The sequence below is a fragment of the Cupriavidus basilensis genome (genome assembly GCF_000832305.1).
In the GTDB taxonomy this organism is placed as follows: Bacteria; Pseudomonadota; Gammaproteobacteria; order Burkholderiales; family Burkholderiaceae; genus Cupriavidus; species Cupriavidus basilensis_F.
Genome location: NZ_CP010536.1, coordinates 2,901,071 through 2,958,741, shown reverse-complemented (window position 1 = coordinate 2,958,741; position 57,671 = coordinate 2,901,071). Strand labels below are relative to the sequence as shown.

The window sequence follows — 57,671 nt, the reverse complement described above, 5'->3', positions numbered from 1 at the left end:
ATAGCTGGTCATTTCGGGAAATACATGGGTGGGTAATCCCTAGTGATGTGGAGACGCGACGCGTGTTTCGCACCAGAACGGTGCCGCTGCGCGCCATGCTGCGCAGCGGCGAGGAGGGCGGGCGAGCGGCCGCCATGGCGGGGAGCCGCGCCTGTATTGGTATGCAAGGCTGCGCAAGGCCGTGGCGCCAAAAAGGGGATTTGCGGGCGCGCCAACGCCGGCGGAGAGCCGGGCCCGACCGAATTTTTTTGCAGGGGGTTAACCCGGATCAATTTCCAGATTCAGGCGGTCTATATTTCTTAAGTTTTATTTGCAAACTATAGTTTCATATATGGAACAAAATAATCCGACGCGGGCACTCCAGCCGGATGAAGCGTTGCTCCGCGCACTCGATAGCGGCTTCAGCGAGCGGCGCATAGCCGCCGGCCGCGGCGGCGCGCCGCTCGCCTACCGGTGCGGCGGCAGCCACGGGCCTGTGGTGGTGCTGCTGCACGGCATCAGTTCTGGCGCGGCCTCCTGGCTGTCGTGCGCAAGCCTGCTGGCGGCGCACGCGCGCGTGATTGCGTGGGATGCGCCCGGCTATGGCAATTCGCAGGCCCTGCCCATCGCGGCGCCCAAGGCGGCCGACTACGCGCTGCGCCTGCAGGATCTGATGCGCGCCCTGGACGTACGGCCCGATGTGATCGTGGGGCACTCGCTCGGCGCGTTGATGGCGGCCGCCTATGTGGCCGAGGCTAGCCCGGCGCTGCTGCCCGCGCAGTTGCTGCTGCTTAGCCCGGCGCAGGGATACGGCGGCCCCGGCAAGGAGGACAAGGCAAGGGATGTGGCGCGCCAGCGGCTCGAAGCGCTGGCGGCGGTGGGCGTGGAAGGCCTGGCCGAGCGGGGTCCCGGCCGCCTGCTGAGCGCCGCGGCCAGCGCCGACATGCAAGCGTGGGTGCGCTGGAATATGCGCCGGCTGGATCCGGACGGTTACCGGCAGGCGGTGGCGATGCTGTGCGGCGATGCCATTGACGATTACCTCGGGCGCCGGGGGCAGGGCGTCAGGGCGCAGGTTGGCTGCGGCGCGCTGGACGTCGTGACGCCGCCGCCCGGGTGCGCGGCGCTAGCGGAGCGCTTTGCCTTGCCGTTCGAGTTGATCCCGGATGCCGGGCATGCCTGCTATGTGGAGCAGGCCAGCCGTGTCGCGGGATGGATTCGCCGCGGGCTTGCCGCGGCTTAGCCTTCCCCTTCCTGCTGCCTCGTACCCACCCGCCTCAGGCTGTCGCGCCGATGCCGATGCCACGTTCTCGTGGCATCGGCATATCCGAAGGGTAAACCCCAGTCAATTTTTGAAGTTTCGTTGTCTATAGTGGTGTCTGTGTTCAGTATTTAAATCAGCGTTTTATAGGTGAAACAAAACGCTGGGTTAGCCGGTTGGCAAAAAGGGAAAGGAGTAGCGCAATGGAAAACCTCGCATACAACCCGAATCTGGCGCCGTGGGAGCGTCCGGCTCCGAACAATGTCGCCGGCAAGGGCCACATCGAGCAGCCCGGCAAGGTGCCCAACATCGTGTGGCAGACCCGCGCCGCCATGCCCACCGCCTATGAAGACGCGCTGGGCGATGCGCTGGAGGCCGCCTTCGAATCGGGTGCGAAAAGCCCGGAAGACATCGTGCGTTCGTTCAACCAGGCGGGATTGCTGGGCGCGGATGGCCAGGCCTGGACAGAAGAGCGTTTCCTCGCCGAAATGCGTCGCCTGGGCGCCTGAACGAGGCACCACGCAGTTCAAGAACATCAAAGCGATTGCGTCGCGAAGGGCAGTGCAATCAGGCGCCCCTCGAAAGAGCGATCCGATCCGGTACCCGCAAGAGAGCAAACAATGGAATCGAACAAGCAAGCGCGTGCTGAGGCGCGCCTGAACACCGGCCTGCACAACTATTGGTATCCGGTATCGGCCGCATGGTCGGTCACGCACGCACCGGTCGGCATTACGCGCCTGGGCCAGAACATCGTGCTGTGGCGAGATGGCGAAGGCCAGGTGCACGCGCTGGAAGATCGCTGCCCGCACCGCGGCGCGCGCCTGTCGATGGGCTGGAACCTTGGCGACCGCGTGGCCTGCTGGTACCACGGCGTGGAAGTGGGTGGCGATGGCCAGGTCAAGAGCGTACCGGCCGTGGACAGCTGCCCGCTCGAAGGCAAGACCTGCGTGCGCAGCTACCCCGTGCAGGAAAAAGCCGGTGCCATCTTCCTGTGGTTCGGTGAGCGCGCTCCGGCGCAGGCCGATGCGCTGCGCCTGCCGGAAGAACTGGAAAGCGACGAGCACACCAGCTTCCTGTGCGTGGCGCACTGGGACTGCAACTACCGCTACGCCATCGACAACGTCATGGACCCGATGCACGGCGCTTACCTGCACGCGGTGTCGCACTCGATGGCCAGCGGCGAAAAGCAGGCTGTGATGGCCGTGCGCGAGACCGACACCGGCCTGGTGTTCGAGAAGACCGGCCAGCGCGGCGTGAACTTCGACTGGGTGGAGTTCGGCGAAACCGGCACGATGTGGTTGCGCCTGGCCATCCCCTATCGCGCCAAGGTGGGCCCTGGCGGTCCCTTCGGCATCGTTGGCGTCGCCACGCCGGTGGATGAGGAGCACTGCATGGTGTTCTTCTGGCGCACCCGCCACGTGCAGGGTTGGGAGCGCGATGTCTGGCGCTTCCTGTACCGCAACCGCCTGGAGGGCCTGCACTGGGACGTGCTGGAGCAAGACCGCGTGGTGCTGGAAATGATGGCGCCGAACGCACGCGAGCACGAAACGCTGTACCAGCACGATGTCGGCATCACCCGCGTGCGCCGCCTGCTGCGCCGCCGTGCCGACCAGGAAGTGGCCGACGAGCCCGTTGCCATGCTCAAGCCGGTTGGCGGGGTGGCTAGCCATGCCTGAGATCGATCGCCATAACCTGCTGGCTGGCCGGCGCGTGCTGGTGACCGGCGCCGCGCGTGGGCTTGGCCTGGCTTTTGCCACCGCGATTGCCGAAGCCGGCGGCGCGGTCGCCATGGCCGACATCCTCGCGGACCGTCTGGTTGAGGAAACCGCTGCGCTGCAGGCCCGCGGACTGAAGGTGCTGCCGTTCGTGCTCGACCTGGGCAACCCCGAATCGGTGAGCGCGTGCGCCACCGCTGCGGCGGCCGGGCTCGGCGGCCTGGACGGCCTGGTCAACAACGCCGCGGTGACAGACTCCGGCGGCCGCGACGCCAGCGCCATCGACATCGCCACCTGGGACCGCGTGATGAATATCAACGTGCGCGGCACCTGGCTGATGACCACCGCCTGCCTGCCGGCGCTGCGCGCCTCGGGCCGTGGCGCCATCATCAACCTGGCGTCTGACACGCCGCTGTGGGGCGCGCCCAACCTGCTGGCATACGTGGCCAGCAAGAGCGCCATCATCGGCATGACCCGCTCGCTGGCGCGCGAGCTGGGCGACGACCAGATCACCGTCAACGCCGTCGCACCGGGGCTGACCCTGGTAGAGGCAACCGAATACGTGCCCCAGAAGAGGCGCGACCTCTATCGCGAGCAACGCGCGATCTCCCGCGAGCAGCTACCCGAGGATGTATCCGGGGCCGTGCTGTTCGCCCTCTCCGACCTGTCCCGCTTCGTGACGGGCCAGACGCTGGCCGTCAACGGCGGCTTCGTCATGCACTGAGCTAGAAGGAATCCAAATGAGCGATCTTTCCCAACAAGACAACATCAAGCGTTCCTGGGAGCAGCCGTCCGGCGCTTCCTTCGACCAGTGGATGGAGAGCCGCGTCGCGCGCTTCTCCACCCGCCGCTACGACTGGGACGCGCTGAAGTTCCAGGCCGACTACGATCCCAAGTACCGCCGTGCGCAGATGCGTTACCTCGGCACCGGCGGCACCGGCGTGGCCACCGACACCAATACCGTGCCGTCCGAGAACTTCACGTTCTCGACCATGATCATCCCGGCCGGCCACGAAGGCCCGTCGCACCTGCACACGGACGTGGAAGAAGTCTTCTTCGTCATGCGCGGCAAGATCAAGCTGATCCTGGAAAAGGACGGCGAGCGTTTCGAAACCATCCTGACCGACCGCGACCTGGTCTCGGTGCCCCCCGGCGTGTACCGCGAGGAGATCAACATCGGCGAGGAAGACGCGCTGATGTGCGTGATGCTCGGCGCCAAGAAGCCGATCACGCCGACGTACCCGCCCGAGCATCCGCTCACCAAGGTCAAGCGCTGAAAAGCGGGAAGCCGGCGCGCCAATGCAACCGCGGCCGTGCGCCGGATCCAGTGAAACACGAACCTCTCATGACTCAAGAACGCCTGTCGGAAGACACCCAGGACAAGTACATCGTGCCCGGACTGGAGCGCGGCCTGCGCCTGCTGGCTGAATTCAGCCGCCGCGACCGCACCTTGTCGGCGGCCGACCTGGCGCGCCGGCTCAAGGTGCCCCGCTCCACGGTGTTCCGGCTGCTGGCCACGCTGGAGATGATGGGCTTTGTCGAGCGCACCGACGGCGGCCGCGACTACCGCCTCGGCATGGCGGTGCTGCGCCTGGGCTTCGAGTACCTGGCGTCGCTGGAGCTCACCGAGCTGGGGCGCCCGCTGCTGGATCGCCTGCGTGATGACATTCGCTACCCGTGCAACCTGGTCGTGCGCGACGGCCGCTCGATTGTCTATGTGGCCAAGTCGGTGGCGCCCACGCCGTTCAGCAGCTCGGTCACCGTGGGGACCCGCCTGCCGGCGCACGCCACCGTGCTCGGACGCGTGCTGCTCGAAGACCTGACGCTGGCCGAGTTGCGCCAGCTCTATCCGGAGCCGCAACTGGAAGTGTTCACGCCCAGCACGCCGCGTACGGTCGAAGAACTGTTCGAGATGGTGCAGCGCGACCGTGAGCGCGGCGTGGTGCTGCAAGAAGCGTTCTTCGAGGCCAGCATCTCGACCATCGCGGCACCGGTGCGGGATCGTACCTGCAAGGTGGTGGCGGCGCTGGGCGTGACCATCCCGGCCTCGCGCATCGATCCGGAGCAACTGGACATGATGGAAGAGAAAGTCAGAGACACCGCGGGCGAGCTGTCTCGCCTGCTGGACTACCGCCCGCGCGAGCACGGCAAGGTGGTCAACCTGTATCGGGAGTGAGAACGATGTCCATGATTGAACTCGACGGCAAGGTTGCCGTCGTCACGGGTGGATCCTCGGGCATTGGCCTGGCCACCGTCGAACTACTGCTGGAATCGCGCGCTGCCGTGGCGCTGTGTGGCCGCGACGAAGCGCGGCTGCGCGAAGCGCAAAGCCATCTGTGCGCACGCTTCCCCGATGCCCGCCTGTACGCCGCTGCCTGTGACGTGCTGGACCCCGCACAGGTAGCCGCTTTTGCCGCCGCCAGCGAGGCCGCGCTCGGCCCCGCCGACATGCTGGTCAATAACGCAGGGCAGGGGCGCGTCTCCACGTTCTCGAGCACCGAGGACGCAGCCTGGCTCGAAGAGCTGCGGCTCAAGTTCTTCTCGGTGATCCATGCCACGCGTGCGTTCCTTGCGCAACTGGAGCGCTCGGACAGCGGTGCCATCGTCTGCGTGAACTCGCTGCTGGCCGTGCAACCCGAGCCGCATATGGTGGCGACGTCCGCGGCGCGTGCCGGCGTGCATAACCTGGTGCGCTCGCTGGCGACCGAATTCGCCCCCAAGGGCATCCGCGTCAACGGCATCCTGCTCGGCCTGGTCGAGTCGGGCCAGTGGCGCCGACGTTTCGAAGCGCGCCCGGATGCCGAGCGCGACCTCGACTGGGCCGCGTGGACCGCGCGCCTGGCGCAGCAAAAGCATATTCAACTTGGCCGTCTTGGCCTGCCGCAGGAAGCCGCACGCGCGATCCTGTTCCTTGCCTCGCCGTTGTCTTCGTACACCACGGGCAGCCACATCGATATTTCCGGAGGACTTTCCCGTCATGCGTAACGAACAGCAACAAGTCACGGTGGGCTACGCCATCGCCGCCTTCCTCGAACAATGCGGCGTCAAGGCTGCGTTTGGCGTGATCTCGATCCACAACATGCCCATCCTCGACGCGATGGGCGAGCGCGGCAAGATCCGCTTCGTGCCAGCGCGCGGCGAAGCCGGCGGCACCAATATGGCCGATGCCTGCGCCCGCACCACCGGTGGCCTGGGCGTGTGCCTGACCAGCACCGGCACCGCCGCGGGCAACGCCGCCGGCGCCATGGTCGAAGCACTGACCGCCGGCACGCCGCTACTGCACCTGACCGGACAGATCGAAACGCCGTACCTGGACCAGAGCCTGGCCTACATCCACGAGGCGCCGGACCAGCTGACCATGCTGAAGGCCATCTCCAAGGCCGCGTTCCGCATCCGCAGCGCCGATACCGCGCTGAGCACCATCAAGCTCGCCGTGCAAACCGCGCTGACCGCGCCGACCGGCCCTGTCAGCGTGGAAATCCCCATCGATATCCAGGCCGCGCTGATCCCGATGCCAACCGACCTGCGCCCGCTGGCGGTGCCCACCCATGTTCCTTCTGCCCACGCGCTGGACGAACTGGCCGAGCGCCTGTCCAAGGCAAAGCGCCCGCTGCTGTGGCTGGGTGGCGGCGCACGTCACGCCGGCGCGCAGGTCAAGCGCCTGATGGCGCTGGGCTTTGGCGTGGTCACCAGCACGCAAGGCCGCGGCATCGTGGCCGAAGACGATCCTCGCTCGCTGGGTGCGTTCAACCTGCACAAGCCGGTGGAACAGTTCTATCAAACCTGCGACGCCATGCTGGTGGTGGGCTCGCGCCTGCGCGGCAATGAAACGCTGAAGTACGAACTGAAGCTGCCGCGCCCGCTGTTCCGCGTGGATGCCGATGCGTCCGCCGAAGGCCGCTGCTACCAGAGCGACTACTTCGCCAGCGGCGATGCAGCGCTGGCACTCGATGGCCTGGCCGACCGCCTGGAGGGCAAGCTCAAGGTGGACCCGAACTTTGCCGCCGACCTGCGCGGCGCGCACGAAGTCGCCATGAGTGGCCTGATCGATGGCCTGGGCCCATACTCGGCGCTGGTGGAAGCGCTGCAAGGCGCGGTCGGCCGCAATTTCAACTGGGTGCGCGACGTGACCGTCTCCAATAGCACCTGGGGCAATCGCCAACTGCGCATTTTCGACTCGCGTGCCGGCGTGCATGCGCTGGGCGGTGGCATCGGACAGGGCCTGGCGATGGGCATCGGCGCCGCCGTGGGCGCGGCAGTGACGGCTTCCGGCAAGAAGACATTCTGCCTGGCCGGCGATGGCGGCTTCATCCTGAACCTGGGTGAACTGGCTACCGCCGTGCAGGAGCGCGCCGACGTGGTCTTCGTGCTGATGAATGACAAGGGCTATGGCGTGATCAAGAACATCCAGGACGCGCAATACGGCGGACGGCGCCACTACGTGGACCTCCACACGCCGGACTATGCGCAACTGTCGCAATCGCTGGCCCTGCGCCATCGCCGCGTCAGCAACCTGGCCGACGTGGGCGCCGCACTGGAAGAAGCCACCATCGAATCCGGCCCGTTCCTGCTGGAGATCGACATGCTGTCCATCGGCACTTTCAAGACCGCGTTCGCAGGCCCGCCGGTCAACAAGGAAGCTGACGCCGACGCTGAGAAGACCGCACGCGCGGCCGAACGCAGCACTGTGACCGCCTGAGGGAGACGCAACATGCTGCACGTGTCGATGGTGGGATGCGGAGCGATCGGGCGCGGTGTGCTCGAGCTGCTCAAGAGCGATCCAGACGTGGTGTTCGACGTGGTGGTGGTGCCCGAGGCCCAGATGGACCAGGCCCGCCATGATGTCTCCGCGCTGGCGCCGCACGCACGGGTTGCCACCTGCCTGAGCCAGGCCGATGGACGGCCTGACCTGCTGGTGGAGTGCGCCGGCCACCATGCGCTGGAGGAGCACATCGTGCCGGCGCTGGAGCGTGGCATCGCCTGCATGGTGGTGTCGGTGGGCGCGCTCTCCGAGCCGGGCCTGGCCGAGCGGCTGGAAGCCGCGGCACGGCGCGGCGGCACGCAGGTGCAGCTACTCTCCGGTGCCATCGGTGCCATCGACGCACTGGCGGCAGCGCGCGTGGGCGGGCTGGACTCGGTGGTCTACACCGGGCGCAAGCCGCCCGGCGCGTGGAAGGACACGCCGGCCGAGGCACTGTTCGACCTCGACGCGCTGACCGAATCCACGGTGATCTTCGAGGGCACCGCCCGCGAAGCCGCGCGGCTCTATCCGAAGAACGCCAATGTGGCGGCTACGTTGTCGGTGGCCGGCCTCGGGCTGGACCACACGCAGGTCAAGCTGCTGGCGGATCCGGGCGTGGATGAAAACGTGCACCACGTGGAAGCGCGCGGTGCCTTCGGTGGTTTCGAGCTGACCATGCGCGGCAAGCCGCTGGCGGCGAACCCCAAGACTTCGGCGCTGACGGTGTTCAGCGTGGTGCGTGCGCTGGGCAACCGTGCCCACGCCATGTCGATTTAAGCAGGCAGCAAGGCAATCATCATGAAGCAAGAGATTCTCCCCATCTGTATCGCAGGCCAGTGGCGCCTGGGCGGCGGCGAGCGCTACGCCACGCGCTACCCGGCCACCGGCGAGGTCGTCGCGGAGTTGAACGCGGCCAGCCTGGACGACGTGGAAGAGGCCGTGCAGGGCGCGCATCGCGCGTTCCTCACCAGCGGCTGGGCGCAACGCAAGCCGCACGAGCGTGCCGCGGTGCTGCATCGCGTGGCCGACCTCATCCGCGCGCGCGCCGAGCCGCTGGCTCAGCGCCAGCGCCTGGACAATGGCAAGCCCATCAGCGAGACGCGCGCGCTGGTGGCCAGCGCCGCCGGCACGTTCCAGTTCTTCGCGGCGGCCTGCGAAACCCTGGAGGAGGCCCTCACGCCCGCGCGTGGTGATTTCCTCACCATGAGCGTGCATGAAGCCATGGGCGTGGTGGCGGCGATCACGCCGTGGAATTCGCCCATCGCCAGCGAGGCGCAGAAGCTGGCGCCCGCGCTGGCCGCCGGCAACGCGGTGGTGATCAAGCCCGCCGAGATCACGCCGCTGATGGCGCTGGAACTCGCCGCCATCTGCGAGGAAGCCGGCGTGCCCAAGGGCCTCATCAGCGTGCTGCCGGGCAAGGGCTCGGTGATCGGTGACGCCATTACCAAGCACCCGCTGGTGCGCCGCGTGTCCTTCACCGGTGGCACCACCACGGGACGCCATATCGCCCACATCGCTGCCGACAAGATGATGCCGGTATCGCTGGAGCTGGGCGGCAAGTCGCCCACCATGGTGTTCGACGACGCGGATCTGGACCACGCGGTCAACGGCGTGCTCTACGGCATCTTCAGTTCCTCGGGCGAATCGTGCATCGCGGGTTCGCGCCTGTTCGTGGCACGTTCCTTGTATGAGCCTTTCATGGACCGCCTGGCCGAGGGCGCGGCGCGCCTGCGCGTGGGCGATCCGGCCGACGAGCGCACCCAGATGGGACCGCTGATCAGCGACCGCCACCGCGACTCGATCGAATCGTATGTGGCGCTTGGCGTATCCGAAGGCGGCCAGCTGCGCACGGGTGGCATCCGCCCTGCGGTGGCGGGCTGCGAGAACGGCTACTTCTACACGCCGACCATCATCGAGGGGCTGGATAACAGCGCCCGCGTATGCCAGGAGGAAATCTTCGGGCCGGTGCTGGTGGCGATGGCCTTCGACGACGAGGACGATCTGATCGCACAGGCCAACGACAGCGTGTACGCGCTGGCGGCGGGCGTATGGACGCGCGACTACAAGCGCGCGTGGCGCTTTGCGCGTGCGGTGCAGGCCGGCAATGTGTGGATCAATACGTACAAGCAGTTCTCGATCTCGACGCCGTTCGGCGGCTGGCGCGACAGCGGGCTGGGGCGCGAGAAGGGGCGACTGGGGATCCTGCAGTACATGGAGCAAAAGAGCGTGTACTGGGGCATGCATGAACAACCGCTGCCGTGGGCCAACTAAGTGAGCGAGACGACATTGGACGGTGCAAAAGCGACACAGCAGGAGAGGGTAATGAACACGATTCTGGGCATCGACGAAATCGTCTACGGTGCCGACGACCTGGACGCCTGCCGGCGCTTCTTCGCCGACTGGGGCCTCACGCTGGTGCGCGAGGATGCCGCCGGGCTGGATTTCGAGACGCTGAACGGCTGCCGCGTGCTGGTGCGCAGCACCGACGACCCGGCACTGCCGGCGGCAATGGAAGACGGCCCGACGTTGCGCGAGGTGGTGTGGGGCGTGGACACGCAAGCTGCGCTGGACCGGATCGCGGATGCCATCCGCGCCGAGCCGGGCTTTGTCAGCACGGGCGAGCACGGCGTGCAGGGCGTGCAGGGCGAGCAAGGCGAACGCGTTGGCTGCACGGATCCGAACGGCCTGGCCGTGCGCTTCCAGCTGACCCGCAAGCGCGAGGTCGAGGTGGAGTGCGCCGCGATGAACACGTGGAACGACAAGCCGCGCATGAACCAGCGCAGCCCGATCTACGAACGCGCCACGCCGATCGAGGTAGGGCACGTGGTCTTCTTCGTCAAGGACGTGGTCGCCACCGAGCGTTTCTACACCGGGAAGCTGGGCTTCGTGCCGTCGGACCATTATCCGGGCCGTGGCGCCTTCCTGCGCTGCGCGCCGGACGGCGGCCACCACGACCTGTTCCTGCTGCAGTTGCCGCAGGCCAAGAGCGGGCTGAACCATGTAGCCTTCACCGTGCGCGACATCCACGAGGTGTTCGGCGGCGGCCTGCATGTGTCGCGCAGCGGCTGGGATACGCAGCTCGGCCCGGGCCGGCATCCGATTTCGTCAGCGTATTTCTGGTACTTCAAGAATCCGGCCGGCGGCTTGATCGAGTACTACGCCGATGAAGACCAGCTGGATGCCGATTGGGAGCCGCGCGATTTCGAGCCGGGCCCGACCATGTTCGCCGAGTGGGCGGTGGAAGGCGGGCTGGATGGCAATACGCGCAGGCAGAAGAACGCGGGCGGCCCGCAGGGCAAGTTCCTGACGGAGAAGCGCTGAGCACGGCGTAGCAGTACAGGCAACGCAGGCAACGCAGGCAACGCAGGCAACGCAGGCAACGCAAGCAACGCAAGCAACGCAAGCAACGCAGGCAACGCAGGCAACGCAAGCAAGACTAGCAACACGAAGCAACCGAAGGAAGTGCCATGAGTACCAGCCAATCCCTGAGCCTGCGCGTGCAGGCCATGCGTTTCGAAGCGCGCGGCATCGTCAGCGTGGAACTGCGCGATCCGCACGGGCATGCGTTGCCCGAGTACGCGCCGGGCGCGCATATCGACCTGCATCTGGGCAATGGCCTGGTGCGCAGCTACTCGCTGTGCGGCGCGCCGGAACTGCGCGACCGCTACGTGGTGGGCGTGCTGCTCGACCGCGGCAGCCGTGGCGGCTCGCGCTACGTGCATGAGCAACTGCGGGTGGGCAGCACGCTCACCGTGGCGGCGCCGCGCAACCACTTCGCGCTGGATGAGGATGCGGCTCACACGGTGTTGGTGGCCGGCGGTATCGGCGTGACGCCCATCGTGTGCATGGCGCGTCGGCTGCATGAGCTCGGGCGTTCCTTCACGTTGCTTTACTGCGCACGCTCGCGCGCGGAAGCCGCCTTCGCGGACGAACTGGCCGCCTATGGCGACGCGGTGCGCATGCACTTCGACGACGAGGCGGGCAGCCCGCCGGACCTGTCCGCGCTGCTCGCCGGGCAAGCTGCCAGCACGCACTTCTATTGCTGCGGCCCGGGCCCGATGCTGAATGCCTTCGAAGCCGCCTGCGCCGGCCATGGCTATCCCGAAGTGCATATCGAACGCTTCGCCGCCGACCCGTCGGTGGCGGCGGTGCAGGACGGCGAGTACACCGTGGCGCTGGCAAGCACGGGTAGCGAGCTGAAAGTGCCCGCAGGCAAGTCCTTGCTGGATGCCTTGCTCGAAGCGGGCATTGCGGTGGAGCACAGCTGCAGGGAGGGCGTATGCGGCTCGTGCGAAACGCGCGTGCTCGAAGGCATACCCGAACACCGCGACGGCGTGCTCAGCAAGAGCGAGCGCGAGTCGAACCAGACCATGATGGTTTGCGTGTCAGGCTGCAAAGGCAAGCGCCTGGTCCTGGACCTCTAAGCGCGCCACCGCGCGCCGCGTCCATCGCGGCGCCAACGGTGGTGGCCCTTGCCGGGCAGTCCGGCAATGCGCCAGCGCGGGGCGGCTGCCTGCCTCGGATACTTTAGAAGAGAAACACCGTGTTGATCCAGAGACAAGAGGCCCCGTTCGCCAACGCGAACGCCGAGGGTGTGGCGACCCCATCCAGCAGCATCACGGCAGGCGGTGGCGAGCGCGCCACTGACGCCCCCGTGGCAACCACCCGGGGCGCGATCATCGCCCGCATCGAGCGCCTGCCCAGCAATGGCATGCATGTCAGGGCACGGCTGCTGATCGGCCTGGCCACGTTCTTCGATGGCTTTGACGTCATCGCCATCGCCGCCACGCTACCGCTGCTGATCTCGATGTGGTCGCTCACGCCGGGGCAGATCGGCTTTCTGATCGCGGCGCCGTCGGTCGGGCAACTGATCGGCGCGCTGCTGTTTCCCGCGCTGGCCGAGCGCTTTGGCCGCCTGAACTCGATTGGATGGAGCGCGGGCATCATCGGGCTGATGAGCATCGCCTGCGGCTTCGCGCCCTCGTTCGAGATCTTTGCCTTGCTGCGCATCGTGCAGGGCCTTGGCCTGGGCGGTGAGCTGCCAGTGGCCGCCACTTATATCAACGAAGTGACGCGTGCCCACGGGCGCGGGCGCTTCGTGTTGCTATACGAGGTGGTGTTCCCGATCGGCCTGCTGATCTCCAATGCCGTCGGCGCGTGGCTGGTGCCGCGGTTCGGCTGGACGGTGATGTACTTCATCGGCGGCGCCCCAGTCGTCCTGTTCTTCATCCTGCGCCGGGCCATTCCCGAGTCGCCGCGCTGGCTGGCGGAGAAGGGCCGCCTGGCCGAAGCCGACCGTGCGCTCGCGGCGTTCGAGTCCCGCGCCAAGGGGCCGCTGGCGCCGCTGGGCGATGTATCCGCGTACGACGCGATGACCGGAAAGCACCCGCGCCGGCGTGTCCGGGACCTGCTGAGCAAGGCCTATATCGGCCGCACGCTGGCGGTGTGGATGCTGTGGGCGACCTGCGGCTTTATCCAGTACGGACTGTCGACCTGGTTGCCGACGATCTACAAGACGGTGTATCACGCACCGCTGCAACTGGCGCTGAACCTGGCCGCGGGCGCATCGGTGCTCGGGGTGATCGGCTCGCTGGTGTGCGCGATGATCGTCGACAAGGTGGGCCGCAAGCCGGTGATCAACGTCTCGTTCATCCTGTGCGCGATATCGCTGGCGCTGGCCGGCGTGTTCCACGCGGAGTCGGTGTACGTCGTGGCCGGGCTCTGCGCGCTTTCGCTCGGCTTCCTGGCAAGTGGCTTTATCACGGCCTACGTGTACACGCCGGAGCTGTATCCCACCAGCATCCGCGCCATGGGCTGCGGCTTTGGGGGCGCGTGGCTCAAGCTGGCGGCGATCTTCGCGCCGACGCTGGTGGCCAGCACGATCGGCTCGGGCAATCTCAGCATCGCTTTCTACGCGCTGGCGACGGTGCCGTTCGTGGCGGCGCTGACCATCCACTTCCTTGGCATCGAGACCAAGGGCAAGGTGCTCGAGCAACTCGAGGCCTGATTCGCGACGCACGACGCACGATATGAAGCCCGTGGCAGCGCCAGCTGCCACGGGCTTTGTTCGTTCTCGTGTGCGCTAATTTATTCGCCTTCGCCCCCGCCCCCGCCGGCGTCACCGCGCCCGGGCGTCACGCACAGGCCGTGCAGCTTCCTCAGCGCCTGGTACATCGCTCGGCGCTCCTCCGGCTCAAGCAACCGGATCACCTCCGCCTGGCCCTTCCTGGCCAGCGGCATCACTTGCTCATGCAGCGCCAGGCCTTCCGGCGTGATGCTGCAGATCAGCTTCTTGCGCGGGGTGTTGCCCTCGGCATCCAGCTTCACCAGCCCGCGGCCTTCGAGCAGCCGCAGCGTGCGGCTCACCAGCGCCTTATCCGATGTGGATTGCAGCACCAGTTCTGCAAAGGGCAGCTGCCGTGCGTGCGCCAGCAGGGCCAGCAGGCGCCACTCGGGCACCGTGAGCGCGAACTGCTCGGCGTAGGGCAGCGTCACGGTGCGCCGCAGCGCGTTGACCAACTGGCTGAGCATCGTCGTCAGGAAGTCGTCGACATCGAGCCCGCTGCCTTGCTCGTCCAGTTGCGCCCAGGGGCAGTCGGTTTTCGGGGGCACTGCCTTGTCGCCGGTGTCGGTTGTCGTTCCGGCTGCGCGCTTCATCAGATCCATGTCTTTCAAGAGATGCCGCCGGACGGCGGCTGATCAGGGGGGGGCGGAGCCGATTGTCTCATAGGGACTCCGATGTGCTGCCTCCTTCTCGTCATGAATCTCTCTTTTAATTTATAAAAAGATATATATGTCAATTAGGGATTAACGTAAGTTGAGTAGTCAACAATGTAGATCTAGTATGAATAGCGCGTTCCTCTCCTGAACTAATGTTTCGCTAATAAAACGCACATCGAATGCGTTCCCGTCCCTTAGCCGTCCCTTAGCCGTGCCTAACCCCGCACCCACCATGCCATTCCCCGCTGAAGTGGAGCGCCCCCACAGGAGCCGTAGATGAACCTTGCCCGCCGACACGTCCTTGCCACAGCGCTCGCCGCGATTGCCCTGGGAGGCGGCAGCGCCTTTGCGCTCGGTTATCCCGCCAAGCCGGTCACGATCGTGGTCGCCTATCCGCCGGGCGGCGACACGGACTCCATGGCGCGCATGTACGCCGAGAAGCTGTCGATGCGCCTCAAGCAGCCGGTGATCGTGGAGAACAAGCCAGGCGCTGGCGGGGTGGTCGGCAACGCCATGGTCGGACGCGCGCCGGCCGACGGCTACACGCTGCTGTTCACGCCCAACCCGTTCACGACGGCGCCGATGGTGCTCAAGCTCCCCGCCAGCTCCAGCTACGACGCGCTGCATGGCTTCACCCCGGTCATCCAGACCGGCACGCAGACCGTGCTGCTGGTGGCGTATCCGGGCGCCGGCATCAAGACGGTGCAGGAAATGGTGGCCGCGGCGAAAGCCGGCAAGCCGCTGACGTATGCCACCCCCGGCGCGGGTTCGCCCATGCATATCGCCGGCGAGTGGCTCAACCGCGCCGCTGGCGTGAAGATCCAGCACGTGCCGTACCGGGGCGTCGCGCCCGCCGTCAATGATGTCGTCGCAGGCCACGTCAACTTTGCCTACGTGACGCTGGGGCCGGTGGCCCAGTACATCAACACGGGCAAGCTGCTCGCGCTGGCCGTGACCGATCCGAAGCGCTCTGCGCTGCTGCCTAATGTGCCGACGCTGTCCGAGCTTGGCTACAAGGACGTCGTCGTAGGCGCATGGCACGGCGTCATGGCGCCCAAGGGCACGCCGGCCGAGGTGGTGAAGCTGCTCAACGAGCAGCTCAACGAGATCGTCAGGATGCCGGACATCGCCGAGAAGATGGCCACCTTCGGCGCGGTGCCGGTGGGCGGCGCGCCCGCCGTGCTGGAAAGGATCAATGCTTCCGACTACGAGCGGCTGGGCAAGGTCATCAAGGATTTCGGCATTACCGCCGAGTGACGCGACGCCGGCGGCAACGCTCGCCGGCGTCTTCATGGTTTTCAGTGGTTTTCTGACTAGCAGGAGGTCGGCATGAGCACGTCGACAGTGGGAAGCGCCACGCCGCAAGTGACGGCGCGGGAGAAAGTGATGGGCAGGGCCGTGTATGCCGGCGACATCAAGCAGGCCGGCATGCTGCATGCCAAGGTGCTGCGCAGCCCGTATCCGCATGCCCGCATCGTTCGCATCGACACCGCGGCGGCGCGCGCGCTGCGGGGCGTCAAGCTGGTGCTGACCGGCGAGGACACGCCGTCGCGGTTGTGGGGCACGCATCGCAAGGAGCAGCGCATTCTTGCCGCTGGCGTGGTCCGCCACGTGGGTGAGGAGGTCGCCGCGGTGGTCGCGGTGGACGAAGAAACCGCACGCGATGCGCTGGACCTGATCCGCGTGGAGTACGAAGAACTGCCCGCCATCTTCAGCCCCGATGCAGCGCTTGCCGACGGCGCGGCGGAGCTCCACCCGGGCACGCGCAATATCGCCCATGAGATGCATATCGAGCGCGGCGACGTCGAAGCCGGCTTCGCTCGCGCCGCGGTGGTCTACGAGGCCACGTACGACATGCACTCGCAGTATCCCGGCTACCTGGAGCCGATGGCCACCGTGGCCGCCCAGGATGGCAATGGCCGGCTCACGGTCTGGGCCTCGACGCAGTCCGTGTTCCTGGCGCGCGCGCGCCTTGCCGAGGCGCTGGACCGGCCGGTGTCCACCATCCGCGTGATCCAGGCGGTCACCGGTGGCGGCTTTGGCGCCAAGATCGTGGAGGAGAGCAACAGCCTGATCGCGGCCTTGCTGGCAACGCGGCTCGACCGCCCGGTGCGCCTGGTCAACAACCGGCTCGAGGATTTCCTCGGCGCGCGCTCCAGCGTGCCGGCGCGGGTCTGGCTGAAGATGGGCCTGGATGCGCAAGGGATGATCGTCGCCAAGGACGTCAACATCGTGGCCGAGTGCGGCGCCTATGCGGGCCTGGCTGGCGACGTGATGCACGTTACCGCCATGCGCAGCGACAACATGCATCGCGTGGAGAACGTGCGCTCCAACGCCGTGCTCGCCTATACCAACAATCCGCCGCGCGGCGCGTTCCGCGGCTTCGGCGGCCAGCAGATGCAGTTCCCGCTGAACAGCCACCTCACCATGCTGGCCGAAATGCTAGGCATGGATCCCATTGAAGTCCACAAGCGCAATGCCATCCGCTCCGGGGACACCAGCGTGCATGGCTGGAAGATTGGCAGCAGCGGCCTGGTGGAATGCCTCGAGCAAACGCGCGAGGCAATCCAGTGGGATGCGCGCCGCGCCGATGCCTCGCGGCGAACCGGCACGCGCCGGCGCGGGCTCGGCATCGCGGCCGCCATGCACGTCAGCGGTAACCGCACGCTGGGCAACTGGGATGGCTCCACCATCGTGCTCAAGGTCAACGAGGACGGGCGCGTCATGCTGCTCACCAGCGAGTGCGACATGGGGCAGGGCGCCAACACCATGCTCAGCCAGATCTGCGCCCAAGAGCTGGGCATTGCGCTGTCGCACGTCACCGTGAGCGCGCCGGATACCGATGTGGCGCCGTTCTGCCTCGGCTCGCTGGCATCGCGCGTCACGATCATTTCCGGCAACGCAGTGATGCGGGCCGCGCGCGAGGCGAAGCAGAAGCTGCTGGCCGTGGCCGCCGGGAAGCTCGGTGTGCCGCAGGACGAACTGGACCTGATCGACGGCGTGATCCGCGCCCGTCATGACGACACCACGCGCGCCACGCTCGCCGAGATCGCGCGGCTGCATATCTTCCGCCATGGCGGCGAGGGCCTGATGGTGCGCGCCACTTACGATGCGCCCACCGTGATGCACGACGCCAACTACTACGGCAACATCGCGCCTGCCTACTCGTTCGCGGCGCAGGCTGTCGAAGTGGAAGTGGACACGGTGACCGGGCAGATTACGCTGATCGACAGCTTCGTGTCGGACGACTGCGGCAAGGCCATCAACCCCTTGGCCGTGCACGGCCAGACGCACGGCGCCACCGTGCAGGCGATCGGCTGGACGCTGTATGAGCATGTGCAGGTCGAGGATGGCCGCATCCTGAACGGCAACTTCGCCGACTACACCATGCCGACCGCTGACGCGGTGCCTGCGCTGCGCACGGATGTGGTCGAGTCCGTTGAGCCCAATGGGCCCTATGGGGCCAAGGGCGCCAGCGAAACCGCGATCCTGCCGGGCGCGGCGGCCATTGCCAATGCGGTCTATGACGCCATCGGCGTGCGCATTGCTTCGCTGCCCATCACGCCGGAGAAGGTGCTGGCCGCGCTGCGCGAGCGCAAGGAAAATGAGGCGCGCCATGCGTAATTTCGAATTTCTGGAGCCGGGCTCGGTGCCGGAAGCCAGCCGCATGCTGGCCGACCTGGGCGACGAGTGCCGGGTAATCGCCGGCGGCACCGCGCTGATGCTCGGCATGCGCCAGCGCATGCTCATGCCCACCCACCTGGTATCGCTTGGCCAACTTGATGCCTTGCGCAAGATCGAGTTCGATCCGCGCACCGGCTTGCGCATCGGCGCGCTGGCCTTGCATGCGCAGGTGGCGCGCTCGCCGCTGGTGCAGGCGCATTACCCCATGCTGGCCAGCATGGCGGGGCGCGTGGCCAATCCGCAGGTGCGCAACCAGGGCACGATCGGCGGCAACCTTTGCTATGCCGATCCCGCCACCGATCCGCCGGGTTGCCTGATGGCGCTGGGGGCGCAGGTGGTGCTTGCCGGCAGGAGCGGCGAGCGCGTGCTGGAGATGGAGGCGTTCCTGGTCGACTACTACACCACGGCGCTCGAGCCCGATGAGATCGTGACCGAGATCCGCATTCCCGCGCTGGCGCCGGATGCGCTCGGCCACTACGCGCGCTTCCTGCGCACGGCCGCCGAGCACCGGCCGCTGGCCAGCGTCTCGCTGCTGGCTCGCCGGACTGGCGCTACGTGCATCGAGGCGCGCCTTGCGGTTGGCGCATCCACGCCGATTCCGGCGCGGCTGCGGCGCGCCGAGGCGTTCCTGGCCGGCAAGGCCGTCACGCCGGAAGTGGCCGCCGAGGCGGCGGATATCGTCGCCGCGGACATCGACCCCGTTTCCGATATGCGCGGCAACGCGGACTATCGCCGCGAGATGGTGCGGACCGTGGCGCGGCGGAGCATCGCCACGTTGTTCGGGCTGGCAACGGACTAAGGATTCCCCATGCAAAAGATCCATATCGAACTCACCGTCAACGGCGAAGACCACAGCGTGGAAGTGCCCGCGCGGCGCCTGCTGTCGGACCTGCTGCGCGACGACCTCAACCTGACCGGCACCAAGCGCGGCTGCGAGACCGGCATCTGCGGCGCCTGCTCCGTGCTGGTGGACGGCGAAGTCATGAAGTCCTGCCTGATGCTTGCCGTGCAGGCACGCGGGCGCGACGTGACCACCGTCGAAGGCCTAGGCGCTGGCGGTGAGCTGCACCCGCTGCAGCAAAGTTTCATGGAGTGCGGCGGCCTGCAGTGCGGCTACTGCACCCCTGGCTTCCTGATGACCTCCTGCGCCATGCTGGCGCATAACCCCAACCCGACAGAAGAGGAAGTCCGCGCTGGCCTGAACGGCAACCTGTGCCGCTGCACCGGTTACGTCGGCATCGTCGAATCCATTCTGTGCGCCGCGGAGAAAATGCGTGGAAATTGAAAAAAACCTGATCGTCGGCGCAGCACCGGCGCAAGTTTGGGCACTGCTGCTCGATCCCAATGTGATGGGCGGCTGCGTGCCGGGCATGCAGTCGATCGAGGTGGTCAGCGATGTGGAGTACATCTCGCACATCCAGGTCAAGATCGCCTTTGTCAGCGCGCGCTTCAAGATCAAGACCACCATCGTGGAGATGCGCGCGCCCAACTACCTGCGTAGCGAAGGCACGGGCGAGGACGCCTCCGTGGCCAGCTCGCTCAAGCAGTCCAGCGAGATCTTCCTGACCGGGCAGCCCGACGGCAAGACCGAACTGCGCATGAAGATCAACGTGGACGTGCTGGGCCGCCTTGGCACGTTCGGCCTGAGCGTGATGAAGACGAAGGCCGACCGGATGTGGGAGGAGTTCGGCACGAATCTGTCGGCGCGGCTGGTGGCGCCTGCCGAGGCGGCGCCGGCTGCGGCGTGCGCAGCGCCCGCAGCAGCGGATGTGGCGCAAACGGTCGCGAAGGAGCAGGCCCCTTCGCCCGCCGCGCCCGGCTCCGCCATCGAGGGGATTCCCGCTCGCCCGGCCGTCATCCCGGCTCGCACCGTACAAGCCGGCCCCAATCGCGGCGCAGGCTGGTGGTCGCGCCTGTTCTCGCCCGCGCCCGCTGTGGACAGGGGTCCGCTCACGGATATCTGCATCGAAGTGCGCCAGCCCAATGCGACCATTACCGTGCGCTGGCCGGCACAGCACGCGGGCGAGTGCGCCGCCTGGCTGCGGGACTATCTGAAGTGAGCGCGCGCGGCTTTGGTGATGGAAGTGCTGGAGGATAGATGCAGGGCGTGTTATATCGGACAGTCGCGGGCGGCGCATCGGGGTGCAAGGTGCGTTATCCGCACAGGCCGGGCCTCAGAGCAGGGCCGCAGCCAAAGCCGTTACCATATCGCACGCCAAAGTACTCATTCGCAGAGATATCACCATGACAGATGCCCTCGAGCCTACCGATCTCCAGGACAAGTACATCGTGCCGGGGCTGGAACGCGGCCTGCGCCTGCTGGGCGAGTTCAGCCGCAACGAGCGGACCTTGTCTGCCGCCGAACTGGCGCGCCGGCTTCAGGTCCCGCGCTCCACGGTGTTCCGCCTGCTGACCACGCTGGAGATGATGGGCTTTGTGGAGCGTACCGATGGCGGCCGTGAATTCCGGCTCGGCATGGCGGTACTGCGCCTTGGCTTTGACTACCTCGCCTCGCTGGAGCTGACCGAGCTCGGCCGGCCACTGCTGGACCGCCTGCGCGACGAGGTCAACTACCCATGCAACCTGGTGGTGCGTGACGGCCGCTCCATCGTCTACGTGGCCAAGTCCGTGGCGCCTACGCCGTTCGCCAGCTCGGTCAACGTCGGCACCCGCCTGCCGGCGCACGCCACCGTGCTTGGCCGCGTGCTGCTTGAAGACCTGACGCTGGCGGAACTGCGTGATCTCTATCCCGAGCCGCAGCTGGAAGTCTTCTCGGAGAGCACGCCCAAGACCGTCGAAGCACTGTTCGACATGGTCCAGCGCGACCGCCAGCGCGGCTACGTGCTGCAGGAAGGCTTCTTCGAAACCAGCATCTCGACCATCGCCGCGCCGGTGCGGGACCGCAGCGCCAAGGTAGTGGCGGCGCTTGGCACCACCATCCCGGCTTCGCGGATCGATCCCGAGCGGCTCCATGGCATGGTGGAGCAGGTGAGGAGCGCGGCGGGCGAGCTATCCCGGTTGCTGGACTATCGGCCGTCGGAAGGTGGAGCGGTAGTCAATTTGTAGGGCGCGGCCAGCGCGGCGCCAGGCTTGTCGCCTGGCCGTGACGGCCAAGCACCGCCACTTCCCCTTGCCGCGCAAATCCGGCATTGGGCCAGGCCGGGACCAGGAATGTGCACTGGAAATTCGTGTCTAACTACACGAACGCGTCAGGAATTGGCGATGGGCACATGTATCAGAATCCTCACAATCGGTGCGGCCATGACGCTGGCCGGGTGCGCGGCAGTGCCTGCCTATGATGGCTACGGCTATCCGGCCGAAGGCACCTATCCTTACGGCGCTTACTATCCCGCTTACCCCTATGGCCCCTACTATGACTACGGCTGGTGGCCTGGGTTTTATGGGGGTGGCGCTGTGTTCTTCCATGGTGGTGGCCACGGCGGTGATGGTCACCATGGTCATGGCGGCCACGGCGAGGGGCATGGGGAGGGCCATGGCGGTGGTCATGACGGTGGTGGTCACAACGGTGGCAGCCATGGCGGCGGCCATGGTCGATGAGCGTTCGAGCAGGCCCAATCGGAGCCCGTCATGCCGGTTCTCTCCCTCCTTGTCGTTGCCCTGCTGATCGTCGGGGTGTACGCGTTTGCGATCCGGGCAATCTTTCATCGCGAACCCAAGGCGCGGGGAAGACCCGTCCGGCGTTGCCGACGGCATTACCCGCGCACCTGACGGCGAGCGAATTCCGCATCCGGCTTGACTGCCTCCTGGGCGTCCATCCCTTATTCGTTCTGGGTGTTGGCGATATGCCTGCTAATCTTGCCTTGTGCAGAACCTGTGCGGAAAAATGAAGAGGAGGGCAATATGGCAGCGGTCCGCGAATCCTTGATTCACGAGCTCCACCCGACGCAACTGACGGTGGGCATGATCGAAGTGCAGGACAAGAAGAAACACCTGGCCTCGCTAAAGCCTGCGGAGCAGCGTGAGTTCCTGCAGGCCCATCCGATCCCGGTAGTGAACGGGCCGGGCGGCAAGCTTTACATCACCGATCACCATCATCTCGGGCGGGCAGCCTTGGAGGCCGGCGTCACCAGTGGCTTTTTCACCGTGGAGGCCGATCTGTCGGCCTGCGCGCAGGACGATTTCTGGGTGCAGATGGACAAGAACCTATGGGTTCATCCCCTGGACGAACACGGCGTGCGGCACCGCTACGCTGCGGTTCCCAATCACCTCGAGAAACTGGTCGACGATCCATATCGGTCGCTGGCCGGGTATGTCCGGGATGCTGGTGGCTACACCAAGACGCCTACCGCCTTTGCGGAGTTCGTGTGGGCGGACTTCTTTCGCCGCGCCATCGCCGTCGAGGACCTTAGCGCCGACTTCCACTCGGCGGTTCAGCGAGGCATCACGCTGGCAAAAGGCAAGCTGGCTGTCGGCCTGCCAGGATACGCCGCGTAATCAGCACCAGAGCATGACGGAGGGGCCGCAGCCCCTCTTGCCTGGCTCTTGCTTGAGGCTATCAACTATCAACTATCAACTATCAACTATCGGCAAATGGCGATAATTGATCAGCGCCAGGGCAAAATTCAATGGCCGATTTGCCGGCTCACGGTGTTTTCCTGCTGATTGAGAGCCTGCTGTTCCGTCCGGGTGATATGGCCGCCGTTCTGGCTTGCCATCGCGCGTTCTTCCTGGCGGATCTGGTGATCTTCGCCGTGCAGCTTGGCCGCCTGTCCACGCGACATTTCCCCCTCCTTGACCTCGTGGTGGATGCGCTTGTCCTGGTTGGACAGGCGGTTGTTCACCTGCTCGCGGCGAGGGTGATTTCTCTCCCACCGTGTATCTTTGTCGTTGGCCATCGCGCCACCTGCCATGCCTGCTGCCAGAACAGCGATAGTCACACTGCCGATAACCTTACGCATAAGCATAGTGAACTCCCTGGTTGTTGATGCTCGGTGCAATTTGCCGAACATGGCCAACTAACGCGGCAGAATTTGGCGGCGATGACAGGTGCCAGACAGAGCTTTGTAACGAATTATCTACGTGCCAGCGAGTCCGCGCGCCACCGCGGCATCCCCATTTTTGGGCTCTTATATCGCTAACCGAAGGAGGAACCGGATCCCTGCGAGGGCGAGGATGCGCATCCCTGCACTGCTTGTCGCTGAGGGGTTTGATGCGGATTGGCATGACAGCATTGGCATCCTGAAGGCTGTACCCTCAAAAAAGTTGGGTATCGGTGGTAGGCCTTGGCAAACGCCAGACAACAAAAAACCCAGAGAGCTTTCGCTATCTGGGTTTTCGGCAACGTAGGCAGTTGCTAGCCACTAATTTGGTGGGTGGTACAGGGATTGAACCTGTGACCCCTGCCGTGTGAAGGCAGTGCTCTACCGCTGAGCTAACCACCCCTGCTGCTGCGCTGTTACTGTCGTGCTGCAGAGAAACGAGATTATGTCAGCGCCGTTGTATCTTGTAAAGCCCTTCCTGGAAATTTCTGCAAAAAATCCGTTGGCTGCTTTCGGCCGGCAATCTTGAGCTGCCTATGCAGCTTCGGTCGCCGGCGGTGCTTCCTTCCATACGACCTTGCCGCCGCTCGCCTTTTCCAATTGCTTGAGCACCGCCAGGTGGGCGGTGGCTTCATCTTCGCTGGCCATCAGCACGGGCAGCTCGAGGCGGGAGAGGTCGGTGGCGGCCACTGCGTCGCTGTCGGCGCCGCCGCCGTCGAGCATATCGATCACCAGCGAGTTCTGGCCGCGCGTCATGGCGAGGTAGACCTCGGCCAGCAGCTCGGCATCTAGCAATGCGCCGTGCAGGGTACGGTGGGCGTTGCTGACGCCGAGGCGGTCGCACAGGGCGTCCAGCGAGTTGCGCTTGCCGGGGAACATCTGGCGGGCTTCGCGCAGGGTGTCGATCACATTGCCAGCGTGCTCGCGAAACGGCGGCAGCCCGACAAGCTTGAACTCCATGTCGAGGAAGCCAAGGTCGAAGGGCGCGTTGTGGATGATCAGCTCGGCGTCCTGGACGAAATCCCGGATCTCGTTGACCACTTCCGCAAACTTGGGCTTGTCGGCCAGGAAGTCCACGGTGATGCCGTGCACCGCGATCGCGCCTTCGTCGATATCGCGTTCCGGGTTGACGTAGAAGTGCAGGTGCCTGCCCGTGAGGCGGCGGTTAAGCAGCTCCACGCAGCCGATTTCAATCAGGCGGTCGCCGGTGGCGGCGCTCAGGCCGGTGGTTTCTGTGTCGAGAACGATCTGTCGCATGGCGGGCATTCTAACCGGTGGGGCAGGGGAGGAGTCGGGCCGGCGTGGGGCGCGATGAGGCGGTACGGAGCCGGCTTTATCCCTTGAGCGAGTCGACGCCACGGTTGGCAAGGGCATCGGCGCGTTCGTTGCCGGGGTGGCCGTTGTGGCCGCGGACCCAGTGCCAGGTGATGTCGTGCTGCCGCGCGAGCTTGTCCATTTCCTGCCAGAGGTCGGCGTTCTTTACCGGCTTCTTGTCGGCGGTCTTCCAGCCGCGGGCCTTCCATCCCGGCAGCCATTCGCCGATGCCCTTCTGCACGTATTGGGAGTCGGTGTAGACCTTGATCCGGCAGCGGCGCTTGAGCGCGCGCAGGGCCTCGATCACGGCCGTCATTTCCATGCGGTTGTTGGTGGTGAGGGCTTCGCCGCCGAACAGCTCTTTCTCATTGGTGCCGGACACCAGCACGGCGCCCCAGCCGCCGCGCCCGGGGTTGCCTTTGCAGGCGCCGTCCGAATAGATGATGACGTCTTCGATTTCGCTGGGTTCCATTGGGTATTGATTAGCTAAGCTAAGGTTGGCACCGCGATGAGGCGGGGCCGACCGGGGTGATTGGGGGGCGGCAGCGCATGATGGCGCTTAATGCTCGTCGCCGGGGGACTTGCCGTGGGTGCCCGTGGGGGTCGCCACCGGCGCGGCGACTGGCGACAGGGCAGCCTTGGGGCTCTTCCAGGCGGGCCCGACCAGGCGGATATTGCGCACGCGCTTGACCGCCGAGATCATATAGACTGAACCGAAGATCGGCCACCAGCGGTCGCCGGCCTTCTCCATGAAGGCGGCGCGCTGCAGCCAGCGCTCCGTGTGGTATGGCGGGCAATAGCAGCCGAACCGGCCGCGGATAATATCGAAACCCAGGAGTTTGAGCCAGTCCTTGATGCGCACGAAGCCGATGGACTGGCTGTCGTTGGGCAGGAAGGGGTCAGCGCCAAGCCGCTTGAGGCCTTGGCGGGCGCCCCACAGGCTCATGGGGTTGAAGCAGGTCACCACCACCCGGCCTTCCGGCATCAGCACACGGGACACCTCGCGCAGCACCTCGTGCGGGTCTTCCGAAAACTCCAGGATGTGGGGCAGGGTGACCAGATCGATACTTTGCGTCTCGAACGGCAGTTCGTCGAAGCGGCACAGCAACTGGCGCGAATCGGCCTGTGCCCGTGGGCCGTGGGGCCCGTTGCCGGGGGCAAGCGCCAGTGCGGAGAACGGCATGCGGTTCTCGCGCAGGGTGTCGATGTGCGGCAGGCCGAGCTGCACCGCGTGGTAGCCGAAGATATCCACCACGGTCCGGTCGTACTGCGCCTGCTCCCACTGGAGCATGTATTGCCCGGGTGGCGAGGCAAGCCAGTCTTCCCAATTTATAATCGGACGCTTGGACATAGGAGCACGCATGTTGAAGGTGGAGCCGATTCCCGCATTCCAGGATAACTATATCTGGGCAATCCACGACGGTCACTGCGCCGCCGTGGTCGACCCGGGCGAATCCGCGCCGGTCGAAGCCTTCCTGGCACGCGAGGGGCTGACGCTGGGCGCTATTGTAATCACCCATCACCACGGCGATCACCAGGGCGGGGTGGCCGGGTTGCTGGCGGTGCATCCCACCGCGCCGGATGGCGCCCCGTTGCCGGTCATCGGTCCGGCCGGCGAGCGTATCGGCGCGCGTACCGTGGCGGTGCGCGAGGGCGATACCGTCAACGTGGCGCATCCGTCGCTGCAACTCAAGGTGCTCGACGTGCCGGGCCATACCGCCGGTCATGTCGCGTACGTGGCGGACCTGCCGGGCGCGGGGCCGTCGGTCTTCTGCGGCGATACGCTGTTTGCCAGCGGCTGCGGCCGCCTGTTCGAGGGCTCGCCGGCGCAGATGTTGTCGTCGCTGGACAAGCTGGCGGCGCTGCCCGGCGCCACCCGGGTGTACTGCGCCCACGAGTACACCCGCAGCAATGTGCGGTTCGCCCGCGCGGTGGAGCCGCATAATGCCGAGCTGGCAGCCTGGGAGGCACGCGTGGATGCGTTGCGCGCGGTCGGCGCACCGACCGTGCCGACCACCATCGGGCAGGAGCGCGAGGTCAATCCCTTCCTGCGCTCGCGCGTGCCCGCGGTACGCGAGGCGGTGGCGGCCCACGCTGGCGGGGTGGCCGGCAATGACGCGGCGGCCTTTGGCGCGCTGCGCGGCTGGAAGGATGATTTCCGCTGATTTCCGCTTGCCTTCACGTCCTTTCGCGTGCCCGCAAGCCTTGGGCACGCTTGGCCGGAACGGCATTTTTCACGTACCCGATACGTCCCTGTCGGCCTCGGCCCGGCGCCGCGGCAGGGAGAATTTCATTGACGCGAAAGCCGCTTTTTCTTAGCATCAGGCAAATTTTTAGCGTCACGATTTGAGAACTTAATGAAAATTGGTCGATTACTGGCGGTAGTTGCGTGTGCCGCGCTGCTTGCAGCGTGTGCCAGCACGCCCACTCCGCCCGAGGGTGCCGATGGCGCCACAGCGACCGCCTCCGCTTCCAGGCCCGCGATTTCCAAGCCCGATCCGCTCAATTCGATCAACAGCGCAGGTGTCATCAACGTGGACCGCGACAGCATGGACTGGCTGCGCGGGCCGTCGAGCGACATCTGGGACCGCATCCGTCGCGGCTTCGGCATGCCGGACCTGGAAGGCACGCTGGTTGACGATCGCACGCAGTGGTACGCGCAGCGCCCGGAATACATGGAACGGATGGTGGGGCGCTCGAGCCGCTACCTCTATCACATCGTCGAGGAACTGGAGCGCCGCAAAATGCCCACGGAGCTGGCGCTGCTGCCGTTCGTGGAGAGCGCGTTCAACCCGCAGGCCGAGTCCACCGCCAAGGCGGCCGGCATGTGGCAGTTCATTCCCAGCACCGGCAAGAGCTACAACCTGAAGCAGAACATGTTCCGCGACGAGCGGCGGGATGTGCTGGCCTCGACCGACGCGGCGCTGGACTACCTGCAGCGGCTGTACGACATGTTCGGCGACTGGCAACTGGCGCTGGCGGCATATAACTGGGGCGAGGGCGCGGTGTCGCGCGCCATCGCGCGCAACCAGGCGCGCGGGCTGCCGACCGACTACGCCAGCTTGAACATGCCCAACGAGACGCGCTATTACGTGCCGAAGCTGCAGGCGGTCAAGAACATCATTGCCAATCCCCAGATGTATGGGGTGAAGCTGCCGGATATTCCGGATCACCCGTACTTTGTCACGGTGACCACCTCGCGCGACATCGACGTCAAGCTGGCGGCCAAGCTCGCCAACCTGCCGCTCGACGAGTTCAAGGCGCTCAATCCGTCCTTCAACCGGCCGGTGATCCTGGGCGCGGCAAATCCCCAGATCCTGCTGCCTTTCGATAACGCCGAGCGCTTCCAGTACAACCTGAACACCTACCGTGGCGGCCTGTCGAGCTGGACGGCCGTGACGGTGGATAACCGCGAGCGCATCGAGGCGCTGGCGGCACGGCTGAATATCGACGCGGACACGATTCGCGAGATCAACCGCATTCCCAAAGGCATGCGGCTGAAGGCCGGCTCCACGGTGGTGGTGCCGCGCTCCGAGGATCGCAACCAGGACATCAGCGCCACGCTGGCCGAAAGCGCCACGATGGCCATGGAGCCTGATGTGCCCGACGCACGCCGCGTGGTGGTGCGGGCCGGGCGGCGCGATACGGTGGCAACGCTTGCGCATCGCTATGGCGTGTCGGCTGGCCAGGTGCAGTCCTGGAACAAGCTCTCCGGCACCAAGCTGGTGGCGGGGCAGAGCCTGGTGCTGATGGTGCCGGCGCGCTCGGCGGCTCGCTTTGCCAGCGCGCCCGACCCGGCGCCCACCGCTTCCGCGCTGGTCCCCGTTCGGGCCGAACCGGTGCGGGGATCGGCCAAGGGACGTGCCGCGCCGCGCCAGCGCGTGACGGTCGAGGCCGCGCCGCGCAAGGGTGCCGCAGCCACGGCAAGGTCATCGGCCAAACCCGCGCCGACCGTTTCGGCAGCCAAGGCCAGCGCCAAGCCGGCCAGTGCCAAGGCGGCCAGCAAATCGGCGGCAGGGCCGGCGAAGACCAAGGCGCACGCGCGCTGAAGCGCAAGGGGGTTTGAGCCAGATCAAGGGCGTGCCAGTGGCACGCCCTTTTGCCTGGTGCGGCGCATCGTGGGTAAGCCTTGCGTAAGGCGGCATGCGCAGACTGCGGGAACCCGTGGCCAGGATCGGCCATGGCATGCCAGGCGCCAGGCCGCCCCGGTGGTGGCAAACTAGCGGCAGCAAATCAGCAAATCAGCAAATCAGCAAATCAGCAAATCAGCAAATCAGCAAACGACCCGACAAACAAACCAATAGCCCGCATCCAAGCGGAGGAGACAAGCCATGACGGCTACCCGTGCCCTGCACGCCCGCTCGCTGAGCGACCCTGAAGGCTTCTGGGCTGAACAGGCGCGCCGCATCGACTGGGAAACCCCGTTCGACACCGTGCTGGACGACAGCCGCCCGCCATTCACCCGGTGGTTCGTCGGTGGCCGCACCAATCTTTGCCATAACGCGGTCGATCGTCATCTGGCCGAGCGCGCGGACCAGGCCGCGCTGATCTACGTATCGACGGAAACCGGCCAGCACCGCACCTACAGCTACGCCGAATTGCACGACGAGGTCAACCGCATGGCCGCGATCCTGCAGCAACTGGGTGTGGTAAAGGGCGACCGCGTGCTGATCTACATGCCGATGATTCCCGAGGCCGCGTTTGCCATGCTGGCCTGCGCGCGCATCGGCGCCATTCATTCCGTCGTGTTCGGCGGCTTCGCCTCGGTGAGCCTGGCCGCGCGCATCGACGATGCGCAGCCGCGCGTGATCGTCAGCGCGGATGCCGGCTCGCGCGCCGGCAAGGTGGTGCCCTACAAGCCATTGCTGGACGAGGCGGTGAAACTGGCCACGCACAAGCCGGAGCGCGTGCTGCTGGTGGATCGCCAGCTTTCCCCGATGACGCTCACGCCTGGCCGCGATGAAGACTATGGCGCCTGGCGCGAGCGCGTTGGCGCGGCGCGCGTGCCGTGCGCATGGCTCGAATCGAGCGAGCCGTCCTATGTGCTTTATACGTCCGGCACCACCGGCAAGCCCAAGGGCGTGCAGCGCGATACCGGCGGCTACGCGGTCGCGCTGGCGGCCTCGATGGAATACATCTTCTGCGGCAAGGCCGGCGACACCATGTTCTCCAGTTCCGATATCGGCTGGGTGGTGGGGCACAGCTATATCATCTACGGGCCGCTGCTGGCGGGCATGGCCACGATCATGTACGAAGGCACGCCGATCCGCCCGGACGGCGGCATCCTGTGGCAACTGGTCGAGCAGTACCACGTCAACATCATGTTCAGCGCGCCCACCGCCATTCGCGTGCTGAAGAAGCAGGACCCGGCCTGGCTCACGCGCTACGACCTGTCCAGCCTGCGCCTGCTGTTCCTGGCCGGCGAGCCGTTGGACGAGCCCACCGCGAGCTGGATCCAGCAGGGCATCGGCAAGCCGGTGGTGGACAACTACTGGCAGACCGAGACGGGCTGGCCGATCATCGCGATCCAGCGCGGCCTTGACCCGCTGCCGGCCAAGCTCGGCTCGCCGGGCGTGCCGGTGTACGGCTACGACTTGAAGATCATCGACGAGGCCACCGGCGCCGAATGCCCGCCGGGGCAAAAGGGCGTGGTCGCCATCGACGGGCCGCTGCCGCCGGGCTGCATGACCACGGTATGGGGCGACGACGAACGCTTCGTCAAGACGTATTGGTCCGGCGTGCCGGGACGGCGCTGCTATTCCACGTTCGACTGGGGCGTGCAGGACGAGGATGGCTATATCTTTATCCTCGGCCGCACCGACGATGTGATCAACGTGGCGGGCCACCGTCTTGGCACGCGTGAGATCGAGGAGAGCATTTCGTCGCACCCGGCAGTGGCCGAGGTAGCGGTGGTGGGTGTGCACGATGCGCTCAAGGGCCAGGCGGCGATGGCCTTTGTGATCGTGCGCGACGCGGGCCGCACCGCCACCCAGGCAGACCGGCTGGTGCTGGAGGGCGATGTGATGAAGACCGTGGACCAGCAACTGGGGGCAGTGGCGCGCCCGGCACGCGTGTTCTTCGTCAATGCGCTGCCCAAGACGCGTTCCGGCAAGCTGTTGCGCCGCGCCATGCAAGCGGTGGCGGAAGGGCGCGACCCGGGCGACCTGACCACGATTGAGGATCCCACCGCACTCGCGCAGTTGCAGGCGGCGATGCAAGGCTGAAGGCAGGGGTGCCCGCCTTCCGGCGGGCGCTGCACTGCGCAAAAGATTGTCCTTGCCAGGCGGGCTCATGCCGACTAATATTTTAAGTGTCAAATATTTAAGCATGATCTAGATGCGCTCCCGCGCATCGCATGTGCCGCACGGCTATCCTGGAACTCAGAATCCCAGGGGCCGGCACGCAGGAGACGAAAAAATGCGAGTGCTCTGTATCGGCGGAGGCCCCTCGGGCCTGTACTTCGGCTTGCTGATGAAGCTGCGGGACCCTTCCAGCGAGGTCTACGTGGTGGAGCGCAACCGGCCCTATGACACCTTTGGCTGGGGCGTGGTGTTCTCCGATGCCACCATGGACAACCTCAAGCAGGCCGACCCGGTCAGCGCGGAGCAGATCAACGCGGCGTTCAACCACTGGGACGATATCGATATCCATATCGGCGGGCGCACCCTGCGCTCCGGCGGGCATGGCTTTATCGGCATCGGCCGCAAGCGCTTGCTCAACATCCTGCAGGCGCGTTGCGAGGCGCTCGGCGTGCACCTGGTGTTCGAGACCGACGTCACGGATGACCAGGCGCTGGCGCAGCAATACCAGGCCGACATCGTGATCGCCTCCGACGGTATCAACAGCCGCGTGCGCGGCCGCTACGCCGAGACCTTCCAGCCCGACATCGATACCCGCCTGTGCCGCTTTGTCTGGCTTGGCACGCGCAAGCTGTTCGACGCTTTTACCTTTGCCTTCGAAAAGACCGAGCATGGTTGGTTCCAGGCCCATGCCTACCGTTTCGACGACAACACCTCCACCTTTATCGTCGAGGCGCCCGAGCCGGTCTGGCGCGCCGCCGGCATCGAGCAGATGAGCCAGGAGGAGGGCGTGGCCTTTTGCGAGCGCCTGTTTGCCCGCTACCTGGACGGTAACGCCCTGATCAGCAACGCCACTCACCTGCGCGGCTCGGCCAACTGGATCCGCTTTCCGCGTGTGATCTGCGGCACCTGGGTGCACTGGAACACGCTGGCCGGCGGCCGCCGCGTGCCGGTGGTGCTGATGGGCGATGCCGCGCATACCGCGCATTTCTCGATCGGCTCCGGCACCAAGCTGGCGCTGGAAGATGCGATCGACCTCGCCAACAATATCCGCGATGCCGGGCCGGGCGGCGCCGACGTGCTGCCGCAGGCGCTGGAGCGCTACCAGGCCACCCGCAGCGTAGAAGTGCTCAAGATCCAGAATGCCGCGCGCAACTCCACCGAGTGGTTCGAAAATGTCGAGCGCTACGCGGGCTTGGCGCCGGAGCAGTTCGCCTATTCGCTGCTGACGCGCTCGCAGCGCATCTCGCACGAGAACCTGCGTGTGCGAGACCCCGGCTACGTCGAGGGTTTCGAGCGCTGGCTGGCGGGGCAGGCGGCTGCCAACGTCGCCAATGCCACCAGCACCGGACAGGCGGCCGAGGCCCGCGTCGTGCCGCCGATGTTCACGCCGTTGCGCGTGCGCAATGTCACCTTGAAGAACCGCGTGGTGGTGTCGCCGATGGCCATGTACTCCTGCGAGGACGGCGTGCCGGGCGACTTCCACCTGACGCACCTGGGCGCGCGCGCGCTCGGCGGCGCGGGCATGGTGGTGGCGGAAATGACCTGCACCTCGCCGGATGCGCGCATCACCCCGGGCTGCCCGGGTTTGTGGAACGATGAGCAGCGCGATGCCTGGCGCCGCATTGTCGATTTCGTGCATGCCAACAGCGACGCGCGTATCGCCATGCAGATCGGCCACGCCGGGCGCAAGGGCTCCACGCAACTCGGCTGGGAACAGATGGACTATCCGCTCGCCGAAGGCAACTGGCCGGTGCTGTCGGCTTCGCCGCTGCCGTATATGCCGGGCATCTCGCAAGTGCCGCGCGAGATGAGCCGCGCCGATATGGACGCCGTGCGCGACGATTTCGTGGCCAGCGCGCGGCGCGCTGCCCAAGCCGGGTTCGACTGGCTGGAACTGCACTGCGCCCACGGCTACCTGCTCTCCAGCTTCATCTCGCCGCTGACCAACCAGCGCAGCGACGAATACGGCGGCTCGCTGCAGGCGCGGCTGCGCTATCCGCTGGAAGTCTTCGCCGCCGTGCGTGCCGTATGGCCGCAGGAGCGCCCGATGTCCGTGCGGATCTCGGCCCACGACTGGGTCGAAGGCGGCATCACGCCCGACGACGCGATCGAGATTGCGCGCGCCTTCAAGGCCGCGGGCGCCGACATGATCGACTGCTCATCCGGGCAGGTGAGCCCGGACCAGGCGCCGGTGTACGGCCGCATGTACCAGACGCCGTTTGCTGATCGCATCCGCAATGAAGCGGGCATCGCCACGATCGCTGTTGGCGCGATCTTCGAGGCCGACCACGTCGACAGCATCATCGCCGCGGGCCGTGCGGACCTGTGCGCGATTGCCCGGCCGCACCTGGCCGATCCCGCGTGGACCATTCACGAGGCGGCGCGGCTGGGGCATCGCGACCTGGCCTGGCCCAAGCAATACCAGGCCGGCAAGCGCCAGCTCGAGACCAATCTGGAACGGGCAGCGCAACAAGCCAGACAAGCCCGCCAGCCGGAGGATCACTGAGCATGAACACGCTTCTTTCCCTGCAAGGCCGGCACGCGCTGGTCACGGGCGGCGGGCGCGGCATCGGTGCCGCCATTGCCCGCCGCCTGCTCTCGCACGGCGCTAGCGTCACGTTGCTGGGCCGCGACGCGGCTACGCTGGCGGCCACCGCCGATACGCTGGCCGAGGCGGTCGTGTCGCCCGCCATGCTTTGCACCGTGGCGGCGGATATCTCGCAGGCCGACAGCGTGGCAGCGGCCTTTGCCGACGCCGCCGGCAAGGCAGGGCCCATCGACCTGCTGATCAACAATGCCGGCCAGGCGCGCAGCGCGCCGTTCGGCAAGACCGATCTTGCGCTATGGCAATCCATGCTCGAGGTCAACCTCACCGGCACCTTTCTCTGCACGCAGGCCGCGCTGCCGCACATGCTCGCCAATGGCTGGGGCCGCATTATCAATGTGGCCAGCACGGCCGGGCTGGTTGGCTATGGTTATGTGAGCGCCTATTGCGCGGCCAAGCACGGCGTGATTGGCCTGACCCGCGCGCTGGCGCTGGAAACGGCGAGCAGTGGTGTCACCGTCAATGCGGTCTGCCCCGGCTATACGGAAACCGACATCGTGCGCGACGCGGTCGCCAACATCGTGCGCAAGACCGGCCGTACCGAGGCGCAGGCCCGCGCCGAACTGGCCAAGGGCAATCCGCAGGGGCGATTGGTGCAGCCCGACGAAGTCGCGGACGCCGTGGCATGGCTGTGCCAGCCATCGGCCAGCGCGATTACCGGTCAGTCGATCGCCGTGGCCGGCGGCGAGGTCATGGCGGGTTGATCGCCAACGCCTGCAAGCCAACCAGATTCAGAACGAACAAGCGAGAAACGAGATGAGCGAAATAGCACTGGACATGCGCCACCACAAGCGCAGCTTCGCCGGCTACCAGCCACGGCACTTCCTGTGGTCGGTCTCGGCCGACGGCAAGGTCGGCACCGTGACGCTGAACCGCCCCGAGCGCAAGAACCCGCTCACGTTTGATTCCTACGCCGAGCTGCGCGACCTATTCCGCGGCCTGTGCTACGCCACCGACATCAAGACGGTGGTCATCACCGGCGCCGGCGGCAACTTCTGCTCGGGCGGCGACGTGCACGAAATCATCGGCCCGCTCACGCGCATGACCATGCCGGAGCTGCTGGAATTCACGCGCATGACCGGCGACCTGATCAAGGCCATGCGGGCTTGCCCGCAGCCCATCGTCAGCGCCGTCGACGGCATCTGCGCCGGCGCCGGCGCGATGATGGCGCTGGCCTCGGATATGCGTCTGGGCACGGCGCAGGCCAAGACCGCTTTCCTGTTCGTGCGGGTTGGACTGGCCGGCGCCGATATGGGTGCCTGCTCGCTGCTGCCGCGCGTGATCGGGCAGGGCCGTGCGAGCGAGCTGCTCTACACCGGCCGCGCGATGGCTGCGCAAGAAGGGCTGCAGTGGGGCTTCTTCAACGCGCTGCACGCACCGGACGCTGTGCTCGCCGAGGCGCAGGCACTGGCCGCGCAGATTGCGGCTGGTCCGACGTTCGCCCACGGTGTGACCAAGAAGCTGCTGCACCAGGAATGGAACATGGGCCTGGACGAAGCCATCGAGGCCGAGGCCGAGGCGCAGGCCATCTGCATGCAGACCCGGGATTTCCGCCGCGCCTACGACGCGTTCGTGGCCAAGACGCGCCCGGTGTTCGAAGGCGATTGAAAGGAATAGCAAGCCATGTCCGACAAAGGTTATCTCTGCCTGCCGTTCTTCGACGACACGCACCGTGAACTAGAGCAACGGCTCGATGCATGGGCCACGGCCTCGCTCAAGGTCGACCACAGCGACACCGATGCCGCCTGCCGAGCGCTGGTGCGCCAGCTCGGCGCGGCCGGCTGGCTGCGCTACTGCGTGCCAGCCGCCTACGGCGGCGCGCTCGACACGCTCGACTCGCGCTCGCTGTGCCTGCTGCGCGAGACGCTGGCTCGCCATGATGGCCTGGCCGACTTTGCCTTCGCCATGCAAGGCCTGGGCAGCGGCGCGATCACGCTGGCCGGCAGCGGCGCCATGCGCGAACGCTACCTGCCGCGCGTGGCGCGCGGCGAGGCGATTGCCGCGTTCGCGTTGTCCGAACCCGATGCCGGTTCCGATGTCGCCGCCATGCAATGCCGTGCCGTGCCGGATGGCGATCACTACGTGCTCGATGGCGTCAAGACCTGGATCTCCAACGGCGGCATCGCCGACTTCTATTGCGTCTTTGCCCGCACCGGCGAAGCGCCGGGCGCGCGCGGCATCTCCGCGTTTGTCGTGGATGCCGACACGCCGGGCCTGACCATCGCCGAGCGCATCGACGTGATGGCGCCGCACCCGCTTGCCACGCTGCGCTTCGAGAACTGCCGGGTGCCCGTCACCGCAAGGCTTGGCGAGGCAGGGCAGGGCTTCAAGGTGGCCATGATGACGCTGGACATCTTCCGCGCCTCGGTGGCTGCCGCCTCGCTGGGCTTTGGCCGCGCCGCGCTCGACGAAGCACTGGCCCGTGCCACCGCGCGGCCGATGTTCGGCGGCGTGCTGGCGGACCTGCAACTGACGCAGGCCGCCATCGGCGACATGGCCACCGCCATCGACTCGGCAGCCTTGCTGACCTACCGCGCCGCGTGGCTGCGCGATGTGGCCGGCGTGCGCACCACGCGTGAAGCCGCCATGGCCAAGATGGTGGCCACCGAGAACGCGCAGCAGGTGATCGACCGCGCGGTGCAGATGTTCGGCGGTCTCGGCGTCAAGGTCGGCACGCGCGTGGAAAGCCTGTATCGCGAGATCCGTTCCTTGCGGATCTACGAGGGTGCCACCGAAGTGCAGAAGCTGATCATCGCGCGCGAAACGCTGGCGCAGCATCGCGCCTGACGTGGCCGGCGCGAGCGGATAACCGGATAACCCTTACCAGCATCACCAGAATGAAGGAAGCGGAGACAAACATGGCGAGCACAGCCCATCTCGATACCTATGCACTGGACCGCCTGCCGCCCCCGCAGCAGTGGCCGGCGTTCCTGTTCAACGCCGATACCCGGTATCCGGAGCGCATGAACTGCGCGCTCGAACTGGTCGAGCGCCACGTGCGCGAGGGGCGCGGCGAGCGTGTGGCAATCCGCTACGAGCAAGACGGCGCGCACCGTACCGTCAGCTATGCCGAACTGGCTGCGCTATCGAATCGCATTGCCCATGTGCTGACCGGCGACATGAAGCTGGTGCCGGGCAGTCGGGTGCTGCTGCGCGGCCCAAACAACCTGATGATGGCGGCATGCTGGCTGGCCGTGGTCAAGGCAGGCTTGATCGCTGTGCCGACCATGCCGCTGCTGCGCGCGAAGGAACTCAAGCAGGTGATCGACCGCGCGGCAGTCAGCGCCGCGCTGTGTGACGAACGCCTGCGCGAGGAACTGGAGGCCAACCTCAAGCCAGGCGGCGAGCACCATTGCCCGAGCCTGACCCAGGCGCTGTACTTCAACAGCAGCGGCGCCGGTTCGGTGGAGGCCGCGATGGCGAACAAGCCCGACGGCTTCGAAGCCTGCGATACCGCGGCCGATGATATCTGCCTGATTGCCTTCACCAGCGGCACGACGGGGCAGCCCAAGGGCACGGTGCATTTCCATCGCGACGTGATCGCGATGTGTGACCTGTTTCCGCGCCATGTCCTCAAGCCCGGCCCGGACGATATCTTCTGCGGCACGCCGCCGCTGGCCTTTACGTTTGGCCTTGGCGGCATCCTGTGCTTCCCGCTGCGGGTCGGGGCTTCCACCGTGCTGGCGGAACGGCTCACGCCCGAAAGCCTGCTGGCGCTGATTCAGTCCTGGCGCGCCACCATCGTGTTTACCGCGCCGACCTTCTACCGGCAGATGGCAGCGCTGGCGCCGGGCTACGATCTGTCCAGCCTGCAAAAGAGCGTGTCGGCAGGCGAGGCGCTGCCGGATGCCACGCGCCAAAGCTGGAAGGCGGCCACGGGCATCGAGATGACCGACGGCATCGGCGGCACCGAGATGATGCATATCTTCATTTCCAGCGCGGGCGCCGATGTGCGGCCTGGTGCTATCGGCAAGGTGGTGCCCGGCTATATCGCGCAGATCGTCGATGAGCAGATGCAACCCGTGCCGCATGGCACGGTCGGCAAGCTGGCGGTGCGCGGCCCCACCGGATGCCGCTACCTGGACGACCCGCGCCAGGCCAACTACGTAAAGGACGGCTGGAACCTGCCGGGCGATACCTTCAAGGCGGATGCCGACGGCTATTACTACTATCAGGCACGCTCCGATGACATGATCGTCTCGGCTGGCTACAACATCGCCGGGCCGGAAGTGGAGAGCGCACTGATGCGCCACGAGGCGGTGGCCGAGTGCGGCGTGGTCGGCATGCCCGACCCCGAGCGCGGCCAGATTGTTGCTGCGTATGTGGTGCTGCGCCCTGGCGTGGCGGCAAGCGACGAGACTTGCGCGGCACTGCAGTCCTATGTCAAGGCCGAGATCGCACCCTACAAGTATCCGCGCAAGGTGATTTTTGTCGATGCGCTGCCGCGCACCGAGACCGGCAAGCTGCAGCGTTTCCGCCTGCGGCAGATGGCCGAGCAGAGCGGGGCACCCGAGGGTGCGAGGCAGCCGTGAACGCGTGCTTCAGCAACAGCGCGCGGGTGCGCTTCAAGGATTGCGATGCCGCCGGCATCGTGTTCTTCCCGCGCTACTTCGAGATGCTCAATGACCTGGTCGAGGACTGGTTCCGCGACGCGCTCGGCTGGTCCTTCGCCGAAATGCATGGCGCAGGGCAGGCCGGCGTGCCGACGGCGGAATTGTCCACCCGCTTTGTCGCGCCCAGTCGCCTGGGCGAATTGTTGACACGGGAGCTGCGCGTGACACAACTAGGTCGCAGCAGCTTTTCGTTGCAGGTGCGCTTTGTCGGGCCGGCTGGGGATGTGCGGGTGGAGATCGCCCAGCGGCTGGTATGCGTGGACACCGGGCAGATGGCGTCGCGCGCGCTGCCGCCGGAAGTCCGCTCGGCCATGGAGCGCTTCCTCGCGCCCGATGCCCCGGCGTCCGCACCGATGCACCCGTGCGGGGCGTAGGGCGAAGCCGGCCAAACAGAAAACAGGATCCCGATCCTAGATCCCAATCACTTCTTACGTTACGGAAAACCGACCATGAAGATTCTCCAGCCAACAGACTGGGCCGCGCCGCGCGGCTACTCGAACGGCACCATGACCGAATTGCAGGTGGGCAGCCGCCTGCTCTTCGTCGGCGGCCAGATCGGCTGGAACGGCCTGTGCGAGTTCGAGACCGATGACTTCTCCGAGCAGGTCGGCCAGGCGCTGCGCAATATCGTGGCGGTGCTGGCGGCGGGCGGCGCGCGTCCGGAGCACATCGTGCGCATGACCTGGTATGTGAAGGACAAGGTGGAATATGTGGCGGCCTACCGCGCCATCGGCGAGCACTACCGCGCCACCATCGGGCGTCATTTTCCGGCCATGACGGCGGTCGAAGTGGCCGATCTGGTGGAGGCGCGCGCCAAGGTGGAGATCGAAGTGACGGCGGTGGTGCCGGCCGGCGAATGACAACGTCAGCCCGGCATGCCGCCGGGCTGACGGGCCCGCTGAGGAGGGCGGAGGCGTCCGCAAGTCCTTGATAACTTGAGAAAATGGGTGGCGCGGGGTATAATCCAAAAGTTTCGCTTTCAGAACCCCTCACCCTAGCGCCTACCGAATTCCACCTTCCGCCGCCCCCATTTCGCCCTGGCTCCGCCGCATTGTTTTGTGTGGCGTATCGAGCACCGGGCGAACGGCCCCGGCGACAAGCATCGCGCCCAGTCGACGAAATCGACAATCCGCGCGCTGCCTGTCGCCCCGCCGGACAAACGGGGCAAGAGGCGTTGAGCAGGTCGGTCACGGGGTGAATCCAGCAGGAGCCTACCCGTGTTACCGTCTTTTCCGTCCGCCATTCTCGCGCTTGCAGACGGCACGGTCTTTCGTGGCTATTCCATTGGCGCTTCCGGCCATACCATCGGCGAAGTGGTGTTCAACACCGCTCTGACCGGTTACCAGGAAATCCTCACCGACCCCAGCTATTCCCGGCAGATCGTCACATTGACGTATCCGCATATCGGCAATGTCGGGGTCAATACTGAGGATGTCGAAGCCACGAAAGTCCATGCCGCCGGCCTGATCATCAAGGATCTGCCGCTCCTGGCCTCCAATTTCCGCAAGGAACATTCCCTCGGCCATTACCTGAAGCAGGAAAAGGTGGTGGCGATTGCCGGCATCGACACCCGCAAGCTGACCCGTATCCTGCGCGAGAAGGGTGCGCAGAACGGCTGCATCCTCGCTGGCGAGGACAATGTGCAGAAAGCCATCGACCTGGCACGTTCCTTCCCCGGCCTGGCCGGCATGGACCTGGCCAAGGTGGTGTCGGTCAAGGAACCGTACGAGTGGAACCAGACCGAATGGGTGCTGGGCCAAGGTTATGGCAAGCTGGAGTCGCCGCGTTTCCACGTGGTGGCCTTTGACTACGGCGTGAAGTTCAACATCCTGCGCATGCTGGCCGCACGCGGCTGCAAGGTGACCGTGCTGCCGGCGCAAGCCAGCGCGGAAGATGCCCTGGCGCTCAACCCGGACGGCGTGTTCCTGTCGAACGGCCCAGGAGATCCCGAGCCCTGCGACTATGCGATCCGTGCCACCCGTGAGTTCATCGCCCGCGGCATCCCCACGTTCGGCATCTGCCTGGGCCACCAGATCATGGCCCTGGCCGCCGGCGCCAAGACGCTGAAGATGAAGTTCGGCCACCACGGCGCGAACCATCCGGTGAAGGACCTCGACGACGGCCGCGTGGTGATCACCTCGCAGAACCACGGTTTTGCGGTGGACGCCGATACCCTGCCTGCCAACGTGCGCGCCACCCACGTGTCGCTGTTCGACGGCTCGCTGCAGGGCTTCGCGCTGACCGACAAGCCGGCATTCTGCTTCCAGGGTCACCCGGAAGCCTCGCCGGGCCCGCACGACGTGGCTTACCTGTTCGACCGATTTACCAAGATGATGGCCGACGCACGCCAGTAAGCACGTTCAAGCCAAGACGAGAAGTTACGTAGACAAGCAGACCGCAGGACGACCCGATGAACGCCTTCATGCATACCGCGCTGGGCATTACCGATTTCTGGACCTTTGTGCTTGGCACGATTTTCATCGTGCTGCTGCCGGGGCCGAACTCGATGTATGTGCTATCCGTCGCGGCGCAACGCGGCGTGCGCGAAGGCTACAAGGGTGCCTGCGGGGTGTTCCTGGGGGACGCCATCCTGATGGTGCTGTCGGCGGCGGGCGTGGCCTCGCTGCTCAAGGCCAGCCCCGCCTTGTTCTACGTGGTGAAGACCATCGGTGCCGCTTATCTGGGCTGGATCGGTTTCCAGATGCTGCGCGGTGCCGTGCGCGCATGGTTGCGCCGTGGCAGCGACGGCGGGACGGCGGCGCAGGCTCAAGCGCCTGTGGACCGCGCGGTCAGCCCGTTGCGCAAGGCGCTGGTGGTGAGCCTGCTCAACCCCAAGGCCATCCTGTTCTTCATCTCCTTCTTCATCCAGTTCGTCGATCCGCAGTTCGGCTACCCGGCGCTGTCGTTTGTCGCGCTGGGGCTGGTGTGCCAGTTGTGCAGCTTCGCCTACCTGACCACGATCATCTTCGTGGGCGCCAGGCTGGCCGAAGCATTTCGCCGCCGACGACGACTGTCGGCGGGCATGGCGAGCGGGGTAGGCGCCATGTTCATCGGCTTCGGCGCCAAGCTGGCGACGGCCACCCTGAACTGAATCGAATCCTGATATCCGGTGCGGCCCGCGCGATTGTGCGGGCCGGCCAATAATGAGAGCGTGCAATGCCAAAGCGCACAGACATAAAGAGCATCCTGATCATCGGCGCCGGCCCCATCATCATCGGGCAGGCGTGCGAGTTCGACTATTCCGGCGCCCAGGCCTGCAAGGCGCTGCGCGAGGAAGGTTTCAAGGTCGTGCTGGTGAATTCGAATCCGGCCACGATCATGACCGATCCCAATACGGCCGATGTGACCTACATTGAGCCGATTACCTGGGAAGTGGTCGAGCGCATCATTGCAAAAGAGCGTCCCGACGCCATCCTGCCGACCATGGGCGGCCAGACCGCGCTGAACTGCGCGCTGGATCTGCATCGCCATGGCGTGCTGGCAAAGTACAACGTCGAGCTGATCGGCGCGTCGCCGGAGGCCATCGACAAGGCCGAGGATCGCCAGAAGTTCAAGGAAGCGATGACCAAGATCGGCCTGGGCTCGGCCAAGTCCGGCATCGCTCACTCGATGGAAGAAGCGCTGGCCGTACAGACGCAGATCGCCAAGGAGACCGCCACCGGCGGCTACCCGATCGTGATCCGCCCGTCTTTCACGCTGGGCGGCTCCGGCGGCGGCATTGCCTACAACCGCGAAGAATTCGAGGAAATCTGCAAGCGCGGCCTGGATCTCTCGCCGACCCGCGAACTGCTGATCGAAGAGTCGCTGCTGGGCTGGAAAGAGTATGAGATGGAAGTTGTCCGCGACAAAAAGGACAACTGCATCATCATTTGCTCGATCGAGAACCTGGACCCGATGGGCATCCACACCGGCGACTCCATCACGGTGGCGCCCGCCCAGACCCTGACCGACAAGGAATACCAGATCCTGCGCAACGCCTCGCTGGCGGTGCTGCGCGAGATCGGCGTGGATACCGGCGGCTCCAACGTGCAGTTCTCGATCAACCCGGCCGACGGCCGCATGATCGTGATTGAAATGAACCCGCGCGTGTCGCGCTCGTCGGCGCTGGCCTCCAAGGCCACCGGTTTCCCGATCGCCAAGGTCGCCGCCAAGCTTGCGGTGGGCTACACGCTGGACGAGCTGAAGAACGAGATCACCGGCGGTGCGACCCCGGCCTCGTTCGAGCCGTCGATCGACTACGTGGTCACCAAGGTGCCGCGTTTCGCCTTCGAGAAATTCCCGCAGGCCGACAGCCACCTGACCACCCAGATGAAGTCCGTGGGTGAGGTGATGGCCATGGGCCGTACCTTCCAGGAATCGTTCCAGAAGGCCCTGCGCGGCCTGGAAGTGGGCGTGGATGGCCTGGATGACAAGTCCACCGACCGCGACGAGATCGTCGAGGAAATCGGCGAGGCCGGCCCGGACCGCATCTGGTACGTGGGCGACGCCTTCCGCATCGGCATGTCGCTGGAAGAAGTGCACGCCGAGACCGCCATCGATCCGTGGTTCCTCGCCCAGATCGAAGATATCGTCAAGACCGAGACCCTGGTCAAGGCACGCAAGCTGGACAGCCTGTCGGCCGCCGAGCTGCGTCACCTGAAGCAGAAGGGTTTCTCGGACCGCCGCCTGGCCAAGCTGATGGGCGCCGAGCCCGCAGCCGTGCGCGTGGCGCGCCATGCCGCCGGCGTGCGCCCGGTGTACAAGCGCGTGGACACCTGCGCTGCCGAGTTCGCCACCAATACCGCCTACATGTACGGCACGTATGAAGCCGAGCACGGCGAGTGCGAAGCCGACCCCACTGCCAATCGCAAGATCATGGTGCTGGGCGGCGGTCCGAACCGGATCGGCCAGGGCATCGAGTTCGACTACTGCTGCGTGCACGCCGCGCTGGCGCTGCGCGAAGACGGGTACGAGACCATCATGGTCAACTGCAACCCGGAAACCGTGTCGACCGACTACGACACCTCGGACCGCCTCTACTTCGAGCCGCTGACGCTCGAAGACGTGCTGGAAATCGTCGACCGCGAAAAACCCGTCGGGGTGATCGTGCAGTACGGCGGCCAGACCCCGCTGAAGCTGGCGCTGGACCTGGAAGCCAATGGCGTGCCCATCATCGGCACCAGCCCCGACATGATCGATGCCGCCGAAGACCGCGAGCGTTTCCAGAAGCTGCTGCATGAACTGGGCCTGCGCCAGCCGCCCAACCGCACCGCCCGTGCCGAGGACGAAGCACTGCGCCTGGCCACCGAGATCGGCTATCCGCTGGTGGTGCGCCCGTCGTACGTGCTGGGTGGCCGCGCGATGGAAATCGTGCATGAGCCGCGCGACCTCGAGCGCTACATGCGCGAGGCCGTCAAGGTCTCGCACGACTCCCCGGTGCTGCTGGACCGCTTCCTGAACGACGCCATCGAGTGCGACGTCGATGCCCTGTGCGACGGCCAACGCGTGTTTATCGGCGGCGTGATGGAGCATATCGAGCAAGCCGGCGTGCACTCGGGCGACTCCGCCTGCTCGCTGCCCCCGTACTCGCTGGCGCAAGCCACCGTGGACGAGCTCAAGCGCCAGACCGCGGCGATGGCAAAAGCCCTCAATGTGATCGGCCTGATGAACGTGCAGTTCGCCATCCAGCAAGTCAATGGCGAGGATATCGTCTACGTGCTGGAAGTGAACCCGCGCGCCTCGCGTACCGTGCCTTATGTGTCCAAGGCCACCGGCCTGTCGCTGGCCAAGATCGCCGCGCGCTGCATGGCGGGCCAGACGCTCGACTCGCAAGGCGTGTTCGATGAAGTGGTGCCCCCGTACTTCAGCGTCAAGGAAGCGGTGTTCCCCTTCAACAAGTTCCCTGGTGTCGACCCGGTGCTCGGACCAGAGATGCGCTCCACCGGCGAGGTGATGGGCGTGGGCAAGACCTTCGGCGAGGCCCTCTTCAAGAGCCAGCTCGCCGCGGGCTCGCGCCTGCCGGAGAAGGGCACCGTGTTGCTGACCGTCAAGGACAGCGACAAGCCGCACGCGGTTGGCGTGGCGCGCATGCTGCACGACATGGGCTACCCGATTGTCGCCACCCGCGGCACCGCATCGGCCATCGAAGCCGCCGGCATCCCGGTGCGCGTGGTCAACAAGGTGAAGGACGGCCGTCCGCACATCGTCGACATGCTCAAGAACGGCGAGCTGGCGCTGGTGTTCACCACCGTGGACGAAACCCGTACTGCCATCGCCGACTCGCGCTCGATCCGTATCTCGGCGCTGGCCAGCCGGGTGCCTTACTACACCACCATCGCCGGCGCGCGCGCCGCGGTGGAGGGCCTCAAGCACATGCAGAGCCTGGAGGTCTATGACCTGCAAAGCCTGCACGCCTCGCTGGCCTGAAGCGCGAAGACCGAAAGACGGTAGAGTAGACGGCTGAAGGCCTCCGGGCCGCCCGCAGTTGCTGCGGGCGGCCGTCTTGGCCTAAACTAACAGCAATTTCGTCGATCTAACCGTCGATACAACCTGACAACCTCAAAGCCGCGGTTGAGCGGAAGTGCCCCGGGCAGTGATGCCGGCGCATGGTTCCTGCTCCGCTGCGGCTCATTTTTTTGCTGAACGAAGACATGAGCATTCCGATTACCAAGCGCGGTGCCGAGCTGCTGAAAGAGGAACTGCAGCGCCTGAAGGCCGTCGAACGTCCCGCCGTGATCAACGCCATTTCCGAAGCACGTGCGCAAGGCGACCTCTCCGAGAACGCCGAGTACGACGCCGCCAAGGAAAAGCAGGCCTTTATCGAAGGCCGGATCATCGAGGTGGAGTCCAAGCTGTCGGCGGCGCAGGTCATCGACCCGACCCAGCTCGATACCGACGGCCGCATCGTGTTTGGCGCTACCGTTGACCTCGAAGACCTGGAATCGGGCAAGCCCGTGAGCTACCAGATCGTCGGCGACGACGAGGCTGACCTGGACAGCGGCAAGATTTCCGTCAGCTCGCCGATCGCGCGTGCGCTGATCGGCAAGTTCGAGGGCGATGTGGCGATCGTACTGGCCCCTGGCGGCGAGCGCGAATACGAAGTCATCACGGTTCGCTACGTCTGAACGAGGCTGCGTGTTCTCTTCCTCCTATTCGAGCCTGCCGCCGCTGCCGCATCGGATCTTCCTCCTGCTGACCGTGGTCTGGGCCGGCAGTCTGTGGACAGTGGGCTACATGGTGGCGCCGACGTTGTTTTCCGTGCTGCCCAGCCGCGAGACGGCGGGCTTGATCGCCGGGCAGCTGTTCCGGACCGAAGCCATCCTCGGCGTGGTGGTCGGTGTGCTGCAACTGGCGCTGTGCAACCTGATGATCCGCCGTGGCGCGGGACGCTATCGTGGCCTGCGCTGGCTTGTGCTGGGCATGCTGCTGTGCGTGCTGGCGGGGTATTTCGGTATCCAGCCCTTCATGGAAAACCTGAAGGAGAAGGCGACGGCGCTTGGCATGGGCGTGTCCGAGTCGCCCTACAAAGGGCAATTCGGCATGCTGCATGGCGTGTCCAGCGTGTTCTACCTGGTGCACAGCTTGCTGGCGCTGGTCACGGTGTGGCGCGCAGCGGCGCCGCGCTCGGCTGGCGAGTGAGGCGCAAGGGGCGAGCGCGGGTGGCCGTCCCTTATGCCATGCCGGCGGCCCGGGCGGGCGCGCTGGCATGGCTTCGACATTAGTCGAGCGCTTTCTTCTTCTGGCTGGTCGGGCGGACGCGCGCGCGCTTGACGTTGCCGCCGGCGGTGACGCGTTCATTGCCCAGCACCGTCACTTGCGAGCGCTTGGGGCGCCGATTGGGCGCGGCGCTAGGCTTCTTGACCGTGACAGTGCGCGGGGCGGCGCCGCCTCGCGGGGCCAGGCGGCCCAGTTCCTGCGGACGATTTTCCTTCAGGACGGCCGGGCCCGGGCGCCATACCACCAGCAGCTTGCCGATATGCTGGATCGGAGCGGCGTCCAGATCTTCGCAGATGGTTTCGTACATGGCGATGCGGCTTTCGCGGTCGTCGCCGAATACGCGGATCTTGATCAGGTCGTGAGACGCCAGGCTACGGTCGATTTCGGCCAGGACGGGGCGCGTAAGACCCTCGCCGCCGATCATCACAACCGGATTGAGGCCATGGGCACGGGAGCGGAGTTCTGAGCGCTGGGCGGGAATAAGTTGAAGAGCGGGCATAAGTAAAGCGCAGGCGAGGGCGCAAATGGGCGCGCAAGTGGTGCGCAAACCAAGGCACCGAAGTGCCGAAAAAGCGAATCGGCGCGTATTATCCGTCAAACTGGCGCGGTCAGGCTGCAAAAACAGCAAAACGAGTGAAAAACGCACGGGCGACCGCGGGTCGGCGGCGTTTTTCTCCATACAGATGTATCCGGAATGGCCAAGAACAAATTCAATCAGGCGTGGTTGCACGACCATATCAACGATCCCTACGTCAAATTGGCGCAGCGCGAGGGCTACCGCGCTCGTGCAGCGTATAAGCTGAAGGAGATCGACGAGCAGGACAAGCTGATCCGTCCCGGCCAGGTCATTGTCGACCTCGGTGCGGCCCCCGGCAGCTGGAGCCAGTACGCCCGCAACAAGCTGGCGGCATCTTCGCGCGCCAAGGACGGCGGCATTGATGGCGCGGTGATTGCCATTGACCTGTTGCCGATGGAAGCTGTCGCTGACGTCACATTCATCCAGGGTGACTTCCGCGAGGAGGACGTTTTCCGCCAGTTGGAGGAAATCGTGCTGCAAGCGTCCGGCGGGGCAAAGATTGATCTTGTTTTGTCGGACATGGCCCCCAACTTGTCCGGTGTAGCCTTTGCCGATGCGGCCCGTATCGATTACTTATGTGACCTGGCGCTGGAATTTGCCCAGGCCCATCTGAAGCCGGAGGGCTCATTGCTGGTAAAGTGTTTCCATGGCAGCGGTTACAGCCAAATCGTGGAGAAGTTCAAGCGCCAGTTCAAGGTGGTCGCCAAACGCAAGCCCAAGGCGTCACGCGATAAGTCTTCCGAGACCTTCATTCTTGGGCGTTTCCTCAAGTCGGCGGGGTGAAGCGGTGCCTATCGCTTCGATGAATTTGCTTTTTACCCCCACGCCGGGCGCTGCATTACAATGCAGCTATCCCGTTGGCAAGGCGTTCGTAAAGGAGTTTGGCCTTGAATAACAACCTGTTTCAAAAGGCGGCAATCTGGCTCGTGATCGCGCTGGTGTTGTTTACCGTCTTCAAGCAGTTCGACAAGCCCCGCACGCAGGAAGGCGTCACCTATTCGCAGTTCATGGATGATGCCAAGGCCGGCAAGGTGGGCCGGGTTGACGTGCAAGGCCGCAATCTGGTGGTGACGCCCAAGGAAGGGCAGAAGTACACCATCATCTCGCCGGGCGACATCTGGATGGTTGGCGACCTGATGAAGTTCGGCGTCCAGGTTACCGGCAAGGCAGACGACGAGCCCAACCTGCTGGTGCAGGCCCTGTATTACCTCGGGCCCACCCTGCTGATCATTGTGTTCTGGTTCTACATGATGCGGCAGATGCAAGGCGGCGGGAAAGGCGGTGCCTTCTCCTTCGGCAAGTCGCGCGCGCGCCTGATCGATGAAAACCAGAATGCGGTCACTTTCCAGGATGTCGCCGGTTGCGACGAATCCAAGGAAGAAGTGATCGAACTGGTGGACTTCCTCAAGGATCCGCAGAAATTCCAGAAGCTGGGCGGCCGTATCCCGCGCGGCGTGCTGCTGGTCGGCCCTCCGGGCACCGGCAAGACGCTGCTGGCGCGTGCCATCGCCGGCGAAGCCAAGGTGCCGTTCTTCAGCATCTCCGGCTCGGACTTCGTTGAAATGTTCGTCGGCGTGGGCGCGGCCCGTGTCCGCGACATGTTCGAGAATGCCAAGAAGCAGGCGCCCTGCATCGTCTTCATCGACGAAATCGATGCGGTCGGCCGTCACCGCGGCGCAGGCATGGGCGGCGGCAACGACGAGCGCGAGCAAACCCTCAACCAGATGCTGGTCGAGATGGACGGTTTCGAGGCCAACTCGGGCGTGATCGTGATCGCCGCGACCAACCGTTCGGACGTCCTGGACAAGGCGCTGTTGCGCCCGGGCCGTTTCGACCGCCAGGTGTATGTCGGCCTGCCCGACATCCGCGGCCGCGAGCAGATCCTCAAGGTCCACATGCGCAAGGTGCCGATCGGCAATGATGTCGACGCCTCGGTGATTGCACGTGGTACCCCGGGCTTCTCCGGCGCCGACCTGGCCAACCTGGTCAACGAAGCCGCACTGTTCGCCGCCCGTCGCAGCAAGCGCGTGGTCGACATGCAGGACTTCGAGGACGCAAAGGACAAGATCTACATGGGCCCGGAGCGCAAGTCCACGGTCATGCGCGAGGAAGAACGCCGCGCAACCGCGTACCACGAGTCTGGCCATGCGGTGGTGGCCAAGCTGCTGCCCAAGGCGGATCCGGTGCACAAGGTCACCATCATGCCGCGCGGCTGGGCACTGGGCGTGACCTGGCAGCTGCCGGAGCACGACAAGTACTCGAAGTACAAGGACAACATGCTCGACGAGATCGCCATCCTGTTTGGCGGCCGCGCGGCGGAAGAGGTCTTCCTCAACGCCATGAGCACCGGTGCTTCCAATGACTTCGAGCGCGCCACCAAGACGGCTCGCGACATGGTCACCCGCTTCGGCATGAGCGACACCCTGGGAACCATGGTGTACGTGGATACCGAGCAAGATGGCATGTTCGGCAAGATGTCGTCCAAGACGGTGTCGGAAGCTACCCAGGTCAAGGTCGATGCGGAAATCCGCCGCATCGTCGACGAGCAATATGGCCTGGCCAAGCGCCTGCTCGAGGAAAACCGCGACAAGGTCGAAGCCATGACTGCGGCCCTCATGGAATGGGAAACCATCGATGCGGACCAGGTCAACGACATCATGGCGGGCAAGCCGCCGCGGCCGCCGCGTGGCGCGTCCAGCCAGAACGGTGGTGGCAACACGCCGTCGGGTGGCTCGCCGGTGGCTCCGACCAACGCTCCGGCCACGGCCTGAGCGGGATGGCCGGCACGATAGTGCCGCCGGCGTTCCGGTAATCCGGAACGCGCTGGCGCGGTTGTCGTGGTTGTAGCGGTCGTTCACCAAGCCTGAAGCCGGCGCCTTGTGCGCCGGCTTTTTCTTTGTCGGCGCGTACGTCGCGCCGTGTTTTTCCACTTTCCTGGCTCTCGTCCTTTCGTATCTTGTCGTCGATCTCAACCGATTTGAGTTTCCAGTGCGGCCGCTACCGCTTCGCGCGCGACCGCCGTCCGCTGGTGATGGGCATCCTGAACGTCACCCCCGATTCCTTTTCCGATGGCGGCCAGCATGCTGGCCGCGATGCCGCCTTGCGCCATGCCGAGCGCATGATTGCCGAAGGCGTGGACATCATCGATATCGGTGGCGAGTCGAGCCGGCCAGGGTCGGCGGCATTGCCGCTGGACCAGGAGCTGGAGCGCGTGCTGCCGATGGTCGAGGCGCTGCGCGACTGCGGCCGGCCGCTGTCCATCGATACCTACAAGCCGGAAGTCATGCGCGCGGCGCTGGCGGCCGGGGCGGACTTGATCAATGACATCTGGGGCTTTCGCATGCCTGGCGCCGTCGAGGCGGTGAGTGAGGCACAGGCGGGGCAGGCCGGACTATGCGTGATGCATATGCAGCGCGATCCGCAGACCATGCAGGAGCAACCCCAGTACGAGGATGTGGTGCAAGAGGTCGCTGGTTTCCTGCGCGAGCGCGTGGACGCGCTGCGCGCCGCCGGCGTGGCTGAAAGCCGCATCACGCTCGATCCAGGCTTTGGCTTTGGCAAGGCGCCGGATCATAATCTGCGGCTGCTGGGCCAGTTGCCGCAACTGGCGGTTGATGGCCTGCCCTTGCTGGTTGGCCTGTCGCGCAAGTCGACGCTCGGCGCGATCCTGGGCGGGCGGCCACCGCAGCAGCGGATCGCCGCCAGCCTGGCAGCGGCGGTATGCGCTGCGGAACGGGGTGCGTATATCGTGCGTGTGCACGATGTGGAACAAACTGTGGATGCCCTCAAGATCTGGTGGGCCATCCGTCATGAAACCATCGCCAATTAACATTTGTTTTGATTGCGGGCGTCGAGCATTGCACGCTTAGCCTTTAGCATTCGGCATCCGCAATACCGAACAACGGGAGAATGATCATATGACACGCAAGTATTTCGGCACGGATGGGATTCGTGGCAGGGTTGGCGAGGCGCCGATCACGCCCGACTTCGTGATGCGCCTGGGCTATGCGGCGGGCATGGTGCTTGCCCATGGGGCGAAGCAGCATGATCAGGCGCGTCCGACCGTACTGATCGGCAAGGACACGCGCATTTCCGGCTATATGCTGGAGGCCGCGCTGGAGGCCGGCTTTACCTCGGCAGGCGTCAACGTGCTGCTGACCGGGCCGCTGCCGACACCGGGCGTGGCCTATCTCACGCGTGCGCTGCGCTTGTCGGCAGGCGTGGTGATCTCCGCCAGCCACAACCCGTACTACGACAACGGCATCAAGTTCTTCTCCGCCGATGGCGACAAGTTGCCGGATGCCGTGGAAATGGCGATCGAGCAAGCGCTGGAAGAGCCGATGGTCTGCGTGCGTTCGGACGATCTCGGCCGCGCGCGCCGCATTGAGGATGCCGCTGGCCGCTACATTGAATTCTGCAAGAGCACGTTTCCCTACGAGCAGGACCTGCACAAGCTCAAGCTGGTGGTGGACTGCGCACATGGTGCCGCTTACCACATCGCTCCTCACGTCTTCCACGAGCTTGGCGCCGACGTGATCTCGATCGGCAACCAGCCGGATGGCCGCAACATCAACGCCGGCTACGGCGCGACGGCCCCGGAAAAACTGATCGAAGCGGTCAAGGCCAATGGCGCCGATCTTGGCCTGGCCTTCGACGGCGATGCGGACCGCCTGCAGGTGGTGGACCGCGACGGCCGCCTGTTCAACGGGGATGAACTGCTGTACCTGATCGTCCAGGACCGCCTGCAGGCGGGCCAGGCGGTGGAGGGCGCGGTGGGCACGCTGATGACCAATATGGCGGTGGAGCTCGCGTTCCAGCGCCAGGGCGTGGAGTTCGTGCGCGCCAAGGTGGGCGATCGCTATGTGCTGGAAGAGCTGAACAAGCGCAAGTGGACGCTGGGCGGCGAGGGCTCGGGCCATCTGCTCTGCCTGGACCGCCACACTACCGGCGACGGCATCGTCTCCGCGCTGCAGGTGCTGGCCGCGTTGCGCCGTAGCGGCAAGACCCTGTCGCAATTGCTGGAAGGCGTTTCGCTGTTCCCGCAGACGCTGATCAATGTGCGCGTGGAAAAGGGCTTTGATTGGCAGTCCCACGCGGGCCTGAGCGCGGCGCGCGCCGTGATCGAGCCGCAGCTCGCGGGCCGGGGCCGGGTGTTGATCCGAGCATCGGGGACCGAGCCGGTGGTGCGCGTGATGGTCGAAGCCGAGAAGGTCGAGACCGCGGAGCAGGCAGCGCAGACGCTGGCGGACGCCTTGCGGGCCTGAAACCGGGTCATCGCCGCTAGTTGTTGCCAAAACGCCGGGCTTTTCGCCCGGCGTTATTTCTTGTAGAAAAGCAATTAACCGCATATTTTCGGGCTCGCCTGCCGCCGGATGCGGGTCGGGGAGGGCATTGCCGACGGGTGAATCGATGTGATGCGAGAGGCCGCTTTCGCTGACTTTGAAGAAGATCTCGTGATGTCATTGAATTGTCATAGTCGGAGCTTAAAGTTCGACTTGTCAAAAAATTGTCATTCCCCAACCATGTCTCTGGAGGACATATGAAGCTGGTCAAGACTGCCGTAGCAGGCATTGTGTCGTTGGTGGTGGCGGGCACTGCGTTCGCGGCGGAAATTACCGGTGCTGGCGCTTCTTTCCCGGCGCCCGTGTATTCCAAGTGGGCCGATGCATACCAGAAAGCAACGGGTAACAAGGTCAACTATCAATCCATCGGCTCGTCTGGCGGCATCAAGCAGATCGGCGCCAAGACTGTCGACTTCGGTGCTTCCGACGCGCCCCTGAAGGACGAAGAACTGGCCAAGCAAGGCTTGGTGCAGTTTCCCACGGTGATCGGCGGCGTGGTGCCGGTGATCAACCTGCAAGGCATCAAGCCGGGCGAACTGACCATCACCGGCGACGTGCTGGCGAACATCTACCTGGGCAAGATCAAGAAGTGGGACGATCCCGCCATCAAGGCACTGAACCCGCACGCCAAGCTGCCGAACCAGGACATCCTGCCGGTGCGCCGCGCCGATGGTTCGGGCACCACCTTCATCTTCACCAACTATCTGTCCAAGGTCAGCACGGACTGGAAGAGCTCGGTGGGCGAGGGCACCACGGTCAACTGGCCGGGCGGTGGCACCGGTGGCAAGGGTAACGAAGGCGTGGCCGCTTTCGTGCAACGCCTGAACGGCGCCATCGGCTACGTCGAGTACGCCTACGCCAAGCAGAACAAGATGACCCACCTGAACATGAAGAACGCTGCCGGTGCAGTGGTTCAGCCCGGTGACGACGGCTTCAAGGCGGCAGCAGCCGGCGCCGACTGGAGCAAGACCTATTACCAGATCCTGACCAACGAACCGGGCAAGACGGCATGGCCGATCGCCGGCGCGACCTTCATCCTGGTACACAAGCACCAGGAAAAGGCAGCGCAGGGCGCCGAAGTGCTGAAGTTCTTCGACTGGGCCTACAAGAGCGGCGGCAACATGGCCAGCGACCTTGACTATGTACCGCTGCCGGACGCCGTGGTGAACCAGATCCGCGCGACCTGGAAGAGCTCGGTCAAGGACGGCTCGGGCAAGGCGTTGTACAACTGATCGGCGGGCTGCCACGGCAGCCGCGCCTTGCCGGTCCGGCGTCCCAAGGGCGCCGGACCGGCGGCGTTGAAGACAGCAAAGCAGCAGAAGTAGAAGTAGAAGTAGAAGTAGAAGTAGATGCAGCAGTAGAAGCAGCGCAGCAAACGCGGCAACCCGCGCGGGCAAGCACGACGCAATGCAAGGGGCAGATTGGCCCGAGCGCTCGGCGCGGCCAGCCGCCTACTAAACGAACTCCAATACCACATCATGGCGACTACATCCGATCTATCCGCAGTACGGCCGCCTAGCCGTACCGGTGACATCCTGTTTGGTGGCCTGACGCGCGGCGCCGCCATCGTGACCTTGCTGCTGCTTGGCGGCATCATCGTGTCGCTCGCAATCAGCGCCTGGCCTTCCATCGAGGCCTTCGGCCTGCGCTTCCTGTGGACCGCAGAGTGGGATCCACCCGCGGACGTCTATGGCGCGCTGGTGCCGATCTACGGCACCATCGTCACCTCCCTGATCGCCCTGATCATCGCGGTGCCCATCAGCTTTGGCATCGCGCTGTTCCTGACCGAGCTGTCGCCGGCCTGGCTGCGCCGCCCGCTCGGCACCGCCATCGAATTGCTGGCCGCCGTACCCTCGATCGTCTACGGCATGTGGGGCCTGCTGGTGTTCTCGCCGATCTTCGGCGAGTACTTCCAGAAGCCGCTGGCCGCCACCGTGGGCCAGGTGCCGCTGATCGGCAAGCTGTTCCAGGGGGCGCCCCTGGGCATCGGCCTGCTGTGCGCCGGCGTGATCCTGGCGATCATGATCATTCCCTACATCGCGTCCGTGATGCGCGATGTGTTCGAAGTTACCCCGGTGTTGCTCAAGGAATCGGCCTATGGCATCGGCTGCACCACGTGGGAAGTGATGTGGCGCGTGGTGCTGCCCTTCACCCGTGCCGGCGTGATCGGCGGCGTGATGCTGGGCCTTGGCCGCGCGCTGGGCGAGACCATGGCGGTCACCTTCGTGATCGGCAATACCAACCTGCTGGACAACGCCTCGCTGTTCTCGCCGGGCAACAGCATCACGTCGGCGCTGGCCAATGAGTTCGCCGAAGCCGGCGCTGGCCTGCATACCGCCGCGCTGATGGAGCTTGGCCTGATCCTGTTCTTCATCACGTTCGTGGTCCTGGCGCTGTCCAAGATCCTGTTGCTCCGCTTGGCCAAGAGCGAGGGTGCAAAATGAACCAAGCCGCCATGTCCTCCTCCTCTACGTCGATTCCGGCAGTCAGTCCGGATGCGGATGCCACGCGCACGCGCCTGCAGGCACGGCGCCGCCGCACCAACTTCTATGCCCTGACCGCGTCGCTGGGCGCCATGGGGTTCGGCCTGTTCTGGCTGGCCTGGATCCTGTGGACCACCATTTCGCTGGGAGTGGGCGGCCTGTCGATGGACCTGTTCACGCAGATGACGCCGGCGCCGAATACCGCCGGCGGCGGCTTGGCCAATGCAATCTACGGCAGCTTCGTGATGGTGGGTTTCGCCACGCTGTGCGGAACGCCCTTGGGCATCCTGGCTGGTATCTACCTGGCCGAATACGGCAAAACGTCGCCGCTGGCCAGTTTCATCCGCTTTATCAACGACATCCTGCTGTCGGCGCCGTCGATTGTGATCGGCCTGTTCGTCTACGCGCTGGTGGTGACCCGCATGGGCCATTTCTCCGCTTGGGCCGGCATCTGCGCGCTGGCGTTGCTGCAGATTCCGATCGTGGTGCGCACGACCGAGAACATGCTGAACCTGGTCCCCAACGCGCTGCGCGAGGCCGCCTTTGCGCTCGGCACGCCCAAGTGGAAGATGGTGCTGTCGATCACGGTGAAGTCATCGTATGCAGGCATCGTCACCGGCGTGCTGCTGGCGGTTGCGCGTATCGCCGGCGAGACCGCGCCGCTGCTGTTCACGGCCTTGTCCAACCAGTTCTGGACCAGCGACCTGAACAAGCCGATGGCGAACCTGCCGGTGACCATCTTCCGCTTCGCCATGAGCCCATTCGTCGAGTGGCAGCAACTGGCCTGGGCCGGCGTGTTCCTGATTACCGTTGGTGTGCTGGCGCTCAATATCCTGGCGCGCATGCTGTTCAAGAAATGACCGGCAGCGCGATAGCCGCACGGCTTACCTCAAATTCTTTGCGAGAGACGAGCATGACCTCGACCGTCATCGACATTCCCGACACGACCCGCGCCAAGATCGACGTGCGCAACCTGAACTTCTACTACGGCCAGTTCCATGCGCTGAAGAACGTCAACATGTCGATTCCCGAGCGCAAGGTAACGGCCTTCATTGGTCCGTCCGGTTGCGGCAAGTCGACCCTGTTGCGCACCTTCAACAAGATGTACGCGCTCTATCCGGAGCAGCGTGCCGAGGGCGAGATCAACATGGATGGCGAGAACCTGCTGACGGCCAAGAAAGACATCGCTCTGCTGCGCGCCAAAGTTGGCATGGTGTTCCAGAAGCCCACGCCGTTCCCCATGTCGATCTATGACAATATCGCCTTTGGAGTGCGCCTGTTCGAGAAACTGTCACGCTCCGAGATGGATGACCGCGTGGAATGGGCACTGTCCAAGGCGGCGCTGTGGAACGAAGCCAAGGACAAGCTCAACCAGTCGGGCTACGGCCTGTCCGGCGGCCAGCAGCAGCGCCTGTGCATCGCGCGCGGCATCGCCATCCGGCCCGAAGTGCTGTTGCTGGATGAGCCGTGCTCCGCACTTGACCCGATCTCGACCGGCCGCATCGAAGAACTGATCGCGGAACTGAAGGACGAGTACACAGTGGTGATCGTGACCCACAACATGCAGCAAGCCGCGCGCTGCTCGGACTACACCGCGTATATGTACCTGGGTGAACTGATCGAGTTCGGCGAGACCGAGAAGATCTTCATCAAGCCGCATCGCAAGGAAACTGAAGACTACATCACCGGCCGTTTCGGCTGATTGAGCGTTACGCACATAGCGCATAGCATACGAATAGAGCGGCTAGGAGAACAACATGTCTGACAAGCATCTGTCGACCCAATTCGACGCCGACCTCAACGCCATCAGCACGAAACTGCTGCAGATGGGCGGTCTGGTCGAGTCGCAGATCGAGAACGCCATGCGGGCGCTTTCGGAGTTCGACGCGGGCCTGGCCGATCAGGTCATCGCGCGCGAGCACCACCTGAATGCCCTGGAACTCGAGATCGATGCCGATTGCGGCAACATCATCGCGCGCCGGCAACCGACCGCGCGCGACCTGCGCCTGGTGATGGCGATTTCCAAGACCATCACCAACCTGGAGCGCGCCGGCGACGAGGCGGAGAAAATCGCCAAGCGCACCAAGCACATCATGGAAGACGCCGGTGCCCACCAGATCAATTACTCCGAGGTGAAATTCTCGGGTGATCTGGCGATCGCGCTGCTGCGCCAGGCACTCGATGCCTTTGCGCGCCTGGACACCGTGGCTGCCGCCCGGATCGTCAAGGACGACAAGGCCATCGACGACGAATTCCGTGCGTTCGTGCGCAAGCTCATCACCTATATGATGGAAGACCCGCGCACGATCTCGGTCGCGCTGGATTTCCTCTTTATCGCCAAGGCGATCGAGCGCATTGGCGACCACGCCAAGAACATCGCTGAATTCATCATCTACATCGTCAAGGGAACCGACGTCCGCCACGCCTCGCGTGAGGACATGGAGCGCGAAGCGCTGAGTTAAGGCGCCACCGCGGAGAAAATTACATGCCAAGCAGCATTCTTGTTGTCGAAGACGAACCCGCGATTGCCGAGCTGATCGCGGTCAACCTGCAACACGCGGGACATTATCCGATCCGGGCCTATAACGCCGAGCAGGCGCTGTCGCTGATGAGCGACGTGCTGCCGGACCTGGTGCTGCTCGACTGGATGCTCCCGGGCAAGTCGGGAGCGACCTTCGCCAAGGAACTGCGCAATAACGACCGCACCAAGCAGATTCCGATCATCATGCTTACCGCGCGCAGCGAGGAGCAGGACAAGGTGCTGGGGCTCGAGGCCGGCGCGGACGACTACGTCACCAAGCCGTTCTCGCCCAAGGAACTGCTGGCCCGCATCAAGGCCGTGCTGCGCCGCCGCGCCCCGCAACTAACCGACGACGTCGTTGCGATCAATGGCCTGCGCCTTGACCCGGCCACGCATCGGGTCACCGGCCAGGATGAATCTGGCCTGATCAAGCTGGACCTGGGTCCTACCGAGTTCCGTCTGCTTCACTTTTTGATGACGCATCCGGAGCGCGTTCACAGCCGTTCGCAGTTGCTGGACCAGGTCTGGGGTGATCACGTGTTCGTGGAAGAGCGGACCGTCGACGTGCATATCAAGCGCCTGCGCGCCGCGCTGACCCCCGGCGGCTACAGCAACATGATCGAGACGGTGCGCGGCAGCGGCTACCGCCTGGCTCGCGCGCCCAGCCACTGATCGGCAGGATTGCCACGCCGGTTCCGGCGTGGCGCCTGTTACAGCTTGCCTGTTTCGTGGCACACTCCACCGCATTCCATGCGGTCTTGCCGCCTGCCTGACCTTCTCACTTCTTCATGAACGTCATCTGGGCCCGTTCGGCGGCCATCCTGATTCTACTGGCCCTGGCTTCGGCGGGGCTGTACTTCTTCCTTGGCCCCGTGCCCGCGCTGGCCATGCTGTGCGTCGGGTTGCTGGGGCATCTGCTCTATTACATCTACCAGATCAACCGGCTCTGGAAAGTGCTGGATGCGCCAGCTTACGGCGAGATTCCCAGCGCGCTGGGGCTATGGGGCGAGGTGTATTACCGCCTGCATCGCCTGGTCAAGCGCTGGCGCACCCAGGTGTTGCAGGTCGAGCAGCAACATACCCGCTTTATCCAGGCTATCCAGGCGTCGCCCAATGGCGTTC

53 protein-coding genes and 1 tRNA gene (1 of these 54 cut by a window edge) are annotated in these 57,671 nt (G+C 65.3%); 47 read left to right on the top strand and 7 right to left on the bottom strand.

The window, feature by feature from the left end; translation table 11 throughout:
* Nucleotides 1-331 precede the first annotated feature (331 nt).
* From RR42_RS13705 to RR42_RS13645, 13 genes are all read left to right on the top strand, one after another.
* Nucleotides 332-1,219, top strand: a complete 888-nt coding sequence (locus tag RR42_RS13705; protein WP_043347694.1) for an alpha/beta fold hydrolase — start codon at nt 332-334, stop codon at nt 1,217-1,219.
* Nucleotides 1,220-1,440: 221 nt separating this feature from the next.
* Nucleotides 1,441-1,746, top strand: coding sequence for a recombinase-like helix-turn-helix domain-containing protein (locus RR42_RS13700; protein WP_043347691.1), 306 nt, complete (start codon nt 1,441-1,443; stop codon nt 1,744-1,746).
* A gap of 111 nt (nt 1,747-1,857) precedes the next feature.
* Nucleotides 1,858-2,913: an aromatic ring-hydroxylating oxygenase subunit alpha gene (locus tag RR42_RS13695; protein ID WP_043347690.1), complete on the top strand. Its 1,056-nt coding sequence runs from the start codon at nt 1,858-1,860 to the stop codon at nt 2,911-2,913.
* The gene (locus RR42_RS13690) at nt 2,906-3,676 is read left to right on the top strand and encodes an SDR family oxidoreductase (RefSeq protein WP_043347686.1); all 771 of its coding nucleotides are present in this window, start codon (nt 2,906-2,908) and stop codon (nt 3,674-3,676) included. Before RR42_RS13695 ends, RR42_RS13690 begins: the two co-directional genes overlap by 8 nt.
* 16 nt (nt 3,677-3,692) lie before the next feature.
* On the top strand, nt 3,693-4,229 hold the full coding sequence (locus RR42_RS13685) for a cupin domain-containing protein (protein WP_006157660.1): 537 nt from the start codon (nt 3,693-3,695) through the stop codon (nt 4,227-4,229).
* Nucleotides 4,230-4,297: 68 nt separating this feature from the next.
* Complete coding sequence (locus RR42_RS13680) at nt 4,298-5,128, top strand: IclR family transcriptional regulator (protein ID WP_043347683.1); 831 nt, start codon at nt 4,298-4,300, stop codon at nt 5,126-5,128.
* Between the two features lie 5 nt (nt 5,129-5,133).
* Nucleotides 5,134-5,937, top strand: a complete 804-nt coding sequence (locus RR42_RS13675; RefSeq protein WP_043347680.1) for an SDR family oxidoreductase — start codon at nt 5,134-5,136, stop codon at nt 5,935-5,937.
* Nucleotides 5,930-7,651, top strand: a complete 1,722-nt coding sequence (locus RR42_RS13670; protein ID WP_043347677.1) for a thiamine pyrophosphate-binding protein — start codon at nt 5,930-5,932, stop codon at nt 7,649-7,651. Before RR42_RS13675 ends, RR42_RS13670 begins: the two co-directional genes overlap by 8 nt.
* A gap of 12 nt (nt 7,652-7,663) precedes the next feature.
* Entirely contained in the window at nt 7,664-8,470 is an 807-nt protein-coding gene (locus RR42_RS13665; RefSeq protein WP_043347674.1) for an aspartate dehydrogenase, read from the top strand.
* A 21-nt stretch (nt 8,471-8,491) separates the two neighbouring features.
* Entirely contained in the window at nt 8,492-9,964 is a 1,473-nt protein-coding gene (locus RR42_RS13660; protein ID WP_043347671.1) for an aldehyde dehydrogenase, read from the top strand.
* Between the two features lie 51 nt (nt 9,965-10,015).
* Nucleotides 10,016-11,014, top strand: coding sequence for a VOC family protein (locus RR42_RS13655; protein WP_043347670.1), 999 nt, complete (start codon nt 10,016-10,018; stop codon nt 11,012-11,014).
* Nucleotides 11,015-11,160: 146 nt separating this feature from the next.
* On the top strand, nt 11,161-12,117 hold the full coding sequence (locus RR42_RS13650) for a PDR/VanB family oxidoreductase (protein ID WP_043347667.1): 957 nt from the start codon (nt 11,161-11,163) through the stop codon (nt 12,115-12,117).
* Nucleotides 12,118-12,404: 287 nt separating this feature from the next.
* Nucleotides 12,405-13,700, top strand: coding sequence for an MFS transporter (locus RR42_RS13645; protein ID WP_236702050.1), 1,296 nt, complete (start codon nt 12,405-12,407; stop codon nt 13,698-13,700).
* 80 nt (nt 13,701-13,780) lie between these two features.
* On the opposite strand, the gene RR42_RS13640 is transcribed toward RR42_RS13645, so the two are convergent.
* Nucleotides 13,781-14,359 (bottom strand): MarR family winged helix-turn-helix transcriptional regulator, encoded by a 579-nt coding sequence (locus RR42_RS13640; protein ID WP_043347664.1) that lies wholly within the window; start codon nt 14,357-14,359, stop codon nt 13,781-13,783.
* A 330-nt stretch (nt 14,360-14,689) separates the two neighbouring features.
* On the opposite strand from RR42_RS13640, the gene RR42_RS13635 reads away from it, so the two are divergent.
* The 8 genes from RR42_RS13635 (at nt 14,690) to RR42_RS13600 (ending at nt 22,552) form a co-directional block, all read left to right on the top strand.
* Nucleotides 14,690-15,670: a Bug family tripartite tricarboxylate transporter substrate binding protein gene (locus tag RR42_RS13635; protein WP_043347662.1), complete on the top strand. Its 981-nt coding sequence runs from the start codon at nt 14,690-14,692 to the stop codon at nt 15,668-15,670.
* A gap of 72 nt (nt 15,671-15,742) precedes the next feature.
* Nucleotides 15,743-18,037, top strand: a complete 2,295-nt coding sequence (locus tag RR42_RS13630; protein WP_043347659.1) for a xanthine dehydrogenase family protein molybdopterin-binding subunit — start codon at nt 15,743-15,745, stop codon at nt 18,035-18,037.
* Nucleotides 18,030-18,896, top strand: a complete 867-nt coding sequence (locus tag RR42_RS13625) for an FAD binding domain-containing protein (RefSeq protein ID WP_043352081.1) — start codon at nt 18,030-18,032, stop codon at nt 18,894-18,896. Before RR42_RS13630 ends, RR42_RS13625 begins: the two co-directional genes overlap by 8 nt.
* 9 nt (nt 18,897-18,905) lie before the next feature.
* Nucleotides 18,906-19,382: a (2Fe-2S)-binding protein gene (locus RR42_RS13620; protein ID WP_043347658.1), complete on the top strand. Its 477-nt coding sequence runs from the start codon at nt 18,906-18,908 to the stop codon at nt 19,380-19,382.
* Nucleotides 19,372-20,157 (top strand): CoxG family protein, encoded by a 786-nt coding sequence (locus RR42_RS13615; protein ID WP_043347656.1) that lies wholly within the window; start codon nt 19,372-19,374, stop codon nt 20,155-20,157. The genes RR42_RS13620 and RR42_RS13615 overlap by 11 nt, the downstream gene beginning before the upstream one ends.
* A gap of 184 nt (nt 20,158-20,341) precedes the next feature.
* The gene (locus tag RR42_RS13610) at nt 20,342-21,163 is read left to right on the top strand and encodes an IclR family transcriptional regulator (RefSeq protein WP_043347655.1); all 822 of its coding nucleotides are present in this window, start codon (nt 20,342-20,344) and stop codon (nt 21,161-21,163) included.
* Nucleotides 21,164-21,319: 156 nt separating this feature from the next.
* The gene (locus tag RR42_RS13605; RefSeq protein ID WP_082054899.1) at nt 21,320-21,655 is read left to right on the top strand and encodes a hypothetical protein; all 336 of its coding nucleotides are present in this window, start codon (nt 21,320-21,322) and stop codon (nt 21,653-21,655) included.
* A gap of 303 nt (nt 21,656-21,958) precedes the next feature.
* Nucleotides 21,959-22,552, top strand: a complete 594-nt coding sequence (locus RR42_RS13600) for a ParB-like protein (protein ID WP_043347650.1) — start codon at nt 21,959-21,961, stop codon at nt 22,550-22,552.
* A 128-nt stretch (nt 22,553-22,680) separates the two neighbouring features.
* Here the strand turns inward: RR42_RS13600 and RR42_RS13595 are convergent, their stop codons facing one another.
* From RR42_RS13595 to RR42_RS13575, 5 genes are all read right to left on the bottom strand, one after another.
* On the bottom strand, nt 22,681-22,968 hold the full coding sequence (locus RR42_RS13595; protein WP_082054898.1) for a hypothetical protein: 288 nt from the start codon (nt 22,966-22,968) through the stop codon (nt 22,681-22,683).
* 456 nt (nt 22,969-23,424) lie between these two features.
* Nucleotides 23,425-23,499, bottom strand: a tRNA-Val gene (locus tag RR42_RS13590).
* A 132-nt stretch (nt 23,500-23,631) separates the two neighbouring features.
* Entirely contained in the window at nt 23,632-24,354 is a 723-nt protein-coding gene (gene dnaQ / locus RR42_RS13585) for a DNA polymerase III subunit epsilon (RefSeq protein ID WP_043352077.1), read from the bottom strand.
* 76 nt (nt 24,355-24,430) lie between these two features.
* Nucleotides 24,431-24,868, bottom strand: coding sequence for a ribonuclease HI (gene rnhA / locus RR42_RS13580; protein ID WP_043352076.1), 438 nt, complete (start codon nt 24,866-24,868; stop codon nt 24,431-24,433).
* 102 nt (nt 24,869-24,970) lie between these two features.
* Nucleotides 24,971-25,762 carry a methyltransferase domain-containing protein gene (locus tag RR42_RS13575; protein WP_043347648.1) on the bottom strand — a complete coding sequence of 264 codons (792 nt, stop codon included), beginning with the start codon at nt 25,760-25,762 and terminating at the stop codon, nt 24,971-24,973.
* Between the two features lie 10 nt (nt 25,763-25,772).
* On the opposite strand from RR42_RS13575, the gene gloB reads away from it, so the two are divergent.
* The 15 genes from gloB (at nt 25,773) to RR42_RS13500 (ending at nt 45,548) form a co-directional block, all read left to right on the top strand.
* Nucleotides 25,773-26,576, top strand: a complete 804-nt coding sequence (gloB, locus tag RR42_RS13570) for a hydroxyacylglutathione hydrolase (RefSeq protein ID WP_043347645.1) — start codon at nt 25,773-25,775, stop codon at nt 26,574-26,576.
* 192 nt (nt 26,577-26,768) lie between these two features.
* A complete protein-coding gene (locus RR42_RS13565; RefSeq protein ID WP_043347643.1) occupies nt 26,769-28,460 on the top strand; it encodes a transglycosylase SLT domain-containing protein in 1,692 nt (563 codons plus the stop codon).
* A 282-nt stretch (nt 28,461-28,742) separates the two neighbouring features.
* Nucleotides 28,743-30,635: a propionate--CoA ligase gene (locus RR42_RS13560; RefSeq protein ID WP_043347640.1), complete on the top strand. Its 1,893-nt coding sequence runs from the start codon at nt 28,743-28,745 to the stop codon at nt 30,633-30,635.
* Between the two features lie 193 nt (nt 30,636-30,828).
* A complete protein-coding gene (locus tag RR42_RS13555; RefSeq protein WP_043347637.1) occupies nt 30,829-33,219 on the top strand; it encodes a bifunctional salicylyl-CoA 5-hydroxylase/oxidoreductase in 2,391 nt (796 codons plus the stop codon).
* Nucleotides 33,220-33,221: 2 nt separating this feature from the next.
* Nucleotides 33,222-34,022 carry an SDR family NAD(P)-dependent oxidoreductase gene (locus tag RR42_RS13550; protein WP_043347633.1) on the top strand — a complete coding sequence of 267 codons (801 nt, stop codon included), beginning with the start codon at nt 33,222-33,224 and terminating at the stop codon, nt 34,020-34,022.
* A gap of 52 nt (nt 34,023-34,074) precedes the next feature.
* Nucleotides 34,075-34,926, top strand: coding sequence for an enoyl-CoA hydratase family protein (locus RR42_RS13545; RefSeq protein ID WP_043347630.1), 852 nt, complete (start codon nt 34,075-34,077; stop codon nt 34,924-34,926).
* A 15-nt stretch (nt 34,927-34,941) separates the two neighbouring features.
* Entirely contained in the window at nt 34,942-36,105 is a 1,164-nt protein-coding gene (locus tag RR42_RS13540; protein ID WP_043347626.1) for an acyl-CoA dehydrogenase family protein, read from the top strand.
* A gap of 71 nt (nt 36,106-36,176) precedes the next feature.
* A complete protein-coding gene (locus RR42_RS13535) occupies nt 36,177-37,850 on the top strand; it encodes an AMP-binding protein (RefSeq protein WP_043352074.1) in 1,674 nt (557 codons plus the stop codon).
* Nucleotides 37,847-38,305, top strand: coding sequence for an acyl-CoA thioesterase (locus tag RR42_RS13530; RefSeq protein WP_043347623.1), 459 nt, complete (start codon nt 37,847-37,849; stop codon nt 38,303-38,305). Before RR42_RS13535 ends, RR42_RS13530 begins: the two co-directional genes overlap by 4 nt.
* A gap of 75 nt (nt 38,306-38,380) precedes the next feature.
* Complete coding sequence (locus RR42_RS13525) at nt 38,381-38,791, top strand: RidA family protein (RefSeq protein ID WP_043347620.1); 411 nt, start codon at nt 38,381-38,383, stop codon at nt 38,789-38,791.
* A 357-nt stretch (nt 38,792-39,148) separates the two neighbouring features.
* Nucleotides 39,149-40,285 carry a glutamine-hydrolyzing carbamoyl-phosphate synthase small subunit gene (gene carA, locus RR42_RS13520; protein ID WP_043347616.1) on the top strand — a complete coding sequence of 379 codons (1,137 nt, stop codon included), beginning with the start codon at nt 39,149-39,151 and terminating at the stop codon, nt 40,283-40,285.
* Between the two features lie 56 nt (nt 40,286-40,341).
* Nucleotides 40,342-41,022, top strand: coding sequence for a leucine efflux protein LeuE (gene leuE, locus RR42_RS13515; RefSeq protein WP_043347615.1), 681 nt, complete (start codon nt 40,342-40,344; stop codon nt 41,020-41,022).
* A gap of 65 nt (nt 41,023-41,087) precedes the next feature.
* Nucleotides 41,088-44,336 carry a carbamoyl-phosphate synthase large subunit gene (carB, locus tag RR42_RS13510; RefSeq protein WP_043347612.1) on the top strand — a complete coding sequence of 1,083 codons (3,249 nt, stop codon included), beginning with the start codon at nt 41,088-41,090 and terminating at the stop codon, nt 44,334-44,336.
* Nucleotides 44,337-44,560: 224 nt separating this feature from the next.
* On the top strand, nt 44,561-45,034 hold the full coding sequence (gene greA / locus RR42_RS13505) for a transcription elongation factor GreA (RefSeq protein ID WP_043352072.1): 474 nt from the start codon (nt 44,561-44,563) through the stop codon (nt 45,032-45,034).
* A gap of 10 nt (nt 45,035-45,044) precedes the next feature.
* Complete coding sequence (locus tag RR42_RS13500) at nt 45,045-45,548, top strand: DUF4149 domain-containing protein (RefSeq protein WP_043347610.1); 504 nt, start codon at nt 45,045-45,047, stop codon at nt 45,546-45,548.
* Between the two features lie 79 nt (nt 45,549-45,627).
* Here the strand turns inward: RR42_RS13500 and RR42_RS13495 are convergent, their stop codons facing one another.
* Nucleotides 45,628-46,125 (bottom strand): YhbY family RNA-binding protein, encoded by a 498-nt coding sequence (locus RR42_RS13495; RefSeq protein ID WP_043347609.1) that lies wholly within the window; start codon nt 46,123-46,125, stop codon nt 45,628-45,630.
* A gap of 195 nt (nt 46,126-46,320) precedes the next feature.
* Here RR42_RS13495 and RR42_RS13490 point away from each other — a divergent pair, with 195 nt between their 5' ends.
* The 11 genes from RR42_RS13490 to phoR form a co-directional block, all read left to right on the top strand.
* Nucleotides 46,321-46,986, top strand: coding sequence for an RlmE family RNA methyltransferase (locus RR42_RS13490; RefSeq protein ID WP_043347605.1), 666 nt, complete (start codon nt 46,321-46,323; stop codon nt 46,984-46,986).
* Nucleotides 46,987-47,090: 104 nt separating this feature from the next.
* The gene (ftsH, locus tag RR42_RS13485) at nt 47,091-48,974 is read left to right on the top strand and encodes an ATP-dependent zinc metalloprotease FtsH (RefSeq protein ID WP_043347603.1); all 1,884 of its coding nucleotides are present in this window, start codon (nt 47,091-47,093) and stop codon (nt 48,972-48,974) included.
* Between the two features lie 194 nt (nt 48,975-49,168).
* Nucleotides 49,169-50,032, top strand: coding sequence for a dihydropteroate synthase (gene folP / locus RR42_RS13480; protein ID WP_043352070.1), 864 nt, complete (start codon nt 49,169-49,171; stop codon nt 50,030-50,032).
* A gap of 88 nt (nt 50,033-50,120) precedes the next feature.
* Complete coding sequence (gene glmM, locus RR42_RS13475; RefSeq protein WP_043347599.1) at nt 50,121-51,467, top strand: phosphoglucosamine mutase; 1,347 nt, start codon at nt 50,121-50,123, stop codon at nt 51,465-51,467.
* 275 nt (nt 51,468-51,742) lie between these two features.
* A complete protein-coding gene (gene pstS, locus RR42_RS13470; protein ID WP_043347597.1) occupies nt 51,743-52,777 on the top strand; it encodes a phosphate ABC transporter substrate-binding protein PstS in 1,035 nt (344 codons plus the stop codon).
* Between the two features lie 246 nt (nt 52,778-53,023).
* A complete protein-coding gene (gene pstC, locus RR42_RS13465; protein ID WP_043347594.1) occupies nt 53,024-53,989 on the top strand; it encodes a phosphate ABC transporter permease PstC in 966 nt (321 codons plus the stop codon).
* An 11-nt stretch (nt 53,990-54,000) separates the two neighbouring features.
* The gene (pstA, locus tag RR42_RS13460) at nt 54,001-54,888 is read left to right on the top strand and encodes a phosphate ABC transporter permease PstA (protein ID WP_419188858.1); all 888 of its coding nucleotides are present in this window, start codon (nt 54,001-54,003) and stop codon (nt 54,886-54,888) included.
* Between the two features lie 53 nt (nt 54,889-54,941).
* Complete coding sequence (pstB, locus tag RR42_RS13455) at nt 54,942-55,730, top strand: phosphate ABC transporter ATP-binding protein PstB (RefSeq protein ID WP_043347586.1); 789 nt, start codon at nt 54,942-54,944, stop codon at nt 55,728-55,730.
* Between the two features lie 55 nt (nt 55,731-55,785).
* Nucleotides 55,786-56,490, top strand: coding sequence for a phosphate signaling complex protein PhoU (phoU, locus tag RR42_RS13450; RefSeq protein ID WP_043347580.1), 705 nt, complete (start codon nt 55,786-55,788; stop codon nt 56,488-56,490).
* A 23-nt stretch (nt 56,491-56,513) separates the two neighbouring features.
* Nucleotides 56,514-57,221, top strand: coding sequence for a phosphate regulon transcriptional regulator PhoB (phoB, locus tag RR42_RS13445; protein WP_043347578.1), 708 nt, complete (start codon nt 56,514-56,516; stop codon nt 57,219-57,221).
* A gap of 116 nt (nt 57,222-57,337) precedes the next feature.
* Nucleotides 57,338-57,671 carry the beginning of a phosphate regulon sensor histidine kinase PhoR gene (gene phoR, locus RR42_RS13440; RefSeq protein WP_043347574.1) on the top strand. Its footprint extends 1,010 nt past the window's final position, so 334 of the gene's 1,344 nt are visible here — the first part of the coding sequence; its start codon is at nt 57,338-57,340; its stop codon lies beyond the right edge, outside the window.

Coding starts and splice junctions, on each gene's coding strand:
- RR42_RS13635 (WP_043347662.1), top strand. CDS start 14,690: ATGAACCTTGCCCGCCGACACGTCCTTGCCACAGCGCTCGCCGCGATT.
- RR42_RS13685 (WP_006157660.1), top strand. CDS start 3,693: ATGAGCGATCTTTCCCAACAAGACAACATCAAGCGTTCCTGGGAGCAG.
- pstC (WP_043347594.1), top strand. CDS start 53,024: ATGGCGACTACATCCGATCTATCCGCAGTACGGCCGCCTAGCCGTACC.
- RR42_RS13575 (WP_043347648.1), bottom strand. CDS start 25,762: ATGTCCAAGCGTCCGATTATAAATTGGGAAGACTGGCTTGCCTCGCCA.
- RR42_RS13695 (WP_043347690.1), top strand. CDS start 1,858: ATGGAATCGAACAAGCAAGCGCGTGCTGAGGCGCGCCTGAACACCGGC.
- RR42_RS13645 (WP_236702050.1), top strand. CDS start 12,405: ATGCATGTCAGGGCACGGCTGCTGATCGGCCTGGCCACGTTCTTCGAT.
- leuE (WP_043347615.1), top strand. CDS start 40,342: ATGAACGCCTTCATGCATACCGCGCTGGGCATTACCGATTTCTGGACC.
- RR42_RS13525 (WP_043347620.1), top strand. CDS start 38,381: ATGAAGATTCTCCAGCCAACAGACTGGGCCGCGCCGCGCGGCTACTCG.
- RR42_RS13700 (WP_043347691.1), top strand. CDS start 1,441: ATGGAAAACCTCGCATACAACCCGAATCTGGCGCCGTGGGAGCGTCCG.
- RR42_RS13620 (WP_043347658.1), top strand. CDS start 18,906: ATGCAAAAGATCCATATCGAACTCACCGTCAACGGCGAAGACCACAGC.
- RR42_RS13670 (WP_043347677.1), top strand. CDS start 5,930: ATGCGTAACGAACAGCAACAAGTCACGGTGGGCTACGCCATCGCCGCC.
- RR42_RS13690 (WP_043347686.1), top strand. CDS start 2,906: ATGCCTGAGATCGATCGCCATAACCTGCTGGCTGGCCGGCGCGTGCTG.
- RR42_RS13610 (WP_043347655.1), top strand. CDS start 20,342: ATGACAGATGCCCTCGAGCCTACCGATCTCCAGGACAAGTACATCGTG.
- phoU (WP_043347580.1), top strand. CDS start 55,786: ATGTCTGACAAGCATCTGTCGACCCAATTCGACGCCGACCTCAACGCC.
- greA (WP_043352072.1), top strand. CDS start 44,561: ATGAGCATTCCGATTACCAAGCGCGGTGCCGAGCTGCTGAAAGAGGAA.
- RR42_RS13535 (WP_043352074.1), top strand. CDS start 36,177: ATGGCGAGCACAGCCCATCTCGATACCTATGCACTGGACCGCCTGCCG.
- RR42_RS13655 (WP_043347670.1), top strand. CDS start 10,016: ATGAACACGATTCTGGGCATCGACGAAATCGTCTACGGTGCCGACGAC.
- dnaQ (WP_043352077.1), bottom strand. CDS start 24,354: ATGCGACAGATCGTTCTCGACACAGAAACCACCGGCCTGAGCGCCGCC.
- RR42_RS13600 (WP_043347650.1), top strand. CDS start 21,959: ATGGCAGCGGTCCGCGAATCCTTGATTCACGAGCTCCACCCGACGCAA.
- RR42_RS13680 (WP_043347683.1), top strand. CDS start 4,298: ATGACTCAAGAACGCCTGTCGGAAGACACCCAGGACAAGTACATCGTG.
- RR42_RS13660 (WP_043347671.1), top strand. CDS start 8,492: ATGAAGCAAGAGATTCTCCCCATCTGTATCGCAGGCCAGTGGCGCCTG.
- RR42_RS13650 (WP_043347667.1), top strand. CDS start 11,161: ATGAGTACCAGCCAATCCCTGAGCCTGCGCGTGCAGGCCATGCGTTTC.
- RR42_RS13555 (WP_043347637.1), top strand. CDS start 30,829: ATGCGAGTGCTCTGTATCGGCGGAGGCCCCTCGGGCCTGTACTTCGGC.
- RR42_RS13495 (WP_043347609.1), bottom strand. CDS start 46,125: ATGCCCGCTCTTCAACTTATTCCCGCCCAGCGCTCAGAACTCCGCTCC.
- RR42_RS13675 (WP_043347680.1), top strand. CDS start 5,134: ATGTCCATGATTGAACTCGACGGCAAGGTTGCCGTCGTCACGGGTGGA.
- carB (WP_043347612.1), top strand. CDS start 41,088: ATGCCAAAGCGCACAGACATAAAGAGCATCCTGATCATCGGCGCCGGC.
- RR42_RS13490 (WP_043347605.1), top strand. CDS start 46,321: ATGGCCAAGAACAAATTCAATCAGGCGTGGTTGCACGACCATATCAAC.
- RR42_RS13640 (WP_043347664.1), bottom strand. CDS start 14,359: ATGGATCTGATGAAGCGCGCAGCCGGAACGACAACCGACACCGGCGAC.
- RR42_RS13665 (WP_043347674.1), top strand. CDS start 7,664: ATGCTGCACGTGTCGATGGTGGGATGCGGAGCGATCGGGCGCGGTGTG.
- pstS (WP_043347597.1), top strand. CDS start 51,743: ATGAAGCTGGTCAAGACTGCCGTAGCAGGCATTGTGTCGTTGGTGGTG.
- RR42_RS13540 (WP_043347626.1), top strand. CDS start 34,942: ATGTCCGACAAAGGTTATCTCTGCCTGCCGTTCTTCGACGACACGCAC.
- RR42_RS13625 (WP_043352081.1), top strand. CDS start 18,030: ATGCGTAATTTCGAATTTCTGGAGCCGGGCTCGGTGCCGGAAGCCAGC.
- RR42_RS13550 (WP_043347633.1), top strand. CDS start 33,222: ATGAACACGCTTCTTTCCCTGCAAGGCCGGCACGCGCTGGTCACGGGC.
- glmM (WP_043347599.1), top strand. CDS start 50,121: ATGACACGCAAGTATTTCGGCACGGATGGGATTCGTGGCAGGGTTGGC.
- phoB (WP_043347578.1), top strand. CDS start 56,514: ATGCCAAGCAGCATTCTTGTTGTCGAAGACGAACCCGCGATTGCCGAG.
- RR42_RS13595 (WP_082054898.1), bottom strand. CDS start 22,968: ATGGCAGGTGGCGCGATGGCCAACGACAAAGATACACGGTGGGAGAGA.
- pstA (WP_419188858.1), top strand. CDS start 54,001: ATGTCCTCCTCCTCTACGTCGATTCCGGCAGTCAGTCCGGATGCGGAT.
- RR42_RS13560 (WP_043347640.1), top strand. CDS start 28,743: ATGACGGCTACCCGTGCCCTGCACGCCCGCTCGCTGAGCGACCCTGAA.
- RR42_RS13630 (WP_043347659.1), top strand. CDS start 15,743: ATGAGCACGTCGACAGTGGGAAGCGCCACGCCGCAAGTGACGGCGCGG.
- RR42_RS13545 (WP_043347630.1), top strand. CDS start 34,075: ATGAGCGAAATAGCACTGGACATGCGCCACCACAAGCGCAGCTTCGCC.
- pstB (WP_043347586.1), top strand. CDS start 54,942: ATGACCTCGACCGTCATCGACATTCCCGACACGACCCGCGCCAAGATC.
- RR42_RS13605 (WP_082054899.1), top strand. CDS start 21,320: ATGGGCACATGTATCAGAATCCTCACAATCGGTGCGGCCATGACGCTG.
- gloB (WP_043347645.1), top strand. CDS start 25,773: ATGTTGAAGGTGGAGCCGATTCCCGCATTCCAGGATAACTATATCTGG.
- RR42_RS13565 (WP_043347643.1), top strand. CDS start 26,769: ATGAAAATTGGTCGATTACTGGCGGTAGTTGCGTGTGCCGCGCTGCTT.
- RR42_RS13705 (WP_043347694.1), top strand. CDS start 332: ATGGAACAAAATAATCCGACGCGGGCACTCCAGCCGGATGAAGCGTTG.